The sequence below is a fragment of the Marmoricola sp. Leaf446 genome (assembly GCF_001424755.1).
Taxonomy (GTDB): Bacteria; Actinomycetota; Actinomycetes; order Propionibacteriales; family Nocardioidaceae; genus Marmoricola.
In genome coordinates this window covers 549,112-595,299 of the sequence record NZ_LMRF01000006.1, presented here as the reverse complement: position 1 = coordinate 595,299, position 46,188 = coordinate 549,112, and the positions used below count along the sequence as shown (strand labels likewise).

Annotated in this window: 51 protein-coding genes and 3 tRNA genes (1 of these 54 only partly in view); 18 read left to right on the top strand and 36 right to left on the bottom strand. The window is 74.2% G+C overall.

Annotated elements, in window-relative coordinates:
* From ASG49_RS17505 to ASG49_RS17470, 8 genes are all read right to left on the bottom strand, one after another.
* Window positions 1-1,461: PAS domain S-box protein (locus tag ASG49_RS17505; protein WP_162244540.1), on the bottom strand; the 1,461-nt coding region annotated here is incomplete at its 3' end.
* 93 nt (window positions 1,462-1,554) lie between these two features.
* The gene (locus tag ASG49_RS17500) at window positions 1,555-2,292 is read right to left on the bottom strand and encodes a hypothetical protein (RefSeq protein WP_056544518.1); all 738 of its coding nucleotides are present in this window, start codon (window positions 2,290-2,292) and stop codon (window positions 1,555-1,557) included.
* Window positions 2,293-2,380: 88 nt separating this feature from the next.
* Window positions 2,381-2,635 (bottom strand): superinfection immunity protein, encoded by a 255-nt coding sequence (locus ASG49_RS17495; RefSeq protein WP_056544515.1) that lies wholly within the window; start codon window positions 2,633-2,635, stop codon window positions 2,381-2,383.
* Window positions 2,632-3,282: a histidine phosphatase family protein gene (locus tag ASG49_RS17490; protein ID WP_056544512.1), complete on the bottom strand. Its 651-nt coding sequence runs from the start codon at window positions 3,280-3,282 to the stop codon at window positions 2,632-2,634. Before ASG49_RS17490 ends, ASG49_RS17495 begins: the two co-directional genes overlap by 4 nt.
* A complete protein-coding gene (locus ASG49_RS18805; RefSeq protein ID WP_056544510.1) occupies window positions 3,272-3,640 on the bottom strand; it encodes a hypothetical protein in 369 nt (122 codons plus the stop codon). The genes ASG49_RS17490 and ASG49_RS18805 overlap by 11 nt, the downstream gene beginning before the upstream one ends.
* Entirely contained in the window at window positions 3,637-4,392 is a 756-nt protein-coding gene (locus tag ASG49_RS17480; RefSeq protein WP_235562155.1) for a decaprenylphospho-beta-D-erythro-pentofuranosid-2-ulose 2-reductase, read from the bottom strand. The genes ASG49_RS18805 and ASG49_RS17480 overlap by 4 nt, the downstream gene beginning before the upstream one ends.
* The gene (locus tag ASG49_RS17475; RefSeq protein ID WP_056544506.1) at window positions 4,392-5,783 is read right to left on the bottom strand and encodes an FAD-binding oxidoreductase; all 1,392 of its coding nucleotides are present in this window, start codon (window positions 5,781-5,783) and stop codon (window positions 4,392-4,394) included. Before ASG49_RS17475 ends, ASG49_RS17480 begins: the two co-directional genes overlap by 1 nt.
* Window positions 5,780-6,763 (bottom strand): decaprenyl-phosphate phosphoribosyltransferase, encoded by a 984-nt coding sequence (locus ASG49_RS17470; protein ID WP_082534238.1) that lies wholly within the window; start codon window positions 6,761-6,763, stop codon window positions 5,780-5,782. The genes ASG49_RS17475 and ASG49_RS17470 overlap by 4 nt, the downstream gene beginning before the upstream one ends.
* A gap of 71 nt (window positions 6,764-6,834) precedes the next feature.
* On the opposite strand from ASG49_RS17470, the gene ASG49_RS17465 reads away from it, so the two are divergent.
* On the top strand, window positions 6,835-8,829 hold the full coding sequence (locus ASG49_RS17465; RefSeq protein WP_056544502.1) for an arabinofuranosyltransferase: 1,995 nt from the start codon (window positions 6,835-6,837) through the stop codon (window positions 8,827-8,829).
* Here ASG49_RS17465 and ASG49_RS17460 read toward each other — a convergent pair.
* Together ASG49_RS17460 and ASG49_RS18985 are read right to left on the bottom strand one after the other, a co-directional pair.
* The gene (locus ASG49_RS17460) at window positions 8,826-9,488 is read right to left on the bottom strand and encodes a TetR/AcrR family transcriptional regulator (protein WP_056544499.1); all 663 of its coding nucleotides are present in this window, start codon (window positions 9,486-9,488) and stop codon (window positions 8,826-8,828) included. The two genes, ASG49_RS17465 and ASG49_RS17460, sit on opposite strands and share 4 nt — an antisense overlap.
* Before the next feature lie 39 nt (window positions 9,489-9,527).
* Window positions 9,528-10,217 (bottom strand): ANTAR domain-containing protein, encoded by a 690-nt coding sequence (locus ASG49_RS18985; protein ID WP_056544496.1) that lies wholly within the window; start codon window positions 10,215-10,217, stop codon window positions 9,528-9,530.
* Between the two features lie 114 nt (window positions 10,218-10,331).
* Here ASG49_RS18985 and ASG49_RS17450 point away from each other — a divergent pair, with 114 nt between their 5' ends.
* Window positions 10,332-11,084, top strand: coding sequence for a GAF and ANTAR domain-containing protein (locus ASG49_RS17450; RefSeq protein WP_056544493.1), 753 nt, complete (start codon window positions 10,332-10,334; stop codon window positions 11,082-11,084).
* A 99-nt stretch (window positions 11,085-11,183) separates the two neighbouring features.
* On the opposite strand, the gene ASG49_RS17445 is transcribed toward ASG49_RS17450, so the two are convergent.
* Both ASG49_RS17445 and ASG49_RS17440 read right to left on the bottom strand, forming a co-directional pair.
* Window positions 11,184-12,695, bottom strand: a complete 1,512-nt coding sequence (locus ASG49_RS17445; protein ID WP_056544490.1) for a 4Fe-4S binding protein — start codon at window positions 12,693-12,695, stop codon at window positions 11,184-11,186.
* Window positions 12,696-12,702: 7 nt separating this feature from the next.
* On the bottom strand, window positions 12,703-13,626 hold the full coding sequence (locus ASG49_RS17440) for a diiron oxygenase (RefSeq protein ID WP_056544488.1): 924 nt from the start codon (window positions 13,624-13,626) through the stop codon (window positions 12,703-12,705).
* 108 nt (window positions 13,627-13,734) lie between these two features.
* Between ASG49_RS17440 and ASG49_RS17435 the strand changes: the two genes are divergently transcribed.
* Window positions 13,735-14,448, top strand: a complete 714-nt coding sequence (locus ASG49_RS17435) for a TetR/AcrR family transcriptional regulator (protein WP_200936370.1) — start codon at window positions 13,735-13,737, stop codon at window positions 14,446-14,448.
* Between the two features lie 3 nt (window positions 14,449-14,451).
* Here the strand turns inward: ASG49_RS17435 and ASG49_RS17430 are convergent, their stop codons facing one another.
* The gene (locus tag ASG49_RS17430) at window positions 14,452-15,336 is read right to left on the bottom strand and encodes a helix-turn-helix transcriptional regulator (protein ID WP_056544486.1); all 885 of its coding nucleotides are present in this window, start codon (window positions 15,334-15,336) and stop codon (window positions 14,452-14,454) included.
* A 126-nt stretch (window positions 15,337-15,462) separates the two neighbouring features.
* Between ASG49_RS17430 and ASG49_RS17425 the strand changes: the two genes are divergently transcribed.
* The gene (locus ASG49_RS17425; protein WP_056544483.1) at window positions 15,463-16,443 is read left to right on the top strand and encodes an aldo/keto reductase; all 981 of its coding nucleotides are present in this window, start codon (window positions 15,463-15,465) and stop codon (window positions 16,441-16,443) included.
* Between the two features lie 3 nt (window positions 16,444-16,446).
* Here the strand turns inward: ASG49_RS17425 and ASG49_RS17420 are convergent, their stop codons facing one another.
* The 8 genes from ASG49_RS17420 to ASG49_RS17385 form a co-directional block, all read right to left on the bottom strand.
* Window positions 16,447-17,583 (bottom strand): MFS transporter, encoded by a 1,137-nt coding sequence (locus ASG49_RS17420; RefSeq protein ID WP_056544480.1) that lies wholly within the window; start codon window positions 17,581-17,583, stop codon window positions 16,447-16,449.
* Window positions 17,584-17,745: 162 nt separating this feature from the next.
* On the bottom strand, window positions 17,746-19,122 hold the full coding sequence (gene chrA, locus ASG49_RS17415) for a chromate efflux transporter (RefSeq protein WP_056545043.1): 1,377 nt from the start codon (window positions 19,120-19,122) through the stop codon (window positions 17,746-17,748).
* A 95-nt stretch (window positions 19,123-19,217) separates the two neighbouring features.
* Window positions 19,218-19,622, bottom strand: a complete 405-nt coding sequence (locus ASG49_RS17410; RefSeq protein WP_056544477.1) for a cyclic nucleotide-binding domain-containing protein — start codon at window positions 19,620-19,622, stop codon at window positions 19,218-19,220.
* A gap of 355 nt (window positions 19,623-19,977) precedes the next feature.
* The gene (locus tag ASG49_RS17405) at window positions 19,978-20,763 is read right to left on the bottom strand and encodes an LLM class flavin-dependent oxidoreductase (RefSeq protein ID WP_056544474.1); all 786 of its coding nucleotides are present in this window, start codon (window positions 20,761-20,763) and stop codon (window positions 19,978-19,980) included.
* 42 nt (window positions 20,764-20,805) lie between these two features.
* Window positions 20,806-21,240, bottom strand: a complete 435-nt coding sequence (locus ASG49_RS17400; protein ID WP_056544471.1) for an SRPBCC family protein — start codon at window positions 21,238-21,240, stop codon at window positions 20,806-20,808.
* A gap of 67 nt (window positions 21,241-21,307) precedes the next feature.
* Complete coding sequence (locus ASG49_RS17395) at window positions 21,308-21,646, bottom strand: ANTAR domain-containing protein (RefSeq protein WP_156384407.1); 339 nt, start codon at window positions 21,644-21,646, stop codon at window positions 21,308-21,310.
* A gap of 99 nt (window positions 21,647-21,745) precedes the next feature.
* Window positions 21,746-22,537, bottom strand: coding sequence for a GAF and ANTAR domain-containing protein (locus ASG49_RS17390; RefSeq protein ID WP_056544467.1), 792 nt, complete (start codon window positions 22,535-22,537; stop codon window positions 21,746-21,748).
* Entirely contained in the window at window positions 22,534-23,295 is a 762-nt protein-coding gene (locus ASG49_RS17385) for a GAF and ANTAR domain-containing protein (protein ID WP_082534236.1), read from the bottom strand. Before ASG49_RS17385 ends, ASG49_RS17390 begins: the two co-directional genes overlap by 4 nt.
* Window positions 23,296-23,473: 178 nt before the next feature.
* Here ASG49_RS17385 and ASG49_RS18795 point away from each other — a divergent pair, with 178 nt between their 5' ends.
* Complete coding sequence (locus ASG49_RS18795; RefSeq protein WP_156384406.1) at window positions 23,474-23,614, top strand: DUF2510 domain-containing protein; 141 nt, start codon at window positions 23,474-23,476, stop codon at window positions 23,612-23,614.
* Window positions 23,615-23,622: 8 nt separating this feature from the next.
* On the opposite strand, the gene ASG49_RS19170 is transcribed toward ASG49_RS18795, so the two are convergent.
* Complete coding sequence (locus tag ASG49_RS19170; protein ID WP_200936369.1) at window positions 23,623-24,021, bottom strand: hypothetical protein; 399 nt, start codon at window positions 24,019-24,021, stop codon at window positions 23,623-23,625.
* A 134-nt stretch (window positions 24,022-24,155) separates the two neighbouring features.
* Window positions 24,156-24,479, bottom strand: coding sequence for a hypothetical protein (locus tag ASG49_RS17375; protein WP_056544461.1), 324 nt, complete (start codon window positions 24,477-24,479; stop codon window positions 24,156-24,158).
* Window positions 24,480-24,618: 139 nt separating this feature from the next.
* Between ASG49_RS17375 and ASG49_RS19435 the strand changes: the two genes are divergently transcribed.
* Entirely contained in the window at window positions 24,619-25,803 is a 1,185-nt protein-coding gene (locus ASG49_RS19435; protein ID WP_056544457.1) for a zinc-dependent alcohol dehydrogenase, read from the top strand.
* Window positions 25,800-26,699 carry an SDR family oxidoreductase gene (locus ASG49_RS17365; protein WP_056544455.1) on the top strand — a complete coding sequence of 300 codons (900 nt, stop codon included), beginning with the start codon at window positions 25,800-25,802 and terminating at the stop codon, window positions 26,697-26,699. Before ASG49_RS19435 ends, ASG49_RS17365 begins: the two co-directional genes overlap by 4 nt.
* Before the next feature lie 62 nt (window positions 26,700-26,761).
* Here ASG49_RS17365 and ASG49_RS17360 read toward each other — a convergent pair whose 3' ends face one another.
* The 7 genes from ASG49_RS17360 to ASG49_RS17330 all read right to left on the bottom strand — a co-directional run bounded on the left by ASG49_RS17360 (window position 26,762) and on the right by ASG49_RS17330 (window position 31,536).
* Window positions 26,762-27,115, bottom strand: a complete 354-nt coding sequence (locus ASG49_RS17360; RefSeq protein ID WP_056544452.1) for a hypothetical protein — start codon at window positions 27,113-27,115, stop codon at window positions 26,762-26,764.
* Window positions 27,116-27,161: 46 nt separating this feature from the next.
* Window positions 27,162-27,782, bottom strand: a complete 621-nt coding sequence (locus ASG49_RS17355) for a bifunctional 2-polyprenyl-6-hydroxyphenol methylase/3-demethylubiquinol 3-O-methyltransferase UbiG (protein ID WP_235562153.1) — start codon at window positions 27,780-27,782, stop codon at window positions 27,162-27,164.
* Window positions 27,783-28,007: 225 nt separating this feature from the next.
* Entirely contained in the window at window positions 28,008-28,340 is a 333-nt protein-coding gene (locus tag ASG49_RS17350) for a hypothetical protein (RefSeq protein ID WP_056544447.1), read from the bottom strand.
* Between the two features lie 220 nt (window positions 28,341-28,560).
* Window positions 28,561-28,636, bottom strand: a tRNA-Lys gene (locus ASG49_RS17345).
* Between the two features lie 63 nt (window positions 28,637-28,699).
* Window positions 28,700-28,996 carry a putative quinol monooxygenase gene (locus ASG49_RS17340; protein ID WP_056544444.1) on the bottom strand — a complete coding sequence of 99 codons (297 nt, stop codon included), beginning with the start codon at window positions 28,994-28,996 and terminating at the stop codon, window positions 28,700-28,702.
* A 30-nt stretch (window positions 28,997-29,026) separates the two neighbouring features.
* The gene (locus ASG49_RS17335) at window positions 29,027-30,610 is read right to left on the bottom strand and encodes an NAD(P)/FAD-dependent oxidoreductase (RefSeq protein WP_056544441.1); all 1,584 of its coding nucleotides are present in this window, start codon (window positions 30,608-30,610) and stop codon (window positions 29,027-29,029) included.
* Between the two features lie 86 nt (window positions 30,611-30,696).
* Complete coding sequence (locus ASG49_RS17330; RefSeq protein ID WP_056544437.1) at window positions 30,697-31,536, bottom strand: M57 family metalloprotease; 840 nt, start codon at window positions 31,534-31,536, stop codon at window positions 30,697-30,699.
* Window positions 31,537-31,850: 314 nt separating this feature from the next.
* Here ASG49_RS17330 and ASG49_RS17325 point away from each other — a divergent pair, with 314 nt between their 5' ends.
* The 4 genes from ASG49_RS17325 to ASG49_RS17310 all read left to right on the top strand — a co-directional run bounded on the left by ASG49_RS17325 (window position 31,851) and on the right by ASG49_RS17310 (window position 35,486).
* On the top strand, window positions 31,851-32,687 hold the full coding sequence (locus ASG49_RS17325; protein ID WP_082534233.1) for a hypothetical protein: 837 nt from the start codon (window positions 31,851-31,853) through the stop codon (window positions 32,685-32,687).
* A 70-nt stretch (window positions 32,688-32,757) separates the two neighbouring features.
* Window positions 32,758-33,717, top strand: coding sequence for a PRC and DUF2382 domain-containing protein (locus ASG49_RS17320; protein ID WP_056544435.1), 960 nt, complete (start codon window positions 32,758-32,760; stop codon window positions 33,715-33,717).
* Window positions 33,714-34,394, top strand: a complete 681-nt coding sequence (locus tag ASG49_RS17315) for a hypothetical protein (protein WP_200936368.1) — start codon at window positions 33,714-33,716, stop codon at window positions 34,392-34,394. The genes ASG49_RS17320 and ASG49_RS17315 overlap by 4 nt, the downstream gene beginning before the upstream one ends.
* A gap of 222 nt (window positions 34,395-34,616) precedes the next feature.
* Complete coding sequence (locus ASG49_RS17310; protein ID WP_056544432.1) at window positions 34,617-35,486, top strand: serine protein kinase RIO; 870 nt, start codon at window positions 34,617-34,619, stop codon at window positions 35,484-35,486.
* Window positions 35,487-35,538: 52 nt separating this feature from the next.
* Here ASG49_RS17310 and ASG49_RS17305 read toward each other — a convergent pair.
* Both ASG49_RS17305 and orn read right to left on the bottom strand, forming a co-directional pair.
* Window positions 35,539-35,614 (bottom strand) — tRNA-His (locus tag ASG49_RS17305).
* Window positions 35,615-35,675: 61 nt separating this feature from the next.
* Window positions 35,676-36,296, bottom strand: a complete 621-nt coding sequence (gene orn, locus ASG49_RS17300) for an oligoribonuclease (RefSeq protein WP_056544429.1) — start codon at window positions 36,294-36,296, stop codon at window positions 35,676-35,678.
* Window positions 36,297-36,362: 66 nt separating this feature from the next.
* Between orn and ASG49_RS18975 the strand changes: the two genes are divergently transcribed.
* From ASG49_RS18975 to ASG49_RS17285, 3 genes are read left to right on the top strand one after another with little or no spacing between them, the layout of a single operon-like run.
* Window positions 36,363-36,815 (top strand): MauE/DoxX family redox-associated membrane protein, encoded by a 453-nt coding sequence (locus ASG49_RS18975; protein WP_235562152.1) that lies wholly within the window; start codon window positions 36,363-36,365, stop codon window positions 36,813-36,815.
* A gap of 35 nt (window positions 36,816-36,850) precedes the next feature.
* Window positions 36,851-37,588 (top strand): thioredoxin domain-containing protein, encoded by a 738-nt coding sequence (locus ASG49_RS18970; protein ID WP_056544424.1) that lies wholly within the window; start codon window positions 36,851-36,853, stop codon window positions 37,586-37,588.
* A gap of 26 nt (window positions 37,589-37,614) precedes the next feature.
* Window positions 37,615-38,661 carry an adenosine deaminase gene (locus ASG49_RS17285; protein ID WP_056545034.1) on the top strand — a complete coding sequence of 349 codons (1,047 nt, stop codon included), beginning with the start codon at window positions 37,615-37,617 and terminating at the stop codon, window positions 38,659-38,661.
* On the opposite strand, the gene ASG49_RS17280 is transcribed toward ASG49_RS17285, so the two are convergent.
* From ASG49_RS17280 to ASG49_RS17270, 3 genes are all read right to left on the bottom strand, one after another.
* Window positions 38,658-38,891, bottom strand: coding sequence for a hypothetical protein (locus ASG49_RS17280; RefSeq protein ID WP_056544421.1), 234 nt, complete (start codon window positions 38,889-38,891; stop codon window positions 38,658-38,660). The genes ASG49_RS17285 and ASG49_RS17280 overlap by 4 nt on opposite strands.
* A gap of 227 nt (window positions 38,892-39,118) precedes the next feature.
* Window positions 39,119-39,192 (bottom strand) — tRNA-Arg (locus ASG49_RS17275).
* A 130-nt stretch (window positions 39,193-39,322) separates the two neighbouring features.
* Window positions 39,323-39,682 (bottom strand): MerR family transcriptional regulator, encoded by a 360-nt coding sequence (locus ASG49_RS17270; protein WP_056544419.1) that lies wholly within the window; start codon window positions 39,680-39,682, stop codon window positions 39,323-39,325.
* Window positions 39,683-39,868: 186 nt separating this feature from the next.
* Between ASG49_RS17270 and ASG49_RS17265 the strand changes: the two genes are divergently transcribed.
* Both ASG49_RS17265 and ASG49_RS17260 read left to right on the top strand, forming a co-directional pair.
* Entirely contained in the window at window positions 39,869-41,398 is a 1,530-nt protein-coding gene (locus tag ASG49_RS17265) for a SulP family inorganic anion transporter (protein ID WP_056544415.1), read from the top strand.
* An 81-nt stretch (window positions 41,399-41,479) separates the two neighbouring features.
* A complete protein-coding gene (locus tag ASG49_RS17260) occupies window positions 41,480-42,967 on the top strand; it encodes a serine/threonine-protein kinase (protein WP_056544413.1) in 1,488 nt (495 codons plus the stop codon).
* Between the two features lie 36 nt (window positions 42,968-43,003).
* Here ASG49_RS17260 and ASG49_RS17255 read toward each other — a convergent pair whose 3' ends face one another.
* Entirely contained in the window at window positions 43,004-44,410 is a 1,407-nt protein-coding gene (locus ASG49_RS17255; RefSeq protein WP_056544410.1) for an aminopeptidase P family protein, read from the bottom strand.
* A 50-nt stretch (window positions 44,411-44,460) separates the two neighbouring features.
* On the opposite strand from ASG49_RS17255, the gene ASG49_RS17250 reads away from it, so the two are divergent.
* Window positions 44,461-45,669: a PrsW family intramembrane metalloprotease gene (locus ASG49_RS17250; protein ID WP_082534232.1), complete on the top strand. Its 1,209-nt coding sequence runs from the start codon at window positions 44,461-44,463 to the stop codon at window positions 45,667-45,669.
* A protein-coding gene (locus tag ASG49_RS17245) for a dynamin family protein (protein ID WP_235562151.1) crosses the window boundary here: on the top strand, window positions 45,666-46,188 show its beginning. 1,199 nt of this gene lie beyond the right edge of the window; the window shows 523 of its 1,722 coding nt (coding positions 1-523); its start codon is at window positions 45,666-45,668; its stop codon lies beyond the right edge, outside the window. Before ASG49_RS17250 ends, ASG49_RS17245 begins: the two co-directional genes overlap by 4 nt.

Below are 46,188 nucleotides of genomic sequence, written 5' to 3'. Positions count from 1 at the left end.
GAGGTTGGTCGCGAGGTCGTCGCCCAGGATCTCGGCGTACCCGATGATGCTGGTCAGCGGGGTGCGCAGCTCGTGGCTGACCGAGGAGACGAAGTCGTTCTTGGCGCGGTCGAGGTCGCGCATCCGCAGGTTGGTCTCGCGCTCCTTGTCCAGGGCCTGCCGCAGCGCCTGCTCGGCCGCGCGACGGTCGGTCACGTCGCGGACGACGTCGAGCCAGCCGACGTGGCGTCCGGCCTGGTCGCGGACCCGGCTGACGCTGGCCGAGACGCTGATCCGGCCGCCGTCCCGGCGTACCCAGGTCCACTCGCGGGTGTCCTGCTCGCTGCCGTCGGTCGCCGTGGTCACCGGGCGGGTCAGGACCTCGGGGCCGGGCGGCACACCGAGCTCGCGGGCCCGGTCGAGGACCTCGCCCACCTCGTGGAAGCGCGTCGGGTCGAAGCGGCCCACGACCTCCTCGGCGGAGTAGCCGAGGAGCTGCTCGGCCCCGGTGCTGAACCACGTGATGGTGCCGTCGAGGTCGGTGGCCACGAACGCGGTCCCGCTCGCGGAGTCCATCAGCTGCCCCAGCTGCACCTCGTGGGCCCGGTTGAGGCGGGTCGACTCGCGCAGGCTCGACATCGCGACCATGAAGGCGACCACGGTGATCGCGCCGACCGTCACGAGTCCCTGCGGTGTCGCCACCAGGTCGAGCACCCCGGCGTCCTCGGGGAGCGGCGCGAAGGGCCCGATCTCCTGCATGCTCAGCCAGGCCAGGAAGCTGCACACCGCGACGAGCTCGAGCTTGGCCCAGCGGGATGCGAACCGCGCGGCCGACCACACGAGCAGCGGCAGCATCACGAAGGCCAGCGGCTGGTCGGCGGTCGCGACCAGGCACAGCCCGGCGGCCGCGGCGAGCAGGGCGAGGTGGGCCAGGACCTCCACGGCCCGCACCCGCACACCCGGGTCGGGCTGGGTCAGGAACAGCGGCAGCACCACGACCTGGGCGGCGAGGTGGGTCAGGAAGACCCAGACCACGAGCAGCCAGGGCTCGGGGCGGCCCAGGACGGCGTACGCCGCCGACGTGGTCAGCGCCGAGGCGGCGCAACCGCCACCCACGGCGACCAGGAACCGGCGGTAGTCCGACCACGTGGCCAGCCGGGCGCGGGCCAGCTCGAAGCCGGTCAACCACCAGGCGACGACGAGCGCCTCGACCGCCGTGGAGACCGCGAGCGCCAGGGTGAGGCCCGGCGGGGCCCCGGCGGCGGTGCCGGCCACCACGACGGAGACGACGACGGCCGCCACCCCCACGGAGAGCCGGCGGCCGGGCAGGCGCAGCAGGAGCGCAGAGGCGGCCACACCGGCGGTCCACCAGCGCGAGACCAGCTCGGGCACCGGGCTCTCGGTCAGCGCCAGGAAGGTGGCGACCACGACCGCGAGCACCAGGGCCACGTCACCCAGGGTGCGGAGCGACGGAGTTCGCACGGTGCTCTCCTGGTGACGCGGGCGGCGGTGGTACGACGGTAGGCCGTCACCGCCGCCCGCGGCAGCAGAACACGCAAATCGTGCAATACGGACTTAGCGACCGTCGCGCGGGGCGAAGTCCGGGTCGTTCGGGTCGGTCGGGCGCAGCGCCGGGTCGGGCTGGCCGGCGGCGTGGGCGCCGCCGGTGCCGGTCTGGTCGTGCGTCCCGGTGGTGGTGCCGCCGGTGGCGCTGGTGGTCCCGGTGGTGCCGCCGGTGGTCCCGGTGGAGCCGGTCCGGTCGTGGCCGGGGGTGTGCTCGTCGACCTCGCGGGCCACGCCCTGACGGGTGTCGTGGGTGGTCCCGTGACCGGTGGTGTCGTGACGGGTGTCCGTGCCGGTCGTGTCGTGCCCGGTCGTGTCGTGCCCGGTCGTGTCGTGCCCGGTCGTGTCGTGCCCGGTCTCGTGGCCGGTGTCGTGACCGGTCTGGCGACCGTCGGTGTCGAGGCGGGGCTCGTAGTCGGCGGCACGGTGGTCGACGTCGGGGTCGAGACGGTCGGCCTCGCGCACGGCGTCCTCGCGCTGGGCCTGGGCGACCTGGGCCTCGGTGCGGCGCTCGTGGGCCTCGCGCTCGAGGCGCTCGGCGCGCTCACGGGCTGCCTGGGCCTCGGCCTCGGTCTCGCGGGCGCGGGCCTCCTGGGCCTGGGTGCCGGCGGTGGCGGCTCCCGCCTCCTGGCGCAGCTCGCCCGCACGCTGGCGGGCCAGCTCCTTCTTGCGACGGTTGCGCGCGGCGAGCAGCAGCCCGACGAGCAGCAGCAGCGCGACCACGACGACCGCGATGATGACGTACTTCATGTGTGCCTCCTGTTGATTCCCCCGGAGGCCGCGTGTACCCGGGTGCCCCCACCCCTAACGGCGGCGGGGTGGGGCGGGGCAGGAGGGGTCAGGCGTAGGTCGTGGTGCGGTGCGGCCGGCAGGCCATCACCAGCGCGACCACCCACCCGACGATCGTCCAGCCGAGCAGGAGGTTGACCCAGCCGATCGTGGTGCTGTTGGTCTTGCCCCGGGTGGCGGCGATGGCCCACGGGAGGAAGTAGCCCCCGGTGACGACGGTGAGGGTCCAGGCCAGCACCAGGGCGAGGGTGCTGTGACGCTGCTCGGCGACGACGAGGGGGCGAGGGGGGCCGGGGAAGCTCATGGGGCCACCGTAGGCGCGGCCGACAAGCGGTGGCCGAGCCCCGGATCGGCGTAGGTCACCCCGCTCAGGCGGTCGCCGAGGAAGTGCAGCGAGGTCAGGCTGCCCAGCGCGACCTGGCGCCGGCGGGGCAGGTGCGCCGGGCGCCGGCCCTCGGCGCGGCGGCGCGTCACCCAGATCGGCACCTGGTGGCTGACGAGCACGGCCTCGTGCCCGTGGGCGATCGTGCGGGCCTGGTCGACGGCCGCCGTCATCCGTCCTACGACGTCGCGGTAGGGCTCGCCCCACGACGGGCGCCACGGGTTCCACAGCGTCGGCCACACCCGGGGCTGGACCAGGATGCTGCGGTGCATGTCGACGCGGCGGCCCTCGAGGACGTTGGTGACCTCGAGCAGCCGCTCGTCCAGGCGTACGCCGAGGCGCAGCCGGTCCGCGACCGGGGCCGCGGTCTCGCGGGCCCGCTCGAGGGGCGAGGAGACCAGGAGGGCGACGTCGCGACCGGCGAGGAGGTCGGCGGCGGCGTGGGCCATCTCCCGGCCGGCCTCGGACAGCCCGAAGCCGGGAGCCCGCCCGTAGAGCACCCCGTCGGGGTTGTGGACCTCGCCGTGGCGCAGCAGGTGCACGACGGTGCGGGTGGCCTCAGCGGTCACGGTGCCTCCGCTCGGCGAGCTCGACCACCTGGCAGGGCTCCCGCTCGGGCTCGGCGTCCGGGTCGGGTGCGGTGGGCCCGGGTGCGGAGGGGCCGGGTGCGGAGGGGCCGGACGCGAGGTCGGGCAGCCGCAGCCGCGCACGCAGCCGGTCGGCGAGGCGGCGGCGGGCCTGCGGCCCGAGCAGGTCGAGCCGCTCGGACTCCGGCAGCCCGCCGGCCGACTCGGGCAGGCGCAGCATGGCGCGCAGCTCGTCGTGGACGAGCAGCGGCGTAAGGGTGATGCCGTGGCCGTCGAGCTCGCGGACCACGCAGTCGACCAGGGCGTCGAAGCCGGGGTGGCTGCGGGGCCGGGTGGTCACAGCGGCAGCCGGCGGAAGACCGGCCGGGGCAGGTGGCGCAGCGTCGACATCACCGGGCGCAGCGGGCGGGGGACCCACACCTGCTCGCGCCCCGCGGCGACCCCGTCGACCACGGCACGGGCGACCTCCTCGGGACCCACGGCGAGCGGGGCGGCGTCGAGTCCGGCGGTCATCCGCGACCGCACGAACCCGGGGCGTACGACGAGGACCCGGCCGCCGATCGGGCGCAGCGCCTCGCCGAGGCCGGTGTAGAAGGCGTCCATCCCGGCCTTGCTCGAGCCGTACACGAAGTTGGACCGGCGGGGTCGTTCGCCGGCCACGCTGGAGAGCGCGACCACGACGCCGTGCCCCTGCGCGCGCACCATCGCGCCCAGGGCGACGCCGCTGAGCACGGGCGCGGTGTAGTTGGTGCGCGCGACCCGTCCCGCCTCCTCGGGGTCCTGCCAGGCGAGCTCGGGGTCGCCGAGCACGCCGTAGGCCACGACGGCGACGTCGACGTCGCCCCCGGCCCGGGCCTTCTCGACCACCCGGACGTGGGCCCCGTCGTCCAGCGCGTCGAAGTCGTGCACCTCGACGCGGCACCCGCGTCCCTCGAGCCGGGCGGCTGCGGCGTCGCGGCGCTCGCCCGGGCGGGCGGCCAGCACGACCCGCAGGCCGGGGGACCGCTCGGCCCAGGCGTCGGCGACCGCGAGGCCGATCTCGGAGGTGCCGCCGAGCAGCAGCAGGGACTGGGGGCGACCGGTGGCGTCCATCACGGGCGGGCCTCTCGTGCGGGGGTGGGGGTGAGCAGCCCGAGGCGTCGGGCGAGGTCGGAGGCGAAGCGGCCCTCGGGGTCCACGCGGCGGCGCAGCGCGGCGAACCGGGGCAGGTCGGGATACATCGCGGCCAGGTGGTGGGCCGGGGTGCGGGAGTCCTTGGCCAGGTAGACCCGGCCACCCGCCTCGAGCACCATCGCGTCGAGCCGGTCGAGCAGCCCGGCGAGCCCGGGCGCGACGGGCAGGTCGAGGGCCAGGGTCCAGCCCGGCATCGGGAAGGACAGCGGCGAGGGCGTGCCCGGGCCGAAGCGCTTGAGCACGTTGAGGCAGGACACGTGGCCGCTCGCCGCGACGGCGGCGACGACCTCGGGCACCACCGCCGCGGCGTCGTGGGGGACCGCGAGCTGGTACTGCGCCAGGCCGCGCGGGCCGTAGAGCCGGTTCCAGGACGCGACGCCGTCGAGCGGCTGGAAGAAGCCGAAGGCGTGCTCGACCCCCGTGCCGGGATGTCGCGGCGCCCTGCGGAACCACAGCTCGTTGAAGGCCCGGCCGCTCAGCCGGTTGACGAGCGACACCGGCGGCACCAGCGGGACCGCGACCGAGCGCGGCGGCGGCACGGCGTACGGCGTCCGGCGCTGGGCGACGGGCAGCTCGTCGAGCCGGGCGTCGTGACCGCTGAGGACCACCCCGCGCCCCGAGCCGCGACCGCGCGAGACGGAGTCGAACCACGCCACGCTGTACTCCGCCTCGTGGTCGAGCCGGGTCAGCGCGTCCATCACCTCGCCCAGGTCGCCGTGGCGCTCGCTGGTCACCACGACCGAGGAGGTCTCGACCCGGCGCACCGAGAGCTCGGCGCGCAGCACCACGCCGGTCAGGCCCATCCCGCCGACGGTGCCCCAGAACAGCTCGGGGTCGGGGCCGTCGGGGCGCAGCCGCTGCACCGCGCCGTCGGCGGTGAGCAGGTCGACCCAGCGCACGTGGGCGCCGAAGCTGCCGGCGACGTGGTGGTTCTTGCCGTGGACGTCGGCGGCGATCGCCCCGCCCACGCTGACCTGGCGGGTGCCCGGCTGCACCGGCAGCGTGAGCCCCACGCCGAGCAGCACCCGGAGCAGCTCGTCGAGGCTGGTGCCGGCCTCGACCTCGACCACCGCGGCGTCGACGTCGAGGCGTCGTACGCCGCGGCGGTGGGTCATATCGAGCACGGTGCCGCCGGCGTTCTGGGCGGGGTCGCCGTAGCTGCGGCCCAGCCCGCGGGCCAGGACGCCACGGTCACCGGCCCCCCGGACCGCAGCGGCGACCTCGTCGGCGGTGACGGGGGTGCGGACCGTCGCCACCGACGGCGAGGTCCGGCCCCACCCGTGCAGCACCGTCGGTGCGCCGGCGCTCACCCGAGCACCGCCCCGGTGGCGACCAGCCCGACCCAGACCAGGGCGATCACCTGGAGGTGCCGGTCGCCCAGCACGATCTCCTCGGGCCGCTCCGCGTGGCCGCGGTCGACCACGGCGGCGTACCGCATCAGGCAGAGCACGAACGGCGCGACCGAGACCGCGGCCCACGGCGTGCCACCGGCGGCCGACCCCGGGCCGTTGAGCGCCCACAGCAGGTAGACCGTCACGGTGACCCCGGCGGCCATGGTCCAGACGAAGCGCAGGTAGCTGGCGGAGTACTTGCGCAGCGACGGGCGGGTGCCGGCGTCGGCGCCCATGCGGACCATCTCGGAGTAGCGCTTGCCGGACACGACGAACAGCGCGCCGAAGGTGGCCACGAGCAGGAACCACGGCGACAGCGCGAGCCCGGAGGCGGTGCCGCCGGCGATCGCGCGCAGCAGGAAGCCCGAGGAGACGACGGCCAGGTCGAGCGCGGGCTCGTCCTTGACGCCGCCGAGGTAGGCCGCCTGCACGGCGACGTAGGCCAGCACGGTGAGCCCGAGCGGCAGCGCCCAGACGGTGGCGGCGACCACCGCGAGCAGCATCAGCACGGTCCCGGCGACCACGGCCCGGCGTACGCCGATCTCGCCGGCGGCCACGGGCCGCAGGCGCTTGGTCGGGTGGAGCCGGTCCTGGGGGGCGTCGAGCGCGTCGTTGAGCAGGTAGCAGCCCGAGGCCGCGACGCAGAACACCGCGAACGCCACCAGCGCGCCGAGCAGCACGTCGGGGTCCAGCACCCGGCCCCCGGCCAGCGGGGCGGCGAGGACCAGGGCGTTCTTGGGCCACTGGCGCGGACGCACGGCGCGCAGCCACGCCGGTCCGCGGGTGCCGGTCCGGGGGCCGGTGGGGGACCCGGCCGGGGAGGGCGGCCCGAGCGGCCCGGGCGGCGGGTCGACGGTCTCGACCGGGGTCACGGCCGGGGTCACGTCCAGGGGAGGCATGGCGGGCGGTACCCGTTCGGCTCCGGGTCACCCCGGGTGATTCCCCGGTCGCGGTCGGGGTACGGCGCCCGGTGACCTCCCCCGTCCCGTCGGCCGAGCCCGACCCCCGTGGTGCCCGCCGCGTGGTCGCGGTGGCCACCGCACTGGCGGTGCTCGGGTGGGTGGCGGTGTGGGCCGTGCTCGAGGTGGGCGACCTGCTGGCCCCCGGCCGGGGCGACGCCGACCCGCAGCCGACGGGGACGCGGGTCGTGGTCAGCGTCGCCCTGGGCCTGGCGCTGACGGCGGTGGTGGCGGCCGCGGTGGCACGGGCGCGGGTCCGCCGGCCGGCTTCCGGTGGGCGGCCCCCGGCGTCGGAGCCGCTCGTGCTGGCCGGCGCCTCGGTCCTGCTGGCCGGCAGCGGCACCGCGCTCCTGCACGGCACCCGGTGGGGCGTGGACGGCCTGTACTCCGACGCGGGGTTCCGCACCGAGGCGGTGACGCGCTTCGCCGACACCGCCGCGCTGGCCGACTATGCCTACCGCGGGCTGCCGGCCTACTACCCGCCGCTGCTGCCCTGGTTGCAGGGACGGGCCGCGGACCTGCTGGGCGTGCCCGGCTGGACGGTGATGAAGCCGACCCAGCTGCTGGTGTGCCTGCTCGTGCCGCTGCTGTCCTGGCTGCTCTGGCGGCGGGTCGTGCCCGGTCGCCGGGCGGTGTGGGTGGCCGCCGTGGTCGCGGTCGCGACGGTGCTGCCGCTCAAGCCCGACGAGTGGCTGGTCCTCACGCTCGTCGTGCCCTGGTGGCTGGAGGTGTGCCGCGGCGTCGGCGTGCCCGGACGGGCCCGGGTCGGCGCCGTGGGACACGGGCTGGTGCTGGGCGGGCTGCTGCTCCTGCACACCTACTTCTTCGCCCCCCTCGCGCTGGCGACCGCGCTGGGCGCGGCCCTCGACCTCGCGCTCCGGCGCCGGGTGCACCCGAGGATCGGGCCCGGGCTGGTGACCGGGCTGGTGGCGGTCGTGGTGGCCGCGCCGTCGTGGGCCGGACCGGCCTGGCTGCGGCTGCGGGGCGCTGCCTCGGACTCGCTGCAGCTGCGGTGGAGCCCGCCCGGCTTCGACCGCCCGCCGCTGCCGTGGCCGACCGACCCGCGGGGCGTGCTGGAGGCGGTGGGGGTGCTCTGGCTGCTCTGGGCGCTGGCCCGGTCGCGCGCGTCCACCCACCACCCGGCCGGGACGCCCGGGACGCCCGGGGTGGCCGGCGGGCTGCTGGTGGCGCTCGTCGCGGCGTACGGCTTCATGGTCGGGGGGCAGCTGCTGCAGCCCGGCGTGGCCGTGCTGCCGGAGAAGAGCGACGAGCTCGTCGAGGCGCTGCTGGCGTCGGCCGGGGTGCTGGGGGTGGCCGAGCTCGCCCGGGCGCTGCTGGCGCGGCGGCACGCCCGCACCGGTCCGGCCGCCGTGGCGGTCGTGGCATCGGTGGCGGCCGCGGCGGGCATGGTCGCGGTCCTGGCCGTGCTCGCGACGGTGCAGGCCGTGCACCGCGGCGTGGAACGACCGGCGGCGGCGGCGCAGCACACGAGGTACCCCGACGGCACCCTCCCGGCCGGGGGCGCGGTCCCGCCGAGCCCGCGCTGGCACGCCTGGGGCGTCGAGCCCGGCGTCTCCGGGGCGTCGGTGGCCGAGGTCGTCGCCGCCTGGGAGCGGCTGACGGGCCGACCGCCCGGCAGCGACGACGTCGTGGTGTCGGCCCGGTCGGACCTGCCCGCCACGGTGCCGGTGCACCTGTTCGTGCCCTGGAAGAGCATCTACTCCCACCCGCAGGGCCGGTTCGAGGACCGGCTCGCGGTGCTGGAGGCGGCGGCGCGCTGCGGCACGCCGGCGTGCGCCCACCGGCTGCTGAGGGACGACGCCGTGGAGCCGGTCGACGGGCTCGTGCTCGGGCGCGACGAGCGGGGCCTCCACCTCTCGGTCGCGGTCGACACCTTCCCCGACGCGTGGGAGCGACGCACCGTCCGCTTCGACGACCGCCTCCTCGCGGAGCCGTGGTTCCGGACCGAGGAGGTGGCCGACGGCGCGGTGGTGGTGCTCCGCTAGCCCCGGGTGGCCAGGCCGTCGAAGGCCAGGGCCGTGACCTGCGCGGCGAGGTCGTCGGGGGAGAGCGCCCCGCCAGGGCGGTACCACTCGACCAGGGAGTTGACGGTGCCGAAGACCAGGCGGCTGATCAGCTCGGGGGAGAGGTCGGTGCGCAGCGTGCCCTCCTCGGACGCGTCGCGCACCAGCCGTGCGAGCTTCTCGTCGATGACGCGCCGCCGCTCCAGCGCCGCCTGCTCGACCGGGCTGTTGCCGCGCACCCGCAGCAGCAGCGTCACCGAGGGCAGGTGGGCGACCAGGATGCGCACCGACTCGGCCACCGTCGCGCGGAGCCGGTCGGTCGCGGTGGTGCCGTCGTGCGCGCCGCCGGCGGCGTCCACCGCCGCGTCGAGGGCGGTCAGCGCCTCGTCCAGCGCCGAGGCGAGCAGCTCCTCCTTGCTGGAGACGTGGTGGAAGATCGCCGACTTGGAGACGCCGAGATCGCGGGCCAGGTCGGCGGTGCTCGTGGCGTCGTACCCGCGCTCGTTGAACAGCTCGACCGCCCGCCGCAGCACCGTCTCGCGGTCGTAGCCCGGCCGGCCGCGCCTGCCCGCGCCGCCGCCCGACGGGCCGCCCGACGGGCCGCCCGACGGGCCGGTGGACGGGGCCGGCGGGGAGGTCATCGGGGCATCGTGCCACGACCGGCCGGGGGCCGGTGCGGGTCAGCCCCAGAGCGTGATCAGGCTGCGCGCGAGCTGCTCGGGGGTGATGCCGGCGTGGTCGGCGGCCGCGTGCAGCCGGCGTACGGCGGTCGGGGCGTCCAGCCGGAGCAGACCGACCAGCAGGCCAGCGGCGGTGTCGACGTCGTCGTGGGAGCGGAGCGCGGCCAGCGAGGCCTCCGCCAGCCGGCGGGTGGTGAAGGCGAGGTCGGCGTTGGTCACCACGTCGGTGGCCGAGGTCCCCAGGACGGCGGCGATCGCGTCGTGGCGGTCCTCGAAGGCGTGGTCCGAGGCGGCGTACAGGGTGACGCTGCCGACCACCCGGTCGGCAGCGGTCAGCGCCACCGTGAGCGAGCTGCGCACGGCCCGGGCGGCGCTGGCCTGGGAAAGTATCTGCCACGCGTGCTCGTCCAGCGGGGGCGGGCAGGGGATGGTCGCGTCGCGTCCCGTCGCACCCGGCTCGGGGCACCCGGTGAGGTGCTGCACGGCGTCGAGCACGGCCAGCTCCTCGTCGCTGGCGACCAGCGTGAAGACCAGCTCCTCCTCGGTCCAGGTGACGCTGAGGCCGATGCAGTCGGGGACCAGGGCCTGCACCTCGTCGGCGGTGCGCTGGAGGTCGGCGAGCACGTCGACCTCCGGCTCGACCCGGGCGAGCTCGCGGGCCAGGGCGACCGTCTGCGGGATGGGCTCCACGTCGCTCCTTCCTCGCGTCGGTGGGACCCGTCGGTAACCGCTGCCGAGGATCGCGAACCTGGGGGTGGCCCCCGCCGGGTGTGCGGGAGGGGCTGGCTCGACTAGGTTCGGGTGATGGAGACCGAGGACGCCACCGGCGGTCGGATGGCGGACCTGGCCCGCGACCTGCGCTCGGAGGGCAGCGCCGAGACGACGCTGCAGCACGTGGTGCAGGCTGCGGTCGAGCTGATCGACGGCTGCGACTCCGCTGGCATCTCGCTGTCCACGACCGCGGGCCGGATCCGGACCTCGGCGTGCACCGGTGAGGTGCCCGTGGCCGCGGACCGGCTGCAGCAGGAGCTGGGGGAGGGGCCGTGCGTCGACGCGGCCTGGCACCAGGAGATGGTCTCGGCCACCGACCTCGCCACCGACCCCCGCTGGCCGGCCTGGGCCCCGCGTGCCGTGGCGGACCTCGGCGTGCGCAGCATGGTGTGCGTCCGGCTGTTCACCCACGACGACCGGCTCGGTGCGCTCAACCTGTTCTCGCAGCGACCTGCGGCGTTCAGCGCCGACGACCTCGACGAGGCGATGGCGTACGCCGCGCACGCGGCGGTGGCGATCGTCGCCGCGGAGCAGATCGAGGGCCTCTCGACCGCGGTGCACAACCGGACCGTGCTGGGGCAGGCCACCGGCCTGCTGATGGCGCAGTACGCCGTCACCGCGCACCAGGCCTTCAACCTGCTGCGCCGGCTCTCCAGCGAGCAGAACCGCAAGGTGGTCGTGATCGCCCGCGAGCTGGTCGAGGCGCACGAGGTCGGCACGCGGACCGACGGCCCCGCCGCACCCGGAAAAGCGACGAACATGGCATTTCGGACCGATCCGGCCTAGAGTCCGGCTGGGGTCTTCACCACGGCTGACCCCGACGTCCGGACCCCCGACGCCACCTGGCGCCGGGGGTCCGGGCCCGGGACCTCCACCGGTCGGGCGTCAGTCCCGGGAGCGCAGCAGCCGTCGGAACGAGCGTGCCGACCCCCGCCCCGCCCCGATCCGGCCGGCGTTGGCGTCCGCCACGATCGAGGCGACCGTCTCCGAGGCGTCGGCCCGGTTGGAGCCGATGCCGCCGCGCGGCCCCCGCTTGACCCACCCCACGACGTACGCCGCGTCGACGGCCGCCCCGGTGGCGGGGTCGACGACCCGGCCGGCGTCGTGGGGGACGGTGTGGGTGTCGGTGTCGAACGGCAGCCCCGCGACGGGCTCGCTGCGGTAGCCCACCGACCGGAGCAGCAGCGCGGTGGGCAGGTCGACCGCCTCGGCGTCGGTCAGCCGCACCGACGTCACGTGGTCGGGTCCGGCCACGCCCGCGACCGCGGTGCCGAAGCGCAGCACGAGGCGGCGGCGGTGGCCGGCGGGCGCGGCGGCGTCCAGCCGGGCGACGGGCAGCCCCTGCAGTGCGGCCGCCTTGCAGCCGGGCGACGCGTCGGAGATCGCCGCGAGGGTCGCGTCGTCGCCGTCGACGACCACGTCGAGGTCGTCGCGGGCGAGCAGCGGCCGCAGCTCGGACAGGGAGTACGCCGCGTCGTCCGGCCCGCGCCGACCCACCAGCACGACCTCGCGCACGGTGCTGCGGCGCAGCGCCGACAGGGCGTGCTGGGCGATCGGGGTCGCGGCCAGCTCCTCGGGCTCGGTGAGCAGCAGCCGGGCCAGGTCGAGCGCGACGTTGCCGTTGCCCACCACCACGGCCCGGACGGGGGTGCCGTGGTCGAGGTCGACGAGGTCGGCCGGCACCTCGGGCTGGCCGTTGTACCACCCGACGAAGCGCCGGGCGGGCAGGCTGCCGGGCAGGTCCTCGCCGGGCACGCCGAGCGTCCGGTCGGCGGACGCGCCCACGGCGTACACCACCGCGTCGTGGTGCTCGAGCAGCTCGGCGTGCGTGACGTCGCGGCCGACCTCGACGCCGAGGCACATCTGCAGCCGGGGGTTGGCGAACACGGTCGCGAACCGGTCGGCGATGGCGCGGGTGCTGCCGTGGTCGGGTGCGACGCCGAACCGCACCAGCCCGCCCGGCACGGGCAGCCGGTCGAGCATCGTCACCTCGGCGCTGGTGGTGAGCAGGGCGGAGGCGGTGTAGCTCGCGGAGGGCCCGGTGCCGACCACCGCCACCCGCAGCCGTGCCGCGTGGGGCTTCAGCGAGACCGGGAAGGTCGGCGCGCCCCAGCCCCGGTCGTCACCCTCGGGCGCGGCGGTGTCGTCGTAGTGGGCCCGGTTGAGCTCGACGTACGCCGCGTCGGGCCCGGCGAGCAGCGACTCGGTCGGGAAGATCGCGTCGACCGGGCAGGCGTCGGCGCAGGCGCCGCAGTCGATGCAGGCCCGGGGGTCGACGTAGAGCATCTCCGTGGTGCCGAAGTCGGGCTCGTCCGGCGTGGGGTGGATGCAGTTGACCGGGCACACCGAGACGCAGGACGCGTCGCTGCAGCAGGACTGCGTGATGGCGTACGGCACGGCCGCCTCAGACCATGCTGACGCGCTGGTAGAGCCGCAGCGCGGGCTTGGTCAGCAGGCCCAGCTCGTCGAGGAACTCCATCAGGTGGGCGCAGCTGGAGCGCATCAGGGTGTGGTGGTGCTCGTTGGCCTTCGCCTCGGCGAGCGCGCGCGCCGGGTCGAGCCCTGCCGCGGCGTACACCCCGTCGTTGACCATGTTGGACACGATCAGGTGCGCGGCGACCGCGATCACCAGGGCGGAGGTCTTGCGGCGGGCCGGGCTCGCGCCCTCGATCCGCTCGCGCATCTCCTGGCGGGCGAACTTCATGTGCCGCGACTCCTCGACCACGTGGATCTTGCTGGTCGTGCGGACGATCGGCAGCACCTGCTCGCCGCGCATCCAGTCGCGCTGCATGACGTCCAGGACCTCCTCGGCCACCAGGATCCCGCCGTACGCCACCTCGGCGCTGGCGAGCGCCTTGAAGCCGCGGCCCAGGGTGATGCTCGCCCTGGTCGGGAAGTACGCCGGGATGCCCATCGTCTTGCAGGCGCGGGCGAACATGATCGAGTGCCGGCACTCGTCGGCGATCTCGGTCAGCGCGAACTGGAAGTCCGAGCGGGAGTAGTCGGTGCAGTACTGGTCGCGCAGCACCATCTGCTGCAGGATCATCTCGAACCAGATGCCGGTGCTCATGATCGAGGCGACCTCGTGCCGGGTCAGCGTCACCCGCTGCGCCTCGCTCATCTCCGCCCACAGCCGCGTGCCGTAGAGCGTGCTCCACTCCGGGTTCAGCCCGTAGTGGGCCGGGTCGAGCGGGGTGTCCCAGTCGACCTCGGTCGCGGGGTCGTAGGACAGCGCCGCCGAGGAGTCGAGCAGCCGCTGCGAGGCGTCGCGGGCGTCGGCGTGCGAGGTGGCGGGCGAGGGGGTGAGCGAGGGGGTGAGCGTGGTCATGCGGGCTCCCGGAGGTAGGTGGTACACGACGTCACTGCAACCTAGACGGTACAACGCGTACCCGTATCTGGACAGGGCGGTCGGGTGTGAGCCGGGTAACCTCCGGCTGTGCCGCCCTCGCCCGTGGATCCCGCCGACGGCCGCGTCACCGACGGCCGCGCCGCCCGGTGGAGCGGCCAGCAGCAGCGGCGCCGCGCGGAGTTCGTCGACGCCGCGCTGGTGGCGATCAAGGAGCACGGCGCGGACGTCTCGACCGAGCAGATCGCGGCCGAGGCCGGTGTCGCCCGCACCCGGCTCTACCGCCACTTCAGCGGCGCCCACGCGCTCAACGCCGCCATCGCCGAGCGCGCCGAGACGATGATCCTCGAGGCGCTCGCCCCGGTCTGGGACGTGTCGGCCAGCCCGCGCGACACCATCCGCACCGCGGTCACCACCCACCTCGGCTGGCTCACCGAGAACCAGCAGCTCTACCTCTACCTGGTGCGCCACTCCGTGGCCACGCCCGCCGGCGACAACGTCGTCAACGACGTCAAGCGGCTGATCTCCCACCTGCTCATCCGCCTGCTCGACGAGTACGTCGAGGCGGTCGGTCTCGACGCCCGCGTCACCCAGCCGCTGTCGTTCGGGCTGGTCGGCTTCGTCGACGCGGCCGCCGCGCGCTGGGTGGCCGATCCCGGTGGCCTGGAGCTGGCGGAGATGGTCGACCTCCTCGCGGCGTGGATCTGGTCGGTGCTCGACGGCGTGCTGCGCCAGGTCGGGCTCGAGGTCGACCCGTCGGTCCCGCTCGACCTCGGCGCGGCCGGGGCCGCACCGACCGGCTGAGCCTCAGCCGGGGACGTCGGCGGTGCTGGCCCAGCTGGCCAGCAGCGCGAGGGCGTCGGCGCTGCTGCTCGCCGGCTCGGCCGAGTAGACCAGCAGGCTCTGGCCGGGGTCGCCGGGCAGCGGGAGCGACTCGAACCACAGGTCGAGGTCACCCACGACGGGGTGGTGGAGCAGCTTGGTGCCGCTGGTGTGCAGCTGCACGTCATGGGCGGCCCATCGGCGGCGGAAGTCCTCGCTGCGGGTCGAGAGCTGACCGATGAGGTCGGACAGGTCGCGGGCGTAGGGGTCGCGGCCGGCCTCGGCGCGCAGCACGGCCACGGTGTCGCCGGCCACCCGGTCGTGCTCGCGGTAGTAGTCGGCGGCCCGGGGGTCCAGGAAGACGAACCGCGCGGTGTTCACCGGCCGGCCCGGGTCGTCGTACAACGGGGAGAACAGCGCACGTCCCAGCACGTTGGCCGCCAGCACGTCGCCGTTGCCGGCCATCACGAACGCGGGTGACAGAGGCATCGACTCGAGCAGCCGCACGATCGTGGGTCGCACCCGCTGGCGTGGCTGTCGACGGTTCGGGCGGCGCGTCGTACCAGCGGTGCGCAGGAGGTCCTCGAGGTGGCGTCGCTCGGCCTCGTCGAGCTGCAGGGCGTGGGTGAGGCCGTCGAGGACGCCCTCGGAGACGCCGGTGGCGGTGCCGCGCTCGAGCTTGGTCATGTACTCCGGCGAGATGCCGGCGAGGCTCGCCACCTCCGAGCGGCGTAGCCCCGGCACCCGGCGCCGGTCGCCCCCGTAGACGGGCAGACCGGCCATCTCGGGGGTGACGCGGGCGCGGCGGGTGGTGAGGAACTCGCTGATCTGCGCGCGCACGTCGCGGCGCAGGTCCCCGTCGCTGGTCATGGCCCGAGCCTACGAGGAGACGGGGACGCCTGGGGGGCCACGTGAGTACCCCTCTCGCAGGGGCTCCCACCCCTTCCCGCCGGCTGGTGTGGTGGTGGCACCACCACCAGAACAGGACGGCACACGATGAAGCTCGCACACCTCGGGGACCTCGAGGTCTCCCGCATCGGCCTCGGCGCGATGACCATGGCCGGCACCTACACCTCCGAGGGGGCGTTGGACCACGACGAGTCGGTCCGCACCATCCACCGCGCCCTCGACCTCGGGGTCACCCACCTCGACACCGCGGAGATCTACGGCCCCTACCTCAGCGAGGAGCTGGTCGGCCGCGCGGTCGCCGGTCGCCGGGACCAGGTCACGATCGCCACCAAGTTCGGGCTGGTCTCCCACGCGGGCGGCGGCCCCGGGGTCATGGACAGCAGCGCGGCCAACGTCCGGGCGGCCGTCGAGGGGTCGCTGCGGCGTCTCGGCACCGACCACGTCGACCTGTACTACCAGCACCGCGTCGACCCCGGCACTCCGATCGAGGAGACCGCCGGCGCCGTCGCCGACCTGGTGCGCGAGGGCAAGGTGCTGCACTTCGGCCTCTCCGAGGCCGGTCCGGACACCATCCGTCGCGCCCACGCCGTGCACCCGGTGACCGCGCTGCAGACCGAGTACTCGCTCTGGACGCGCGACGTCGAGGCCGAGATCCTGCCGGTGCTGCGGGAGCTGGGCATCGGCCTCGTGCCGTACTCGCCCCTGGGGCACGGGCTGCTGACCGGGCAGGTCCGAACCGTCGCGGACTTCGCCGAGGACGACTGGCGTCGGACCAACCCCCGCTTCACGGGGGAGAACTTCGAGCGCAACCTGCGGCTCGTCGACGAGGTCCGGGAGATCGGCGCCGAGATCGGGGCGACGCCGGCGCAGACCGCCCTGGCCTGGCTGCTGACCCGGGGCGAGGACGTCGCCCCCATCCCCGGCACTCGCCGGGTCGCGCGCGTCGAGGAGAACACGGCGGCGGACGGCGTCGAGCTCACCGTCGACCAGGTGGCCCGGCTCGAGGCGCTCGAGCCGGCGTCGGGCGAGCGCCACGACGAGGCCAACGTGGCCACCGTCGACCGCTGAGCCTCAGCCTGCGCGCCCGGTGGCCCGTCGGCCCAGCAGCACGAGGGGGCCGACGGAGAGCACGACCGCCAGCGCGGCGTACCCGAGGTCGAGCGAGGCCAGCGTCGCGACGCCCGCCACCAGCAGCGGGCCGCCGGCGTCGCCGAGCTCGCGGCCCAGCTCGGCGGTGCCCATGGTCTGGCCGAGCCGGGACTCCGGGGTCGAGGCGGCGAGGGCCGCGAACCCCAGCGGCGTGATCAGGCCGGTGCCGGTGCCGATCAGCACCGCGGCGAGCAGCACGCCGGGGAGCCCGGGCACCAGCGCCGCGAGCAGGCCGGCCGCGGTGACCAGCAGCCCGACCACGAGGCCGGTCCGGGTGGTGAGGCGACCCGCGTCGAGCGCGCGTCCGGCGCGGGGCTGCACCACCGCGGCGGTGGCGGCGAGCACCGACACCGCGGCGCCGGTGACCACGGGCCCGAGACCGGCGGCCGCGCCGGTCACCGGCAGGAAGCCGACGCCGACCGAGAGTGCCGCGGTGGCGCCGGCCAGCGCCGAGGTCGGGGCGAGGAAGGCGCGGTCGGTGAGGCGTCGCGCGAGGTCGACCACGGTCTGGCGCTGCCGCGGCAGCGGCGGCACGGGCGGTACGGCGCGCCACGCCCACGCCGCGACCACGAGGCCGAGCGCGGCGGTGACGCCGAAGAGCAGCCGCAGCCCGCCGCCCAGGATCAGCAGCCCACCGAGCAGCGGGCCGAGCGTGTAGCCGATGCTCTTCCACGAGCCGTAGGAGCCGAAAGCGCTGCCGCGTCGCGCCGCCGGGTTGAGGCGGGCCACCAGCGAGGAGGCGGCCGGGGAGAACGCCGACGCCGCGGCGCCCTGCCCGAGCCGGGCGACCCAGAGCCAGGCGGGGTCGTCGGCGAGCACGAAGGTCGCCGACGCGGCGGCGAAGCCGACCAGCCCGGCCAGCAGGACGGGGCGGGCCCCGACCCGGTCCGCGAGGGTCCCGAAGACCGGCTTGAGCAGCACCTCGGCGCCGTCGTAGAGCGCGAGCAGGAGGCCCAGCGTCAGCAGCGAGCCGGCCAGGTCGTCGGAGGTGCCCAGGCTGGCGGCGACCGCGTGGGCGCCGAACGCGGTGGTGAAGCCCGCGGCGTACAACGGCCACATCCGAGGGTCCCGGGGTCGCGACGTCGGGTCGTCGGACGGGCGGGGAGCACTCCCCTCGGACTGGGCCACACCACTCCTGGGCTCGACTGTCGCTTCGTGGCAGGGAGCGTCCCACACCCGCGTGGTCTCAGCCGCGCGGGCGGTGTCGGCGAGCCTCGAGCGTCAGGTCGCGACGGTGGCGAGGTGCAGCGCCGCGCCGACCAGCGTGCAGGCCCCGAGCGTGCGCAGGACCGACCAGCCGCGCCGGAAGATCAGCAGGCAGCCGAGGACCGTGACGGCGAGCGCAGCCCACTGCAGGGTGCCGACCACGGGGAGCTCCAGGACGAGCGGACCCGTGGTGACGCGGCGGGTCTCCTCGAACAGCGTGTGCAGGGCGAAGTAGAGCGCCAGGTTGGCGATCACGCCGACCACGGCGGCGGTGATGCCGGTCAGGGCGGACGCGAGCGTGCGGTTGTGGCGCAGGCGTTCGACGTACGGCGCCCCGAGGAGGATGAACAGGAAGCAGGGAACGAACGTCACCCAGGTGGTCAGCAGGGCGGCCAGGACGGCGGCGACCCACGGGTCGAGGGTGCCGGGGTCGCGGTAGGCCCCGAGGAACGCGACGAACTGCACGACCATGATCAGCGGGCCGGGCGTGGTCTCGGCCAGTGCGAGGCCGCGGACCATCTCCCCGGGAGCGAGCCAGCCGTAGACGTCGACGGCCTGCTGGGCGACGTACGCCAGGACGGCGTAGGCGCCGCCGAAGGTGACCACCGCGGCCCCCGAGAAGAAGACACCCTGGTCGACCAGGGTGCTGCTCCGCCCCAGGACGAGCGCGGCCGCGACGACGGGCGCGGCCCACAGCACCAGCCCGACGACCAGCACCACCACCGAGCGCCGGGCCGAGGGGCGTTCGGCGTGCAGGGCGTCGTCGGGGACCAGCGGCGGGGGGCCGTCGTCGGTGGCGACCCTGCCGGACGAGCCGGCCAGGTCCGGCCGGGCCCGGCCGACCACCCAGCCCACGACGCCGGCCAAGAGCACGACGACGGGGAAGGGCACGGCGAAGAAGGTCAGGGCGACGAACGAGGCCACGGCGAGGGCGACGTACACCGGGTGGGTCAGTCCCTTCCTCCCGACGCGGATCACGGCCTGGAGCACGATGGCGATGACCGCGGGGCCGAGGCCGAGGAAGAGAGCCTCGACGAGGGTGGTGTCGCCGTAGGCGACGTAGACCCCGGAGAGCACGAGCAGCGCCACGACGCCCGGCAGCACGAAGAGGATGCCGGCGACCAGGGCGCCGCGGACGCCGTTGAGCAGCCAACCGACGTACGTCGCGAGCTGCTGCGCCTCCGGGCCGGGGAGCAGCGTGCAGTAGGACAGCGCGAACAGGAAGCGTTGCTGGCCGATCCAGCGCTTCTCCTCGACCAGCGTCCGCTGCATCACGGCGATCTGGCCCGCGGGGCCGCCGAAGGTCTGCAGCGAGATCAGGAACCACGCCTTCGTCGCCTCGCGCAGGCTGACGACGTCGACGGTGCTCGGTCCAGGCTGATCGGTCACCACGGCCACATGCTGGCGTGGCTCGCGCAGCAAAGTCAATCAGTCAGGTTGACTTCGAGACCGCCGCCAGGGTCCCCGTCGGGGCCCGGGCGCCCCCGCTAGGAGGCGTTGTCGTGGTGGCGGTCCTGCGCGACGTGCCGCACGTGCTCGTCGAAGTCGGGGAGGTCGCGGCGCAGCCGGGCGAAGTCCTCCTTGGTCCAGGCGAGGACGCGTACGGGGTCGGTCGTGGTGAGGCGGGCGTTGCGCAACCGATGGTCGACGAGCCCCATCTCGCCAGCGAGCGACCCGGGTCCGAGCCGGGCGACGCGCTCGCCGTCGCGCACCACGTCGAGGTGGCCGCTCAGCACGAGGTAGGCCTTGTCGGCGGGCTCGGACTGGTGGATCGGCGTCCAGTCGGCGGGGATGCGGAGGCTGCGGCCCAGCTCGCTGACCCGGCGCAGGGTCTGCGCAGGGAGCGTGCCGATGCCGGGCAGGGCGGCCAGGTCGTGGTCCGTGTCACTCATGCCTCCATCGTGGGCAGGTCCGGCGGTGGTGTTCACGGTCGGTCTCGGTGGCTGGTCGTGATGCCGTCTCGCCGACCTCGGTCCCGGGGTCATCGCTCCGGCGGCCGCGACTCGTGGTGCCTCTGCCCGTGGGTGCGGTGCGACTCCTTCATCTCCGACTCCAGCAGGTGCCGACGGCCCTGGACGAGCTCCTCGCGGGTCTCGCGCTCCAGGGTCCGCCAGACCGAGAAGAACGTGTCGTCGTACTCCTCGACGACCTGGAAGGTCCACCTGCCCTCGATGACGTTGGCTGTGCTGTCGTCGTACCCACGCGCCAGGTCGCCCAGTCCGGTGGTCCGGCGGCCGGGAGATCGGCTCAGCCGGCCAGCGCCGAGACCAGCCGCAGCGGGTCGGGGTCGTCGCCGTCGGACTGCAGCACGACCGTGTCCGCGCCCGCGGCGGCGAGGAGGGAGACCCGCGCGGCGACGGCGTCGGGGGTGACGTCCGCGGCACCGATCTCGGTGTAGGTCGCGACGTGGACCTCGCCCTCGCGGCCGGCGAGCCGCCGGGCCTCCTGGGCGGTGGCCCGGGCCCGGGCCACCTCGTCCGGGCCGGCGACGGCGTCGAGCAGCACCCCGTCGGTGAGCTCGCCGGCGAGCGCGACCGTCCGGGGTCCGCGCGCCCCGACCAGCAGGCGCGGTGGTCGCGCGGGCGGCCAGTCGAGGGCGACGGCGTCGAGCTGCACGTAGGTGCCGGAGACGGTGACGCGCTCACCGGCGAGCAGCGCGGCCACGGCCGAGGTGTGCTCGCGCAGCAGCGTCATGGGGGAGGGGGCGCGGACGCCGACCTGCTCCATCCAGTCCAGCACCCCGTGGCCGAGCCCCAGCACGAACCGGTCGGGGAAAAGCCGCGCCAGCGTGGCGACCTCCATCGCCACCAGCGCCGGGTTGCGGAGCGGCACCGGCAGCAGCCCGATGCCGACCCGCACCCGCGAGGACCACGCCAGGGCCGCGGCGGCGGCGGTCAGGCCGCCCTCGAGGAAGCAGTCCTCCCACAGCCACAGCTCGTCGACCGCCTCGGCGGCGTCTGCCGCCTCGACGACCTCCCGCAGCTGCTCCGGGGGTGCCTGCGGCCGGAACACGACGCCGGTGGTGGTGCGCATGGCGACACTGTGCCGTACGACGCGCCTCCGGGTCGCCGGGTCTCAGGTCAGGGCGTCGAGCACCCGCACCATGTCGTCCTCGGTGTCGTTGCCGACCTTCTCGAAGACGAGCTTGACCAGCGGCGCGGCGAGCTTGGCGGCCCCCGACATCTCGATGACGGCCTGGTAGGTGACCTGGCTGCCGCTGCCGTGGGGGACCACCGTGATGGTGTCGGTGGAGCGTGCGGTCTCGTTGGTGCCGACCAGCTCGACGGTGTCGTCCGTGGAGCGCACCAGCTCGTAGGTCAGCTCGGTGGAGATGCCGGCGATCTTGGAGACGTTGTGCCACGTGCTCCCGACCCGCACCGGGCCCTGGTCGTTGCGGGTGCAGGAGACGGTGCCGGGGTCCCACTCCTCGGCGTGCGAGAAGTCCCGGAGGTAGTCCAGGACCACCGGGGGCGGGGGCGTGACGGTGAAGGTGCGCGAGACGGTGGTCATGGCGCCAGTCTCGTCGTCCGGGTCAAACGGCCGGGCCCTCCGCCGGGGGGCTCCGCCGGGTCGCCACCTAGTCGCCCGGGAAGCGCTGCGTCGGCACGGCGGTCAACCGCGGGCCGTTCGGGACCTCGTCCTCCACGGAGGTGTCGATCGCCTCGACCATGCTCTCGGCCACCGTCCGCTCGCTGACGCCGAGGTCGGAGGCCCACCGCCGCAGCAGGTGGTCGGCGCGCTGCGGTCCGTAGCCGTAGGCCAGCATCAGCATGCCCTTGGCCTGCTCCACCGAGGACCTGTCGGCGAGGGCCTCGCGCAGGCGGGTCACCTCGCGCTCGAGCGCCTCGACGTCGTCGACCGCCCGATGGGCAGGCGGGACGTCGGTGGGCGTGGACACGAGGGGGCGGTCGTTCATCAGGAACTCCTGGAGACGGGCACCGTGGGCGGGCGGCGCCGGGGTCTCGGGCGACGCCGCCACGGTACGCCGCCGGCCGACACCGGTCCAGGTCGGCCGCTAGCCGGGCAGGATGCCGACCGCGCGGGCGTGGGCGAGCACCACGGGGCCGCGCAGCCGGCGCGCGACCACCTCGGCGGCGACCTCGCTCAGCCGGCGGCCGTGGTCGCGGGCGTAGCGGCGCAGGGCGTGGAAGGCGTCCTCCATGTCGAGCTCGCCGGCGGCGGCGACCACCCCCTTGGCCTGCTCGAGGACGATGCGGCTCGTCAGCGCGTGCTGCAGCTGGTCGTTGACCGCGTCGCGGTCCAGGGCGGAGCGCTCGTTGACGACCGCCACGCTGGCCACGTGCACCAGCGCCTGGGCGAGGTCGAGGTCGTCCTGGGCCAGGCGGCCCGGGTGCTCCCCGAACAGGCCCACCGTGCCGAGGGCGTGGTCCCGCAGCCGCATCGGGAGCGCGTGCACGGACGCGAACCCGACGAGCTCCGCCGCCCGGGCGAACTCGGGCCAGTGACGCCGCATCTCGGCGGGGTCCTCGGCCACGACGGTCTCCCCGGTCCGGAAGCAGTCCAGGCAGGGACCCTCGTCGCGCTGGAGCTGGAACACCTCGAGGTGGTGCGTGCTCTCCGACGAGGTCGCGGCGAGGTGCAGGACCCCCTGGCCGTCGGCCAGCAGCAGGCCCGCCGAGCTGACGTCGAGGAGGTCGGCGCAGCTGCGGGTCAGCTGGGCCAGCATGTCGAGGACGTCGTAGTCGTCCACCAGCTCGTGGGACAGCGCCACGAACGCCCGGACCACCTCCCGCTCGCGTCCAGCGGTGCGGTCGGTGCGGTCGGTGCGGTCGGGGTGGTCGGTCATGCCGGACCTCCAGCTGGGTCGCCCCGACCGCCGTCGCGATCGAGGAAGAGTCGTCGTTCGATGATCGCGATGCCGACCTCGCTGGCGGTCTGGCCCGTGGCCATCGCGTGGGCCCGCAGCCGCACGGCGGCCTCGGCCGCGTCCACGTCGAGCTGGGCGATGAGGATGCCCGTGGCCTGGTAGACCTCCACGCGGTCCATGTCGGCCGCCGTGACGGTGGCCCACTCGTCCGGGCGGGACTGCTCGTCCCCCGTGAGGTCGGCCGTGAGCAGGTCGAGCAGCGGCTGGGAGGCCAGCCGTGCGGCGAGGGCCGCGCCCGCGGCCTGCTCCCCGCGCCAACCACCGGGCTCGGCACGGAACAGGTCGAGGGCACCGACGCACGCGGAGGTGATCATGATCGGCAGCGCGAAGACGGCACGCACGCCGTCGTGGAGCGCGGCGTCGCTGAACAGCGGCCACCGGGTCTCCGTCGGCGCGTCCAGGTCGGGGGCCAGGACGGACCTGCGGTGGGACACGGCGTCCAGGCAGGGGCCCTCGCCGAAGGTGAACTGGTACTCGTCGAGTCGCCGCCCGTCGTCGCCGCTCGCTCCGAAGGTGCCGCGGGAGACGCCCTCGTGGACCATCGAGACCGCGGCGCCGTCCATGCCGAGCAGCTCGACGCACGCCGAGCACAGCTCGTTGGCCGCCTCCAGCCCCGGCTCCGCGCCCTCGACGGCTGCTCGGAGTCCGGCACTGAGCCGCTCCAGCGACGGTGTCATGGGGCCTCCGGCGAGCTCGGGGATGGCGTGGATGCCGATCCCTCGGAGGACGTGGCACGGGTGGGACCACCGTAGACCCCGCCGCCCGCAGGTGGGTCCGCTCGATCGCTCAGGTGGCGGGCTGACGCCATCTGGGTCGCAGGTGGTTTGCTCCGCGTCCAGGGCGGTACGGCGACCCGTGCCCGCGACGTCGACCCGACCTGGCGCGGACTGGCCCGTCGGCTGGTACCGCGATCCGGTCGACGCCCGGCTGCACCGCTACTGGACCGGCTCGGCGTGGCTCGACGCGGACGCCTACGTCTGGCAGCGGGACCGCTGACCCGGCCCTCAGGTGGGGCCGTAGGACAGGAAGGCCCAGTAACAGCCGGCGGTCACGGCCAACGTCGTCACCGTCATCGCCGCCCACCGGCGCGGGCGCTCCCGGATGCCTCGCACCCGCGAGCGCACCCAGGACCGGAAGCCGTGGAGCAGCCGCCGGGCCCAGGCGAACTCCCACGACCACACCCACAGCCCGGCGAACACCAGGGGCACCGTCAGGAGCCCGGAGAAGATCCACAGCGCACACCCGGCGAGGACCAGTGCGAGCCCGAGGGCGAAGACCCCCGACCGCAGGCCCAGGTCGGCCGGGACGACCGTCCCGACGAAGTGGCGCCACGGGCGTCGCTCCGGACCGCGGGCCAGCCGCTCGCGCAACCGGGTGAGGGTGGGGTGACGGTGAGACGGCACGGACGGTCCTGGGCTCGGAGGGCGAGGCGCATCGGCCGCCTTCGCTGGATGGTCCCGCGGTCGTTTACACCGTAAGCCATCGAGGTCGGACTGACCCGCCCGCCAACGCCCCGTCGCGACGTCGATGCCGTGGGTCAGACGTCGATGCCGCGCACCCAGCGCTCGCCCTCGTCGCCGCCCCAGGCGTCCCAGGCGACGCGGCCGGGGGAGGGGAAGCCGTCGCCGCCCTGCTTGAACCCCTCGGCGTCCTTGTCGACCGAGTGGCGGGCGAAGTAGGCCTTCATCTTCTTCACGTCCTCGTCGCTGAGGTCCTCCCCGTCCGCGAGCTGGTGGGCGCGGTGCTTGCCGACGTCCGTGAAGTTCTTCCCGGCCTTGCCGTCCTCGATCCACCTCACGGCGCGCTGGCCGACCTCCTGCACGCCGGCGGGCGGGGTGTGCTTGGACTGCGATGGGGCCATGGGACGTCTCCGTTCGAGCCGTGCGGTCGGGTCGCCCCCGACGTACCCAGCGTCGTGCTCGCCACGCGATCGACCCCGAGGGCCGCGTGCCTCGGGCGACATCGGGAACAGGAGGGGGCCCACGACACGGAGGCCCCTCATGCGAGCTCTCACCTTCCACGGCAAGCGCGACCTGCGGGTGGACGACGTCCCCGACCCGCGGATCGAACAGCCCACCGACGCGATCGTCAAGGTCACCTCCTCGGCGATCTGCGGCTCCGACCTCCACCTGATGGAGGTGCTCGGCCCGTTCCTGCACACCGGCGACGTCCTCGGCCACGAGCCCATGGGCATCGTCGAGGAGGTCGGTCCCGAGGTCACCCACGTCAAGCCCGGCGACCGGGTGGTGGTGCCGTTCAACATCTCCTGCGGCCACTGCTGGATGTGCACGCGCGGCCTGATGGCGCAGTGCGAGACGACGCAGAACCGGAAGACCGGCAAGGGCGCGACCCTGTTCGGCTACACCGACCTCTACGGAGCGGTGCCGGGCGGCCAGGCGGAGTACCTCCGGGTGCCGCAGGCGCAGTTCGGGCCCATCCCGGTGCCCTCCGACGAACCCGACGAGCGGTTCCTGTTCCTCTCCGACATCATTCCGACGGCCTGGCAGGCGGTGAAGTGGGCCGACGTGCAGGAGGGCAGCACCGTCGCGGTGTTCGGGCTCGGCCCGGTCGGGCAGTTCGCGACCCGCATCGCCAAGCACCTCGGGGCCTCCCGCGTCATCGGCATCGACCGGGTGCCCGAGCGCCTCGCCATGGCCCAGCGCCACGGCATCGAGACGCTCGACAACTCCGACATCGACGACGTCGGCGCGGCCCTGATCGAGCTGGTCGACGGACGCGGTCCCGACGGGGTGGTCGAGGCCGTGGGCATGGAGGCGCACGACTCGCCGTTCGGCAAGCTGGCCCACGGCATCGTCGGCGCGCTGCCCGACGCGGTGGCCGCGCCGATGGCCGACAAGATGGCGCTCGACCGGTTGGGTGCGCTGCACGCCGCCATCAAGGGCGTGCGCCGCGGTGGCACGGTCTCCGTGAGCGGCGTGTACGGCGGCGAGGTGGACCCCATGCCGATGATGGAGATGTTCGACCGCGGAATCACGATGCGGTTCGGCCAATGCCACGTGAAGCGCTGGATCGACGAGATCATGCCCGCCGTCCTCGACGACGCCGACCCGCTCGGCACGCTCGACCTCACCACCCACCACCTGCCGCTCGAGCAGGCACCCCACGGCTACGACATCTTCCAGAAGAAGCAGGACGGCTGCATCAAGGTGGTGCTCAAGCCGTGACGGGCCGGGGACGGCGAGTCCTGGTCACCGGCGCGTCGTCCGGCATCGGCCGTGCGACCGCCCACCGGCTGGCGGTCGAGGGTGCCCGGCTCGTGCTGGTCTCCCGGTCGCAGGGGGTGCTGGAGGAGGTCGCCCGCGAGTGCACCGCCCGCGGCGCGTCCGAGACGCTGGTGCTGCCCACCGACGTCGGCGACCACGAGGCGGTCGAGGTCACGTTCGCGTCGGCCGTGACGGCGTACGGCGGTCTCGACGGGGTGGTGCACGCGGCCGGGGTGGCGGCGTACGGGCGCTTCCACGACGTGCCGCCCGAGGTGTTCGAGGGCGTGCTGCGCACCAACCTGGTCGGCTCGGCCAACGTCGCCCGGGCGGCGGTCCGGCACTTCGAGGAGCGTCGCGCCGGCTCCCTGGTGCTGCTGGGATCCGTGCTGGGGAAGATGTCCACGCCGTGGATGTCGCCGTACGCCACCAGCAAGTGGGGTGTCGCCGGTCTGGCCCGGGCGCTGCAGATCGAGGCGCGCAGCCTGCCCGGCGTCGAGGTCTCCCTGGTCTCCCCAGGTGGTGTCGACACCCCGATCTACGACCTCGCCGCGACCTGGATCGGCCACCACGGCAACCCGCCCCCGCCGGTGACGACGCCGGAGAAGGTCGCCGAGGCGTGCGTGGCCGCGCTCGACCGCCCGCGGCGGGACAAGGACGTCGGCTTCGGCAACCCGGTGATGGTCGCGGGCTTCCGGCTGCTGCCGGGGGTGTTCGACGCGCTCGTCACCCCGCTGATGGCGCGGATGGGCCTCGACGGGCGTGACACCCCGCCCACGTCGGGCAACGTGCTGCAGCCGGTCCCCGAGCGCGAGGCCGTCCGCGGCCGGTGGCCCCACGTGTGGGGCCAGGTGCGGTAGCACGAGGGCGCGGGCCGTCACCAACACCGGTGACGGGCGGTCGTCCGACCCTGTAGGGGCCCCTAGCGCGACTGCGCCTCGGCCTCCTCGACGGTCAGCTCCGCGGTGGGCTGGACCTCGAGCCGGGCGTCGGGGATGGGGTCGCCGCTGAGCACCGAGCGGCCGTAGGTGCCGTCGGCCAGGCGCTGCTCCGCGCGATCGATCGCGGCCAGCTTGTCGCGCAGCCCGGCCTCGACGGCGTCGTCGCGCTCCTCCTGCTCGAGGGGCTGCGCGGCGTCGACCGAGTCTCCGGCGTCACCCGGGTCGTTCGCGTCGTCGGGTCGGACCTCGCCCTCGTCGCGACCGAGCTGGCGCAGCAGGCCCTCGACCTCGTCGCGCTCGCGTGCGAGCAGTGTGCGTGCCTTGTCGTCGTCCATGCGGACCGAGTACCCAACACGCCCCGGCACGGTCGCCGGAGCGTCGTCACACGAGGCCGAGCGTGGCCGTCGTACGCCCGTCCACCTCGTCGACCGAGACGACGCGCAGCCCGGCTGCCGCCGCGAGGCCGGGGACGGCGCTCGTCCCGACGGTGGCCCAGGCGAACGCGTGCGACACGCGGTCGCCGACGCGCAGCCGCACGTCCTCGTGGACGCGGGAGGTGTCGGTCGGCGACAGCTCGACGATGGCCGTGCCCGTCGGGTAGAGCAGCTGCCGGACCCGGCGGAGCAGCCTCACGGGGCTGCCGCCGATGCCGATGTTGCCGTCGGCGAGGAGCACGTGCCGCCACCTGCCGGTGCGAGGCAACGGGTCGAACACGTCACGGTGCACGGCCGTCGCGCCGCGAGCCCGGGTCTGCTCGACCGCGGCCCACGAGATGTCCGTCCCGAGCGTCGCGATCCCGCGGTCGGCGAGGGCGCCGGCCAGCCTCCCCGGCCCGCACCCGACGTCGATGGTCGAGCCGCCGCACGGGTCGAGGAAGAGCCGGCCGTCGGACCGGGACGGTGCACCGGTCCACAGCCCGGTGTCGACCGTCGACTCCCGGCCGTCGGAGCGGACCATGCGGCACGTCTCGCCCCGGAACACCGCGTCCATCGCCTCGGGCACGGACAGCGGCTCAGCCGTCGGAGCCGCCCGACGGACGCGGCCCGGAGCGCCGGCGGCTCCACCCCGGAGGCGAGCGCCCGGCGGGGACTGGGGTCGTGCCGTGCGGTGGTCACGGGGACAGGCGGTCGGGGTCATGAGTGGTGGTTCGTCGAGGTGGGCGCATCGGATGGGACCCCCGGTCCGCTGGCCCGAGCCCCACACACGGCGACCCGGGCCGGCGGCCGCTCAGAAGGCGCTGGTGCAGGTGGCCCAGTAGAGGTCGATGCTGCGAGCTGCCGTAGCCCCGTATCCGTGGTAGATCGTGCTCTGACCAGTGTTCTTGGCATGGTTGCCCGCGTTGAAGTAGCCGCCGTACTTCATGCTCCCCGGGAAGTTCGAACGGTTCAGGACCCAGTAGATGTCGACGTAGCCGTACTTGTAGTTGTGCCAGTGCAGGACCACGGCCTTGCCGGGGCCGCAGTTCTTGAACAGGGCGCCGCTGCCTCCGGCGGCTGCCGGGGTCGCGCTCGCGACCACGATCATCAGCGTGATGAACAGTCCGGCCAGTAGTTTGCGCATCTCGTGCCTCTCGGTGGGTGAGGTCCCAGACCAGACCCACTGCGCAAGCTGGTCAACACAGGACCCCTGGCGGATCTCCGCCGCCGAGCCTGGCGCGGTCCGGTGGGATGCCCCGACCGCTGCGCCCCCAGGGTAGGCCAGGGATGAACCGCGGGAAGGGGTGCAGCCAGCCCTGGGGAACGACGAAGGCCAGGTCCCCGGAGGGACCTGACCTCGGTCTTGGTGCGCCAGCAGGGACTTGAACCCCGAACCCGCTGATTAAGAGTCAGCTGCTCTGCCAATTGAGCTACTGGCGCGTGAAGCGAGAGGAACGTTACCAACCCCGGGGGCCGCCCAGCAAAACGGGTGGTCCCCGGCGCTCAGCCGACCGGGATCGGGCGCAGCGGGTGGATGGCGGGAGGGGCCGCGAGCTGCTCGCCGACGGCTCCGAGAGCGGCCTGGACGTGCTCGGTGGCGAGGTGGGTGTCGAGGTCGGAGGGGTCGCTCCACTCCTCGACGGTGACGAACGTGCCCGGGCTCGCGAGCGACTCCGACAGCTCGTAGGACAGGCAGCCGGCCTCGGCGCGGGTCGGGGGCACGAGCGCCTCGAGTGCGGCGCGGACCGCGTCCTCGGCTCCGGGCTGGGCGGTGATGACGGCGACGACGTGGACGCTCATGGGTGCTCCAGGGTGAGGGGGAGCCTCAACCTAGCGCTCCTCGAGCACCGCCCGGGCGGCGTTGTGACCGCCGAGCCCGCTGACCGCACCGCCGCGACGCGCACCCGAGCCGCAGAGCAGCACGGCGTCGTGGTCGGTGGCCACGCCCCAGCGCTGGGCCGGGGTGTCGAGGGCGGCGCGGTCGGGGGCCCAGGGCCACTCCAGGTCGCCGTGGAAGATGTGGCCGCCGGGCATGGCGAGGTCGTCCTCGACGTCCTGCGGCACCTTGGCCTCCAGGCACGGCTGGCCGTCGGGGCCGCGCAGCACGCAGTCCATGAGCGGCTCGTCGAGGTGTACGTCGACCGCGGCGATCGCGCGGCGTACGGCCTCCTCGCGTGCCGAGGCCCGGTCGGCCTCGAACAGCGGGGTCGGCATGTGCAGCCCGAAGTAGGTCAGCGTGTGGACGCCCCGGCCGGCCAGGTCCTCGCCGAGGATCGAGGGGTCGGTCAGCGAGTGGCAGTAGAACTCGCCCGGGGGCGAGGACGGCACCTCGCCGGCGGCCGCCTCGGCCCAGGAGCGCTCGAGGGCGGAGTACTCCTCGGCGACGTGCAGGGTGCCGGCGAACGCCTCGGCGGCGTCGTGGCCGGTGCGCAGCCGGGGGAGCCGGGAGAGCAGGAAGTTGATCTTCAGCTGTGCGCCCGAGGGCTTGTCGCCGGAGGTGCTCTCCTCACCGAGCAGGATCCGCAGCACCCAGGGCGCGACGTTGGCCAGCACCCGGCCGGCGGTGACGACGTGCTCGCGCTCGCCGTCGTGGAAGACCACCTCGGAGGCGGCGCCGTCGGTGCCGGGGCGGATCGCGCTGACGCCGGCGCCGGTGAGGACCTCCGCGCCGCGGCCGGTCGCGGTCCGCGCCAGCGCGGTGGTGACCGCGCCCATCCCGCCAACCGGCACCTTCCACTCGCCGGTGCCGTTGCCGATGAGGTGGTAGAGGAAGCAGCGGTTCTGCACCAGGGACGGGTCGTTCAGCGACGCGAACGTCCCGATGAGGGCGTCGGTGGCCACGACCCCGCGCACCAGGTCGTCGGCGAAGCGCTGCTCGATCGCCTCGCCGAGCGGCCGGGCGACGACGGCGTCCCAGACGGTCGGGTCCACCTGCTCGCGCAGCGCCCGTGCGGTCGGCAGCGGCTCGGTGAGGGTCGGGGCGACGACGCGGGCGAGGTCGCCGACCTCGCGGTAGAAGCGCTGCCAGGCGGCGTACTCCTCCTCGCCGCCGGTCAGCTCGGCGAACGAGCGTCGCGTCGCCTCGCCCTCCTCGTGCTCGACGAAGAGGCCGACGGGGCGGCCGTCGCGCACCGTGGGGGAGTACGACGCGGTGCGGCGCGAGCGCAGCTCGAGCGGCAGGTCGAGGTCGCGCGCCACCTGCTCGGGCATCAGCGAGACCAGGTAGGAGTAGCGCGAGAGCCGGGCACCGAGGCCCGGGAACGCCTGCGCGCTCACCGCCGCCCCGCCGGTGTGGCCGAGTCGCTCCAGCACCAGGACCGATAGGCCCTCACCGGCCAGGTAGGCGGCCGCGGTCAGGCCGTTGTGCCCGCCCCCGACCACCACCACGTCGTACGACGATCGCTGCGCTCCCATGGCCCGCAACCTACCGGCGCGACGGACGGACGACCCGCCCCGGGCAACCGAGGGCGGGCCGTCCGTGTCGGGGGTCCCTCCCCGCGTCAGCCGCCGTAGACCGAGCGGACGCCCGAGCCGTCGTAGGCGCTGAAGGACAGGTTCGACGACCCGCCGTTGCACTGCGGGTAGTGCATGATCGAGACGTTGTCGTACGGCGTCAGCGGCCGCCAGTTGGTGTCCTCGAAGCAGGTGCCGGCCTCGGGGCGGGTGTGCTCGTGACGGAAGCCGAGCACGTGGCCGAGCTCGTGGCCCATGATGTTGCCCGGTGTCCACGAGCCGCTGTTCTGCAGCGAGCCGGCGTTGACGAGCACGTTGCGCTGGCTCTTGGGACTGCTGGGGAAGAACGCCCGCGCGATGTACTGCGTGGTGGTGGTCGGCTCGACCGAGAACACCACCGAGGTGTTGCTGGTGCGGCAGCTGGCGTCGTGCGAGGAGACGTAGGTGAAGTCGACGCCCGAGGTCTGGTTCTCCCACAGCGCCGTGCCCTGGTCCATCGCCGAGACGATGGCCGCCTTCTGGGTGCCGAAGCTGTTGCTCACGCAGTAGGTCAGGTTGCGGGCGGCGGTGCTCGACCAGAGGTCGTCGGAGCCGTAGACGGTGTTGACCACGAGGCCGGCGTTGCCGCTCGCCTCGTCGTCGGTGGCGACCATGTGGTCGTAGTACTCCTTGAGCAGCTTGGTGTCGCGCACCGGGACGTCGCCGTTCACGACGTACTGCCGGGACGACTCCTGGTAGGTCGCGGCCTTGAACTCCGCGAACGTCGGCACCTCGCTGCCGTCCTTGGCGACGTCGGCGGACGCGCTGGTGACCGGCGCCAGGGCCAGGCCCGCGGTGACGACACTGGCGGCGGCGACGGCCAGCTGGGCCGGTCGACTGCGCTTCATGGTTCCTCCCGAGAGTGTGTGGTGCACAGACCTTGCGTCGGGACGGCCGCCACGGAGAAGCGTCCGCGGCCTGCGCAGGTCTGCACTGCAGATCTGTGCACGAATCCGCCGACCCCCCGGTTTACGTCGTACGCCGTCGGGCACCGGGGGGAGCACCAACCGCACGAGCTGCAGTCCCCGGCCGTGCGTGTCCCTCCGATCCCGCCGCGCCGGTCGCCCACCGGCCCCCGGGTCCACCTGTCGCACGTCCGTGCCGACAGGTCATGCCGCCCTGCCCACGGCAGGTCGTCACCCCCCTGCAAGGAGCACGCTGCATGAAGACCGCACTCAACGACGGACTCAGCACGATCGCCGAGTTCGTGCCCAAGCTCGTCGCCTTCCTGCTGATCCTGGTGATCGGGCTGATCGTGGCCAAGCTGATCAGCAAGGCCCTGTCCGGCCTGCTCGAGAAGATCGGCTTCGACCGCGCCGTCGAGCGCGGTGGCGTGAAGCGCGCGCTGGCCCAGTCGAAGCTCGACGCCAGCGACATCGTCGCCAAGATCGTCTACTACGCCCTGGTGCTGTTCGTGCTGCAGATGGCGTTCGGCGTCTTCGGGCCCAACCCGATCTCGGAGCTGCTGACGCAGATCATCACGTTCCTGCCCAGCCTCGTGGTCGCCATCGTCATCGTCGTGGTCGCCGCTGCCGTGGCCGCCGCCGTGAAGGGCCTCATCGAGAACACGCTCGGCGGGCTGTCGTACGGCACGTTCCTCGCCAACGCCGCCAGCGTCTTCATCCTGTTCCTCGGCGTCATCGCCGCGCTCAACCAGGTCGGGGTCGCCACCACGGTCACCACCCCGGTCCTCGTCGCCATCCTCGCGACCGTGTCCGGCGTGATCATCGTCGGTGCCGGCGGCGGGCTGATCAAGCCGATGCAGCACCGCTGGGAGCGCTACCTCAGCAACGCCGAGGCCGAGGCGCCCCGCCTGCGCGAGCACGCCGCCTCCGCCCCGAGCGTGCGTGAGCAGGCCCAGCAGGCCCGCGACCAGGTCTCCGACCGCGGCACGAGCGGCGGGTCCACCACGGGCTTCGTCGACGCGGCGCCCACCGAGACCTACTCCGAGCCGTACGACGGTCAGGCCGGCGACGCCGACGGGCGCCCCCGCTACTGACCTGCACCACCGCACCACCCGCACCACCCGCACCACCATCCATCCGCACCACCTCACGAGGGAGAACGACATGATCAGCACCGACCAGGCCCAGAACCTGCTCAAGAACAAGGGCAACGTAACCAGCCGCGACGGCTCCAAGATCGGGTCCATCTCGCAGGTGTTCCTCGACGACGAGTCGGGTCGCCCCGAGTGGGTCACCGTCAAGACCGGCCTCTTCGGCGGCGCCGAGAGCTTCGTGCCGCTGTCCGGCGCCGAGGTCCAGGGCGACGACATCGTCGTGCCCCACGACAAGGACAAGGTCAAGGACGCCCCCCGCGTCGACGACGAGAACGGTCACCTCGACGTGGAGCAGGAGCAGGAGCTGTTCGCCTACTACGGCGTCTCCAGCGTCGGTGACGACTCCGGCCGCACCACCGGCGGCACGACCGGCGACACGACCGGCCGCACCGCCGCGCACGACACGACCGGCACCACCCCCACCACCGGCACCGCCGGTGTCGCGGGCGGCACCGTGGGCCACGACCACGACCACGACCACGACCGCGACGGCGTCCGTGACGACGCCCGCGGCGCCGGCCACGACACCTCGGGCCCGAACACCGACGACGCCATGACCCGCTCCGAGGAGCGCGTCAACGTCGGCAAGCAGACCGAGTCGGCCGGCAAGGCGCGGCTGCGCAAGTACGTCGTGACCGAGAACGTCACCCAGACCGTCCCCGTGAGCCACGAGGAGGTGCGGATCGAGCGTGAGCCGATCACCGACGCCAACCGTGGCGACGCCGTCTCCGGTGGCGACATCACCGAGGAGGAGCACGAGGTCGAGCTGAAGCAGGAGCGCGTCGTCGTCGACAAGGAGACCGTCCCGGTCGAGCGCGTGCGTCTCGGCACCGAGACCGTCACCGAGGACCAGACCGTCGACGAGCAGGTCCGCAAGGAGCAGATCGACTCCGACACGACCGGCACGACCGGCACGACCGGCACCACCGGCACGCGCGGCACCACGGGCGAGAGCGAGGACCGTCGATGAGGGACTCCCACCGCACCACCTCCGATCGCTCCGACGACGGGGCCCACGCCCTCGACGCCGACCGCGACCCGGGCCACCCCGACCGCGCCGACCGCTCCCGGGAGCGTGACGTCGTGACCCCCGACCGCAAGGAGGTCGTGGCGCGCGAGCGTGCCGAGCACGGTGGCATCAAGATCGGGTCGGCCTTCTTCGGCTTCCTGACCGCCGTCGGCGTGGGCGTGCTGCTCACCGCGATCGCCACGGCCGCCGGTGCCGCCGTGGGCCTGTCCACCGGCACGACCAGCGCGAGCAGCGCGAAGTCGTCGGCGGACACCATCGGCATCGTCAGCGGCATCGTGCTGCTGGTCGTGCTGTTCGTGGCCTACTACTGCGGCGGCTACGTCGCGGCCCGCATGGCGCGCTTCGACGGCATCAAGCAGGGCGTCGCCGTGTGGGTCTGGGCGATCGTCGTCGCGATCGTCGTGGCCGTGCTGGGGGCGGTGTTCGGCAGCAAGTACAACGTGCTGTCGCAGCTCAACAGCTTCCCGCGCATCCCCGTCAGCGAGGGCGACCTCACCACCGGCGGCATCATCGCCCTGGTCGCGGTGCTCCTCGCCACGCTGCTGGGCGCGATCGTCGGTGGCCTGGCCGGCATGCGGTTCCACCGCAAGGTCGACAAGACCGGGCTGGGTCGCTGACCCGGCGTACGACCGCGTGATCCACGAGAGCCGCAGGCCCCACCGGGCCTGCGGCTCTCGTGCGTCCGGGGGAGAAAACCGGTTGCCCGGGCCGGCCGGCGTCGCCAGGCTGGGGTGACGACCACGGGTGCCGCCGGCACCCCCCGAGGAGAGGAGGCGACGTGTCCACGACTGTCACTGGTCTGCCTGCAGACCCGTCCCTCCCCACCCTCCGGAGCACCCGTGTCCCAGGACCCGTTCCCCCCGCTCGACCCACCCGCCCCTGACGACGTCGACCCGGCGTTCGTCTTCGACTTCACCGCCTACGACGAGCCCGACGGCCCCGGCCAGCGCTGGTCCACCTGGTCCTCGGTCGACGCCCTGTGCCGCGGGCCCGAGCCGCGCCCCGACTGGGTCGTGACCTCGCGCGGCGCCGTCGACACCGACCTCGGCATCCTCAAGACCGGCAAGGAGGGCGACGTCTTCCTGCTGGAGCGGTGCGACCCACACGACCCCGAGCGGGGCGTCGTGATGGCCGCGAAGCGCTACCGCGGCGAGGAGCACCGCGACTTCCACCGCTCGGGCGAGTACGCCGCGGGGCGGCGGGTGCGCAACACCCGCGACGGCCGGGCGATGGCCCGCCGGTCCGCCCACGGCCGCGCCGTCGCCGCCGGCCAGTGGGCGTGGGCGGAGTGGGAGGCGCTGGTGCGGCTGCACGGTCTCGGCCTGCCGGTGCCCTACCCGGTGCAGCTCGACGGCACCGAGATCCTGATGGAGTGGATCACCGTCGACGGCGCGACCGCGCCCCGGCTGGCGCAGACCCGACCGGACCGTGACCTGCTCGAGTCCTACTACGCCCAGCTGGCCGACGTGCTCGCCGAGCTGGCCCGGCACGGCCTGGTCCACGGCGACCTGTCGGCGTACAACGTCCTGGCGGCGGGGGAGCGGCTCGTGGTCATCGACCTGCCGCAGCTCGTCGACCTCGTGGCCAACCCCGCGGGCGCCGACTTCCTGCTCCGCGACTGCACCAACGTGTGCCGCTGGTTCCGCTCGCGGGGCCTCGAGGTCGACGAGCACGCGCTGTTCGCCGAGGTGATGACGCACGCGTTCTGAGGAACGACGAAGCCCCGGGCCAGTGAGGTGATCACTGACCCGGGGCTGTCGTTGGGGTGAGTAACGGGACTTGAACCCGCGACATCCGCCACCACAAGGCGGCGCTCTACCAGCTGAGCTATACCCACCACGACGTCGGGACCCTGGGGCCCGAAGCCGAGAGGGAGTCTAGACGAATCTCCCCGGCTGCTACGAATCGGCCCCGCTGCCGGTCAGCGAGCCGCCGTGGCGGCGCGCGATCTGCTTGGCCGTGGCGGAGTCCGGGCCGGGGGAGGGCACGAAGACGGCCTCCCGGTAGAACCGCAGCTCCTCGATGCTCTCCTGGATGTCGGCCAGGGCGCGGTGGTTGCCGCCCTTGGTCGGCGCGTTGTAGTAGGCGCGCGGGAACCAGCGGCGCGAGAGCTCCTTGATCGAGGAGACGTCCACCAGCCGGTAGTGCAGCGCCTGCTCGAGCTCGGGCATGTCACGGCTGATGAAGGCGCGGTCGGTGGCCACCGAGTTGCCGGCCAGCGGCGGCCGCGAGCCGTCGGGGCACTGCGAGCGGATGTAGGTCAGCACCGCGTCCTGGGCCTCGTCGATCGAGACGCCGCCGGCGAGCTCGTCGAGCAGGCCCGAGGAGGTGTGCATCTCGCGCACGAACTCGACCATCTGGTCCAGGGCCGCCGCGGGCGGCTTGATCACCACGTCGACGCCCTCGCCGAGGACGTTGAGGTCGAAGTCGGTCACCAGGGCCGCCACCTCGACCAGGGCGTCGTGCTCGAGGTCGAGCCCGGTCATCTCGCAGTCGATCCACACCAGTCGTTCGGTCACAACGACTCAGCCTACCCACGGCCTCGTCTCATGCTCCGTCCAGCGCCGCGACCTACGGTGGAGCACGTGCGCGGCTGGCTCGGACTCCTGGCTCGCCTGGTGGTGGGAGGTGTCTGGCTCTACGCCGGGTGGCTGAAGTTCGGCGACCCCGCGGCCAGCACCACCGCGGTCCGCGCCTACCAGCTGCTGCCGCTCGACGTCGCCGACGCCGTCGGCCGGGTGCTGCCGGCCGTCGAGATCGGGGTCGGGCTGCTGCTCGTCGCAGGGCTGCTGTCGCGGGTTGCGGCGGTCGTCTCGGCGCTGCTGCTCGTCGGCTTCGTGGTCGGCATCGTCTCGGTCTGGCTGCGCGGCATCCCGATCGACTGCGGCTGCTTCGGCGGCGGTGGCTACGACCCGGACGCGTTCTCGCAGTACCCCTGGGAGATCGCCCGCGACGTCGGGCTGCTGCTCGCCTCGGCCTTCGTCCTCGTCGTACGCCGCACCCGGCTCGCCCTCGACAACGTCGTCTTCCCCGCCTGATCCTCCCGCCTGATCACCTACCCCTGGAGGCACCCGTGCCCAGCACCCCCACCGACCCGCCCCACCGCACCAGCCGGGCCGCGCAGCTGCGCCGCGACGCCGCCGGTCGCGAGCGGCGCCGGCTGCTGCTCGGCGTGGCCGCCGTCGTGGCCGTGCTCGCCGTGGTGGCCGGGGTGGTGGTCCTCAGCGGCCGCGGCGAGGAGACGCCGCCGCCGAGCGACGTGCCCGCCCGGGCGGAGGGCAGTGCGCTCGTGCTCGGGCCGGACGACGCCGCGCACACGGTCGTGGTCTACGAGGACTTCCTGTGCCCCTACTGCCGCGAGTTCGAGAACGGCTCGCGCGACTTCCTGCGCGCCGACGCCGCGAAGGGCACGGTGCAGGTCGAGTACCGCCCGTTCCACCTGCTCCAGGACGACTACTCCGAGCGCGCGCTCAACGCCTGGGGCCTGGTGCTCACCGACGGTACGCCGGAGCAGGCGGCCGCCTTCCACGACAAGCTCTACGACGAGCAGCCCTACGAGTCGAGCGCCAGCAAGCCCGACGACGCCCAGCTCGCCGACTGGGCGAGGGACGCCGGGGTGGAGGACGAGGCGCTGCTGCAGCGGATCGAGCAGGGTGAGGTCGACCAGCAGCTCGTCGACGCGGCGGACGCGAAGGCCGAGCAGGCCGGTGTCACCGGGACCCCCACGGTGCTGCTCGACGGCACGCCTCTGGAGGGCTCCTCGATCGGCGACATGGTCGACTCCCTCGAGCGGACCCTCGCCTCGTCCTGAGGCGCCCCGGTGCCATGCTGAGCGCCATGCCCCAGGACCTCCCCACCGGTCGGCTCGACGCCTTCGTCGCCGGCCTGCCCAAGGCCGAGCTGCACGTGCACCACGTCGGGTCGGCGTCGCCGCGGATCGTCGCCGAGCTGGCGCAGCGTCACCCCGGGGTGGTCCCGGCCGACCCCGACGCGCTCGCGGAGTTCTTCCGGTTCCGCGACTTCGCCCACTTCATCGAGCTCTACCTCGCCGTCGTCGACCTCATCAAGACGCCTGAGGACGTGCGGCTGCTGACCTACGAGGTGGCACGCGAGCTGGCGACGGGTCAGCAGGTCCGGTACGCCGAGCTGACCTGCACGCCCCACACCTCGGTGCTCGCCGGGGTGCCGATCGAGGCCTACACCGAGGCGATCGAGGACGCCCGCGTCGCCGCCGAGCGCGACTTCGGGCTGGTGCTGCGCTGGATCTACGACATCCCCGGCGAGCTCGGCGTGCCCGGCGCGGACGCCACGCTGGGCTACGTGCTCGAGCACGCACCCGACTCGCTCGTCGCGCTCGGGCTCGGCGGCCCGGAGATCGGCGTGCCCCGGCCGCAGTTCCAGCCCCACTTCGACGCCGCCCGTGCCGCGGGCCTGCACGCCGTCCCGCACGCGGGGGAGACGACCGGGCCGGAGACGGTCTGGGACGCGCTGCGCCTGCTGGGGGCCGAGCGGATCGGCCACGGCACGTCGGCCGCGCTGGACCCCGCGCTGCTCGCGCACCTTGCCGAGCAGGGCATCCCGCTCGAGGTCTGCCCGTCGTCCAACGTGGCGACCAAGGCGGTCGCCTCGCTGGCCGAGCACCCGCTGCCGGCCTTCGTCGAGGCCGGGGTGCGCGTCACGGTCAACAGCGACGACCCGTCGATGTTCGGCACCTCGCTCAACCGGGAGTACGGCATCGCCGCCGACCTGCTCGACCTCGACGAGGCGGGGGTGGCCGACCTCGCCCGGACCGCGGTGGAGGTGTCGTTCGCGCCGGACGACGTGCGCCGCCGGGTGCTGTCCGAGATCGACGACCACCTCGCGACCGCCGGCGGCGTCTCCTAGCGCTCGCGGAGGTGGACGCGGCACCCGCCGCGATCGAGCGGCGTGACGACGGCGACGAGCTGGGCCTTGCGGCTGCTGCGGTCACCTGCGTCGACCCAGGTGACGTGCTGGCCGCGACCGAAGTCGTCGACGGCCAGGAGCGTCCAGCCGGCCGAGCCGGCGGAGGTCTTGAGCCACTCGAGCACCGCGTCCGGCGCGGCTTCGACGATGCGCTCGCCATAGTCGTGCACGACGAGGCTCCTCTCGTCGTGGGCCTGGCCCGAGCCTACTCGCCTCGTCGCGAGCCGCCCCCGGCCCGGCTCCCGACGAGGCGTGGCCCGGCGCTCGTCGACACGGCCTCTCCGCCGACGTGCCCCACGTGCAGAAGACCCGTCCGTTGTACACCTCGGTGTCAGGAAAAGTCCCGCGAGACCGCGGGCGGCCGGCCCACTGGGCGGCCCAGTGGCCCGGCGTACGGCGCCCCCGGCAGGACTCGAACCTGCGACCTAGAGATTAGAAGGCTCTTGCTCTATCCAGCTGAGCTACGGAGGCGTGGTCGACCCCCGGGGCCGATCCGGGGTCAGTCTGCCGCAACGCCCACCCCGGGACGTCATCGAGATCGTGACCTCCAGCCCACGATCCTGATGACGTCCCGACGGGGCGGCAGCGAGACCTGCCGCGCTCAGCCCAGCTCGCGGCCGAGGACCTCGAGGAACTCCTCGGCCATGCCGAGCTGGACGACGAGCCGCTCGCGGCGGGCGGCGGCGTCGTCGAGGACGGCCTCCAGGCGGGCGCGGGCGGTGGTGTCGGCGGGGTCGGCGCGGAGGGCCTCGAGGTCGCGCATGGCGACGGCCATCTCGTCGAGGGTGAAGCCCAGGGGCTTCATCCGCCGGATCACCAGGATCTTCTCGACGTCGGCCTCGGTGTAGACACGGAAGCCGCCGTCGGTGCGCCCGGACGGCCGGAGCAGGCCGACGTCGTCCCAGTGCCGGAGGCTGCGCAGCGACAGCTCGGTGCGGGCGGCCACCTCGCCGATGTGCATCCCGCCTCCTCCGCGTCCTGGGGATGGCAACCCTGACGCTACGTGAGGGTAGGGTCGGAGCCAGTCTTCCGCCGGCCTCGCGCCGGCTCGCGCGGTCGTCGCGCCCGCCCATCCTCTCCCCGATCCCTCCCCGCCCACGCACCCGCCCGCGCGCCGTACGCCGCGGGCCTCGAACGGAGCCCACCCGTGAGCACGCCCGTCAGCACGCCCGTCAGCACGCCTGCCCCGACCCGCGACAGCGCCCCGACCGTCCGCGCCGCGCTGCGCTCGCCCCGGCTGCTGCGCACCGAGGTGCTGGGCGGTCTCGTCGTCGCGCTCGCGCTCATCCCCGAGGCGATCTCGTTCTCGATCATCGCCGGCGTCGACCCACGGGTGGGCCTGTTCGCGTCGTTCACCATGGCGGTCTCGATCGCCTTCCTCGGCGGGCGCCCGGCGATGATCTCCGCGGCCACGGGGGCCGTCGCCCTGGTGGTCGCGCCGGTGGTGCGCGACCACGGCTACGACTACCTCGTCGCCACCGTGCTGCTCGGGGGTGCGATCCAGGTCGTCCTCGGTCTCGCCGGCGTGGCCCGGCTGATGCGCTTCGTGCCGCGCTCGGTCATGGTCGGCTTCGTCAACGCGCTGGCGATCCTGATCTTCGCGGCACAGCTGCCCTACCTGGTCGACGTGCCGTTGCTCGTCTACCCGATGGTCGCCGTCGGCATCGCCGTCATGGTCGGCCTGCCGCGGGTCACCCGGGTGGTGCCGGCGCCGCTGGTCGCGATCGTGGCCCTGACCGCCTTCACCGTCGTGGCCGCCCTGGACGTGCCGGACGTCGGCGACCAGGGCGAGCTGCCCGACAGCCTGCCGTCGCTCCTCGTGCCGGACGTGCCGCTCGACCTCGAGACGCTGCGCATCATCGCGCCGTACGCCCTGGGCATGGCCCTCGTCGGGCTGCTGGAGTCCCTCCTCACCGCGAAGCTCGTCGACGAGGTCACCGGGACCCGCTCGGGCAAGACCCGTGAGGCGTGGGGCCAGGGCGTCGCCAACGTGATCACCGGTTGCTTCGGCGGGATGGGCGGCTGCGCGATGATCGGCCAGACCCTCATCAACGTGAAGGTCTCCGGCGCCCGCACGCGCATCTCCACCTTCCTGGCCGGCGTCTTCCTGCTGGTCATGGTGGTGGGGTTCGGCGACGTCGTCGCGATCATCCCGATGGCCGCCCTGGTCGCGGTGATGGTGATGGTCTCGGTCGGCACCTTCGACTGGCACTCCGTGCGGCCCGCCACCCTGCGACGGATGCCGAGGTCGGAGACCGCGGTGATGCTCACCACCGTGGTGGTCACGGTCACCACCCACAACCTCGCCATCGGCGTCGTGGTCGGCGTCCTGGCGGCGATGACCCTGTTCGCGCGGCGGGTGGCCCACCTGACCGACCTGCGCCGCGAGGTCGTCACAGGCCCCGACGGCAGCAGCACGGCGGTCTACACGGTCACCGGCGAGCTGTTCTTCGCCTCCAGCAACGACCTCCCCGCCCGGTTCGAGTACGCCGCCGACCCCGAGCACGTCGTCATCGACCTGTCCGGCGCCCACGTGTGGGACGCCTCCACCGTCGCCTCGCTCGACGCCGTCACCGCCACCTACGCCCGACGGCACCAGCAGGTGGAGATCGTCGGACTGCAGGGCGCCAGCGCCGAGCGGCACGGTCGTCTCACCGGACGGCTGCCGATCCACTGAGCCGGGACCGGGACGAGTAGCGTCGGTCAGCCTGGGTACGCCGAACCGCACTGCCCACGTCGTCGAGCCGCGAGGAGACCCATGCAGCCCGAGCTGATCGGCGGCCGCTACCGCGTCGAGGACGTCATCGGTCGCGGAGGCATGGGCACCGTGTGGTCGGCCCGCGACGAGACGCTCCACCGCGTCGTCGCCGTCAAGCAGGTCGGCCGGCTGCCGGGGGAGTCCGTGACCGACTCCGCCCGCGCGCTCCGCGAGGCGCGGTCCTCGGCCGGGCTCAACCACCCCCACGTCGTGACCGTGTTCGACGTCGTCGAGGAGGCGGGTCACCTCTGGCTGGTGATGGAGCTGGTCCCGGGACGCTCGCTGTCGCAGATCATCAAGCAGGACGGGCCGCTCGACCCCGCCGTGGTGGCCGACCTCGGCGCCCAGGTCGCCGACGGGCTGGCGGCGCTGCACGCGGAGGGCACGGTCCACCGCGACGTCAAGCCCGGCAACGTGCTGGTGCGCCACGACGGCGTCGCCAAGATCAGCGACTTCGGCATCGCCCGCACGGCCGGCGACGCGACGCTCACCCACGCCGGGAGCATGACCGGCACCCCGACGTACTTCTCCCCGTCGCTGGCCCGCGGCGGCTCCCCGGCGCCCGAGGACGACGTCTGGGCGCTCGGCGCGACGCTGTACGCCGCCGTCGAGGGCCGGCCGCCGTACGCGCAGCAGCCCAACCCGATCGCCGTGCTCCACGAGATCGTCTCCACCCCGCCGGCCCCGCCGGTCCGGGCCGGGATCCTGGCGCAGGCGTTGGACGGGATGCTCGACCGCGACCCCGGGTCACGCTGGCCGATGGACGAGGCCGCCCACGTGCTGCGCCGTCTCGCCGACCAGCACCGCGGGGACGCGACGCTGCACCAGACCCGCGAGCAGACCGGTGCGGCCCCGCAGCCGAGCCGGCAGCGCGCCGAGGAGGAGCCGCAGCGCCCGGCACCGGTCGCGATCGCGCCGACGCCGCCCTCCGGACCCCGCCGCGGCCACGACCGCTCGCGGCGTCGGGCCTGGCCGCTCGTCCTGGCCGCCCTGCTCGTCGTCGGTCTCGTCGCCGGGGCCTGGCTCGTGGCCCGACAGCTCGGCGACGGCGACGCGGGTGCGGGGGCCGCCGACCCGTCGACGTCGCCGTCGGCACCGACCGAGAGCCCCAGCGAGTCGACCAGCGAACCACCCAGCGAGAGCCCCAGCGAGTCGCCGAGCGCGAGCGAGGCCGCGGCCGGCGGCGCCGCGGCCAAGGAGCAGCTGGTGCGCGACTACTACGCCTCCGCCCCGGGAGGCACCGACGAGGCGTGGTCGATGCTGGGCCCGAGCCTGCAGGCGCAGGGCCGGGCGAGGTACGACGCGTTCTGGAGCAGCATCCGCTCCGTCGACGTGCAGCAGGTCAGCGCCAGCGAGGACAGCGACGACGTGCGGGTGCGGCTCGTCTACACCCGCACCGACGGCACCACCTCGACCGAGGACAAGGTCGAGGGCCTCGTCGAGGACGGCCAGGGCGGCTACCTCCTCGACACCGACCGCGCCGGCTGAGCCCGACGACCCCGGCGGACCCCGGCGACCGCCGGCTCAGCCGCGCAGCCGGCCCATCCACTCCTCGACGGCGTCGGGCTCGCGGGGCAGGGCCTCGGAGAGGTTGCGGTAGCCGTCGGCGGTGACGACCAGGTCGTCCTCGATGCGGATGCCGATGCCGCGCAGCTCCGCCGGGACCAGCAGGTCGTCGGCCTGGAAGTAGAGCCCGGGCTCGACGGTCAGCACCATGCCCTCCTCCAGCGGACCCCCGGGGTACGTCGCGGGGTCGGTCGCCGCGCAGTCGTGGACGTCCATCCCCAGCATGTGGCTGGTGCCGTGCAGCGTCCACCGGGCGTAGACCCGGCTGTCGGGGGCGAGGGCCTCCTCCGGGCTGACCGGCAGCAGGTCGAGGTCGGCCAGGCCGTGGGCCAGCACCCGCATCGCCGCCTCGTGCGGGGCCCGGAAGGCGTTGCCCGGCCGCACCGCCTCGAAGCCGGCCTGCTGCGCCTGCAGCACCAGCGTGTAGAGGTCGTGCTGCAGCGGGGTGAAGCGTCCGTCGACCGGGAGGGTGCGGGTCACGTCGGCGGTGTGCAGCGAGGTGGCCTCGGCACCCATGTCGAGCAGCACGAGCGTGCCGGGGGTCAGCTGCCCGGTGTTCTCGATCCAGTGCAGCGTGGTGGCGTGGGAGCCGCCGCCCACGATCGAGTCGTAGCCGAGGTCGTTGCCCATCGCGCGGGCGCGCCGGAAGAAGGTGCCCTCGATCCAGCGCTCGCCGAGCTCCAGGGCGCGCTCCCACTCGCGCACGGCGTCCTCGAACCCGAGCGTGGTGATGTCGCAGGCGGCCTGCAGCTCGTCGAGCTCCCAGGCGTCCTTGACCAGCCGCAGCTCCGAGAGCACCCGCGCGAGCTCCTGGTCGCGGCCCTCGTCGGCGGCCACCAGCCCGTCGACGCGGGAGTCGACCCCGCGCAGCACGCGGGTCTTGGCCGCGCCGGTGAGGCGGTCGGGCAGCTCGTCGACGTGGCGGGTCTCGATGCCCAGGGAGTCCGAGAGCTCGCGCAGCGAGGGCCGGCTGCCGGCCCACAGCTCGCCGTACTGCCGGTCGCGGAAGAACTCGTCGGTCTCGCGGGAGCTGCGCGGCCGGGCGTAGAGCACGCTCTCCCCGGACTCCACGACCAGCACCGCGTCGGAGGTCTGGTTGCCGCTCAGGTGGGTGTGCGCGGTCTCGGCGCGGAACCGGTAGTCGGTGTCGTTGGCCCGCACCTTGAAGCCGCCCGCCGGCACCACGAGGCGCTCCCCGGAGAACTGCTCGGCCAGCCGCTCGCGCCGCGCGGCCGCCCAGGGCACCACCGGGTGGGGGGCGAGGACCTGCTCGCGGTCGGCCCAGCCGGTGCGCATGAACGCGGCGTACGCGTCCGGGACGGGCGGGTCGTGGCTCTCGACGTGCTGCTCGCTCTGCTCGCTCACCGCGTCATGCTACGTCCGGCGCCGGTCGTCACGCCGATACGCTGTCGGCCATGCAACGACGCCGCAGCTCCGCCGCGTTCACCGTCGTCGTCTCGGTCGTGATGCTGGTCGGGGCGCTGGTGATGGGCCTGGTGCTCTTCCTCAGCGGCACCCCGGGGGCGCTGGCCGTCGGCCTGGTGCTCGCGGCGCTGCCCGTGGCCCCGCTCATCGGGGTCTACATGTGGCTGGACCGCTACGAGCCGGAGCCGCGCTCGCTGCTGCTGCTGGCGCTGGGCTGGGGCGCGTTCGTCGCGACCTCGGTGGCGCTGGTGCTCCAGCTCGCCGACAGCGCGGTGCTCGGCACCGGCGAGGGCTGGTCCTCGGCCGTGGTCGCCCCGGTCACCGAGGAGGCGACCAAGGGCCTGTTCATCCTGCTGCTGCTCTTCTACCGCCGCCACGAGCTCGACGGGGTCCTGGACGGCCTGGTGTACGCCGGCATGGTCGGCATCGGCTTCGCCTTCACCGAGAACATCCTCTACCTGACCTCGGCGTACGCCGGGGAGGACGGCATGCCGGGCGGGTTCGGCGGGGCGGCCGGGCTGTTCGTCGTCCGCGGGATCTTCAGCCCGTTCGCCCACCCCTTCTTCACCTCCTTCATCGGCATCGGCGTCGGCCTCGCGGTCACCAGCCGCAGCTGGGCGGTCCGCGTGCTCGCCCCGCTGGCGGGCTACGTGCTGGCGGTGCTGGCCCACGGGGCCTGGAACGGCTCGCTGGTCCTCGACGGCGGCGCCAACGCGTTCGCGACCTACCTGTTCCTCATGGTCCCCGCCTTCCTGCTGCTGAGCGGGTTCGCGATCTGGTCGCGCCGGCGCGAGCGGGGGGTGCTGACCCGCGCCCTCGACGACTGCGCCCGGCGCGGGTTCCTCGACCCCGCCGAGGTGCCGTGGCTCGCCCGGATCTCGGCGCGACGCTTCGCGCGCAGGCACGCCGAGCGCGCCGGGGGGCAGCAGGGCCGGCGGGTGATGGTGGCCTACCAGACCGAGGCCGTCGAGCTCGGGTTCCTGCACCACCGCTACCTGCGCGGCGTGGCGCCGTCCGACTTCGCCGTGCGCGGCCAGTCCCACGTCGAGGCGATGCGAGCGCTGCGGCCCGGCCTGCTCTGGCCGCAGGCCTCCACGAGCACGCCCGGCCAGATGCCGGTCGTGCACCAGCAGCCCCAGCAGGCGCAGCCGTTCCAGTCCCAGCAGACCCAGCAGTCCCGGCAGCGAGGTCCCTGGTGAGCGACGCGACGACGATGCTCGAGGTCCTCGACCGGCTCCGCACGGTGCTCTCGCAGGTGCGGCTGCCGCTGGAGGTGACCGGCGTCGCGGCCCAGCGCACCCGCAGCCGCGAGCTGGCCGAGCAGCTCGAGGACTACGTGCTGCCGCGGCTGCGCCAGATCGACGCCCCGCTGCTCGCGGTCGTCGGCGGCTCGACCGGGGCCGGCAAGTCGACCCTGGTCAACTCGCTCGTGGGCCAGGTGATCAGCGAGCCGGGCGTGCTCCGCCCGACCACGCGCAGCCCGGTGCTGGTGCACCACCCGGACGACGCCGGCTGGTTCGACCGCCAGCGGGTGCTGCCCGAGCTCGAGCGCACCGCCCGCGCCACCGACGACCCCGGTGCGCTCCGCCTCGTCGCCGCGGCCAGCGTCCCCCAGGGCCTCGCCCTGCTCGACGCCCCCGACATCGACTCGGTGGAGGAGCGCAACCGCACCCTGGCCACGCAGCTGCTCGGCGCGGCCGACCTGTGGCTGTTCGTGA

What these genes read in the sequence shown, in the direction of transcription:
- ASG49_RS17260 (WP_056544413.1), top strand. Translation starts at nt 41,480, where the DNA reads ATGCAGCCCGAGCTGATCGGCGGCCGCTACCGCGTCGAGGACGTCATC.
- ASG49_RS17500 (WP_056544518.1), bottom strand. Translation starts at nt 2,292, where the DNA reads ATGAAGTACGTCATCATCGCGGTCGTCGTGGTCGCGCTGCTGCTGCTC.
- ASG49_RS17340 (WP_056544444.1), bottom strand. Translation starts at nt 28,996, where the DNA reads ATGAGCGTCCACGTCGTCGCCGTCATCACCGCCCAGCCCGGAGCCGAG.
- ASG49_RS17390 (WP_056544467.1), bottom strand. Translation starts at nt 22,537, where the DNA reads ATGACCGACCACCCCGACCGCACCGACCGCACCGACCGCACCGCTGGA.
- ASG49_RS17480 (WP_235562155.1), bottom strand. Translation starts at nt 4,392, where the DNA reads ATGGACGCCACCGGTCGCCCCCAGTCCCTGCTGCTGCTCGGCGGCACC.
- ASG49_RS17395 (WP_156384407.1), bottom strand. Translation starts at nt 21,646, where the DNA reads ATGAACGACCGCCCCCTCGTGTCCACGCCCACCGACGTCCCGCCTGCC.
- ASG49_RS17315 (WP_200936368.1), top strand. Translation starts at nt 33,714, where the DNA reads ATGAGGGACTCCCACCGCACCACCTCCGATCGCTCCGACGACGGGGCC.
- ASG49_RS17450 (WP_056544493.1), top strand. Translation starts at nt 10,332, where the DNA reads ATGGAGACCGAGGACGCCACCGGCGGTCGGATGGCGGACCTGGCCCGC.
- ASG49_RS17495 (WP_056544515.1), bottom strand. Translation starts at nt 2,635, where the DNA reads ATGAGCTTCCCCGGCCCCCCTCGCCCCCTCGTCGTCGCCGAGCAGCGT.
- ASG49_RS17350 (WP_056544447.1), bottom strand. Translation starts at nt 28,340, where the DNA reads ATGCGCAAACTACTGGCCGGACTGTTCATCACGCTGATGATCGTGGTC.
- ASG49_RS17250 (WP_082534232.1), top strand. Translation starts at nt 44,461, where the DNA reads ATGCAACGACGCCGCAGCTCCGCCGCGTTCACCGTCGTCGTCTCGGTC.
- ASG49_RS17440 (WP_056544488.1), bottom strand. Translation starts at nt 13,626, where the DNA reads ATGACCACGCTCACCCCCTCGCTCACCCCCTCGCCCGCCACCTCGCAC.
- ASG49_RS17270 (WP_056544419.1), bottom strand. Translation starts at nt 39,682, where the DNA reads ATGCACATCGGCGAGGTGGCCGCCCGCACCGAGCTGTCGCTGCGCAGC.
- ASG49_RS17375 (WP_056544461.1), bottom strand. Translation starts at nt 24,479, where the DNA reads ATGGCCCCATCGCAGTCCAAGCACACCCCGCCCGCCGGCGTGCAGGAG.
- ASG49_RS17425 (WP_056544483.1), top strand. Translation starts at nt 15,463, where the DNA reads ATGAAGCTCGCACACCTCGGGGACCTCGAGGTCTCCCGCATCGGCCTC.
- ASG49_RS17325 (WP_082534233.1), top strand. Translation starts at nt 31,851, where the DNA reads ATGAAGACCGCACTCAACGACGGACTCAGCACGATCGCCGAGTTCGTG.
- ASG49_RS17430 (WP_056544486.1), bottom strand. Translation starts at nt 15,336, where the DNA reads ATGACCAGCGACGGGGACCTGCGCCGCGACGTGCGCGCGCAGATCAGC.
- ASG49_RS17360 (WP_056544452.1), bottom strand. Translation starts at nt 27,115, where the DNA reads ATGGACGACGACAAGGCACGCACACTGCTCGCACGCGAGCGCGACGAG.
- ASG49_RS17460 (WP_056544499.1), bottom strand. Translation starts at nt 9,488, where the DNA reads ATGACCTCCCCGCCGGCCCCGTCCACCGGCCCGTCGGGCGGCCCGTCG.
- ASG49_RS17335 (WP_056544441.1), bottom strand. Translation starts at nt 30,610, where the DNA reads ATGGGAGCGCAGCGATCGTCGTACGACGTGGTGGTGGTCGGGGGCGGG.
- ASG49_RS17320 (WP_056544435.1), top strand. Translation starts at nt 32,758, where the DNA reads ATGATCAGCACCGACCAGGCCCAGAACCTGCTCAAGAACAAGGGCAAC.
- ASG49_RS17420 (WP_056544480.1), bottom strand. Translation starts at nt 17,583, where the DNA reads ATGTGGCCGTTGTACGCCGCGGGCTTCACCACCGCGTTCGGCGCCCAC.
- ASG49_RS17405 (WP_056544474.1), bottom strand. Translation starts at nt 20,763, where the DNA reads ATGCGCACCACCACCGGCGTCGTGTTCCGGCCGCAGGCACCCCCGGAG.
- ASG49_RS17330 (WP_056544437.1), bottom strand. Translation starts at nt 31,536, where the DNA reads ATGAAGCGCAGTCGACCGGCCCAGCTGGCCGTCGCCGCCGCCAGTGTC.
- ASG49_RS17470 (WP_082534238.1), bottom strand. Translation starts at nt 6,763, where the DNA reads ATGCCTCCCCTGGACGTGACCCCGGCCGTGACCCCGGTCGAGACCGTC.
- ASG49_RS17400 (WP_056544471.1), bottom strand. Translation starts at nt 21,240, where the DNA reads ATGACCACCGTCTCGCGCACCTTCACCGTCACGCCCCCGCCCCCGGTG.
- ASG49_RS17385 (WP_082534236.1), bottom strand. Translation starts at nt 23,295, where the DNA reads ATGACACCGTCGCTGGAGCGGCTCAGTGCCGGACTCCGAGCAGCCGTC.
- ASG49_RS19435 (WP_056544457.1), top strand. Translation starts at nt 24,619, where the DNA reads ATGCGAGCTCTCACCTTCCACGGCAAGCGCGACCTGCGGGTGGACGAC.
- ASG49_RS17285 (WP_056545034.1), top strand. Translation starts at nt 37,615, where the DNA reads ATGCCCCAGGACCTCCCCACCGGTCGGCTCGACGCCTTCGTCGCCGGC.
- ASG49_RS17410 (WP_056544477.1), bottom strand. Translation starts at nt 19,622, where the DNA reads ATGAGTGACACGGACCACGACCTGGCCGCCCTGCCCGGCATCGGCACG.